The sequence below is a fragment of the Tessaracoccus lubricantis genome, assembly GCF_039544535.1.
Taxonomy (GTDB): Bacteria; Actinomycetota; Actinomycetes; order Propionibacteriales; family Propionibacteriaceae; genus Arachnia; species Arachnia lubricantis.
In genome coordinates this window covers 230,687-285,861 of the sequence record NZ_BAABLV010000036.1, presented here as the reverse complement: position 1 = coordinate 285,861, position 55,175 = coordinate 230,687, and the positions used below count along the sequence as shown (strand labels likewise).

Annotated in this window: 53 protein-coding genes, 1 other RNA gene, 1 pseudogene and 1 riboswitch (2 of these 56 running past the window's edge); of the genes and pseudogenes, 31 read left to right on the top strand and 24 right to left on the bottom strand. The window is 69.7% G+C overall.

Going from position 1 to position 55,175, the window contains the following annotated elements:
• Positions 1-495 carry the 3' portion of a neutral zinc metallopeptidase gene (locus tag ABEA30_RS12460; RefSeq protein ID WP_345583300.1) on the top strand. The gene continues 414 nt to the left of window position 1, outside the view, so the window shows 495 of its 909 coding nt (coding positions 415-909); its start codon lies off the left edge, out of view; its stop codon occupies positions 493-495.
• Between the two features lie 40 nt (positions 496-535).
• Here the strand turns inward: ABEA30_RS12460 and ABEA30_RS12455 are convergent, their stop codons facing one another.
• Positions 536-823, bottom strand: coding sequence for a YciI family protein (locus ABEA30_RS12455; protein ID WP_345583298.1), 288 nt, complete (start codon positions 821-823; stop codon positions 536-538).
• A 129-nt stretch (positions 824-952) separates the two neighbouring features.
• Between ABEA30_RS12455 and infA the strand changes: the two genes are divergently transcribed.
• The 17 genes from infA to ABEA30_RS12370 all read left to right on the top strand — a co-directional run bounded on the left by infA (position 953) and on the right by ABEA30_RS12370 (position 15,885).
• Positions 953-1,174, top strand: a complete 222-nt coding sequence (infA, locus tag ABEA30_RS12450; RefSeq protein ID WP_040284660.1) for a translation initiation factor IF-1 — start codon at positions 953-955, stop codon at positions 1,172-1,174.
• Between the two features lie 149 nt (positions 1,175-1,323).
• A complete protein-coding gene (locus tag ABEA30_RS12445) occupies positions 1,324-2,034 on the top strand; it encodes an L-ribulose-5-phosphate 4-epimerase (protein WP_386084684.1) in 711 nt (236 codons plus the stop codon).
• Complete coding sequence (gene araA / locus ABEA30_RS12440) at positions 2,034-3,542, top strand: L-arabinose isomerase (RefSeq protein WP_386084671.1); 1,509 nt, start codon at positions 2,034-2,036, stop codon at positions 3,540-3,542. The genes ABEA30_RS12445 and araA overlap by 1 nt, the downstream gene beginning before the upstream one ends.
• A 25-nt stretch (positions 3,543-3,567) precedes the next feature.
• A complete protein-coding gene (locus tag ABEA30_RS12435) occupies positions 3,568-4,572 on the top strand; it encodes a LacI family DNA-binding transcriptional regulator (protein WP_345583292.1) in 1,005 nt (334 codons plus the stop codon).
• Positions 4,573-4,767: 195 nt separating this feature from the next.
• A complete protein-coding gene (gene rpmJ / locus ABEA30_RS12430) occupies positions 4,768-4,881 on the top strand; it encodes a 50S ribosomal protein L36 (RefSeq protein WP_002514836.1) in 114 nt (37 codons plus the stop codon).
• A 194-nt stretch (positions 4,882-5,075) separates the two neighbouring features.
• A complete protein-coding gene (rpsM, locus tag ABEA30_RS12425) occupies positions 5,076-5,450 on the top strand; it encodes a 30S ribosomal protein S13 (protein WP_345583289.1) in 375 nt (124 codons plus the stop codon).
• A 49-nt stretch (positions 5,451-5,499) separates the two neighbouring features.
• The gene (gene rpsK / locus ABEA30_RS12420; RefSeq protein ID WP_345583287.1) at positions 5,500-5,907 is read left to right on the top strand and encodes a 30S ribosomal protein S11; all 408 of its coding nucleotides are present in this window, start codon (positions 5,500-5,502) and stop codon (positions 5,905-5,907) included.
• 32 nt (positions 5,908-5,939) lie between these two features.
• Positions 5,940-6,545: a 30S ribosomal protein S4 gene (gene rpsD / locus ABEA30_RS12415; protein WP_345583285.1), complete on the top strand. Its 606-nt coding sequence runs from the start codon at positions 5,940-5,942 to the stop codon at positions 6,543-6,545.
• 125 nt (positions 6,546-6,670) lie between these two features.
• Positions 6,671-7,693: a DNA-directed RNA polymerase subunit alpha gene (locus ABEA30_RS12410; protein ID WP_345583283.1), complete on the top strand. Its 1,023-nt coding sequence runs from the start codon at positions 6,671-6,673 to the stop codon at positions 7,691-7,693.
• Positions 7,694-7,730: 37 nt separating this feature from the next.
• Positions 7,731-8,276 (top strand): 50S ribosomal protein L17, encoded by a 546-nt coding sequence (rplQ, locus tag ABEA30_RS12405; RefSeq protein WP_345583281.1) that lies wholly within the window; start codon positions 7,731-7,733, stop codon positions 8,274-8,276.
• 86 nt (positions 8,277-8,362) lie between these two features.
• Positions 8,363-9,325 carry an ABC transporter substrate-binding protein gene (locus ABEA30_RS12400; RefSeq protein WP_345583279.1) on the top strand — a complete coding sequence of 321 codons (963 nt, stop codon included), beginning with the start codon at positions 8,363-8,365 and terminating at the stop codon, positions 9,323-9,325.
• 75 nt (positions 9,326-9,400) lie between these two features.
• A complete protein-coding gene (locus tag ABEA30_RS12395; RefSeq protein ID WP_345583277.1) occupies positions 9,401-10,387 on the top strand; it encodes an ABC transporter substrate-binding protein in 987 nt (328 codons plus the stop codon).
• 9 nt (positions 10,388-10,396) lie between these two features.
• Entirely contained in the window at positions 10,397-11,299 is a 903-nt protein-coding gene (locus ABEA30_RS12390; protein WP_345583275.1) for an ABC transporter permease, read from the top strand.
• A complete protein-coding gene (locus ABEA30_RS12385) occupies positions 11,299-12,090 on the top strand; it encodes an ABC transporter ATP-binding protein (protein ID WP_345583273.1) in 792 nt (263 codons plus the stop codon). Before ABEA30_RS12390 ends, ABEA30_RS12385 begins: the two co-directional genes overlap by 1 nt.
• A 20-nt stretch (positions 12,091-12,110) precedes the next feature.
• Positions 12,111-13,256 carry a glycosyltransferase gene (locus tag ABEA30_RS12380; RefSeq protein ID WP_345583271.1) on the top strand — a complete coding sequence of 382 codons (1,146 nt, stop codon included), beginning with the start codon at positions 12,111-12,113 and terminating at the stop codon, positions 13,254-13,256.
• Positions 13,253-13,897: a hypothetical protein gene (locus ABEA30_RS12375; RefSeq protein WP_345583269.1), complete on the top strand. Its 645-nt coding sequence runs from the start codon at positions 13,253-13,255 to the stop codon at positions 13,895-13,897. Before ABEA30_RS12380 ends, ABEA30_RS12375 begins: the two co-directional genes overlap by 4 nt.
• A 17-nt stretch (positions 13,898-13,914) precedes the next feature.
• On the top strand, positions 13,915-15,885 hold the full coding sequence (locus ABEA30_RS12370) for an acyltransferase family protein (protein WP_345583267.1): 1,971 nt from the start codon (positions 13,915-13,917) through the stop codon (positions 15,883-15,885).
• A 57-nt stretch (positions 15,886-15,942) separates the two neighbouring features.
• Here ABEA30_RS12370 and ABEA30_RS12365 read toward each other — a convergent pair whose 3' ends face one another.
• The 4 genes from ABEA30_RS12365 to trmB form a co-directional block, all read right to left on the bottom strand.
• Positions 15,943-16,554, bottom strand: a complete 612-nt coding sequence (locus ABEA30_RS12365; RefSeq protein WP_345583265.1) for a superoxide dismutase — start codon at positions 16,552-16,554, stop codon at positions 15,943-15,945.
• A gap of 109 nt (positions 16,555-16,663) precedes the next feature.
• The gene (locus tag ABEA30_RS12360) at positions 16,664-17,260 is read right to left on the bottom strand and encodes a class I SAM-dependent methyltransferase (protein ID WP_345583263.1); all 597 of its coding nucleotides are present in this window, start codon (positions 17,258-17,260) and stop codon (positions 16,664-16,666) included.
• Entirely contained in the window at positions 17,257-18,060 is an 804-nt protein-coding gene (truA, locus tag ABEA30_RS12355) for a tRNA pseudouridine(38-40) synthase TruA (protein WP_345583261.1), read from the bottom strand. Before truA ends, ABEA30_RS12360 begins: the two co-directional genes overlap by 4 nt.
• The gene (gene trmB, locus ABEA30_RS12350; protein WP_345583259.1) at positions 18,044-18,775 is read right to left on the bottom strand and encodes a tRNA (guanosine(46)-N7)-methyltransferase TrmB; all 732 of its coding nucleotides are present in this window, start codon (positions 18,773-18,775) and stop codon (positions 18,044-18,046) included. Before trmB ends, truA begins: the two co-directional genes overlap by 17 nt.
• An 85-nt stretch (positions 18,776-18,860) precedes the next feature.
• Between trmB and ABEA30_RS12345 the strand changes: the two genes are divergently transcribed.
• Positions 18,861-19,244: a YccF domain-containing protein gene (locus ABEA30_RS12345; protein WP_345583257.1), complete on the top strand. Its 384-nt coding sequence runs from the start codon at positions 18,861-18,863 to the stop codon at positions 19,242-19,244.
• Between the two features lie 12 nt (positions 19,245-19,256).
• Here the strand turns inward: ABEA30_RS12345 and ABEA30_RS12340 are convergent, their stop codons facing one another.
• Entirely contained in the window at positions 19,257-19,973 is a 717-nt protein-coding gene (locus ABEA30_RS12340; protein WP_345583255.1) for an NRDE family protein, read from the bottom strand.
• A gap of 36 nt (positions 19,974-20,009) precedes the next feature.
• Here ABEA30_RS12340 and coaBC point away from each other — a divergent pair, with 36 nt between their 5' ends.
• Positions 20,010-21,197, top strand: a complete 1,188-nt coding sequence (gene coaBC, locus ABEA30_RS12335; RefSeq protein ID WP_345583253.1) for a bifunctional phosphopantothenoylcysteine decarboxylase/phosphopantothenate--cysteine ligase CoaBC — start codon at positions 20,010-20,012, stop codon at positions 21,195-21,197.
• Positions 21,198-21,236: 39 nt separating this feature from the next.
• On the opposite strand, the gene ABEA30_RS12330 is transcribed toward coaBC, so the two are convergent.
• Both ABEA30_RS12330 and ABEA30_RS12325 read right to left on the bottom strand, forming a co-directional pair.
• Positions 21,237-23,318, bottom strand: a complete 2,082-nt coding sequence (locus tag ABEA30_RS12330) for an elongation factor G-like protein EF-G2 (protein ID WP_345583251.1) — start codon at positions 23,316-23,318, stop codon at positions 21,237-21,239.
• A 97-nt stretch (positions 23,319-23,415) separates the two neighbouring features.
• Positions 23,416-24,900, bottom strand: a complete 1,485-nt coding sequence (locus ABEA30_RS12325; RefSeq protein ID WP_345583249.1) for an HNH endonuclease signature motif containing protein — start codon at positions 24,898-24,900, stop codon at positions 23,416-23,418.
• 478 nt (positions 24,901-25,378) lie between these two features.
• Between ABEA30_RS12325 and rplM the strand changes: the two genes are divergently transcribed.
• The 5 genes from rplM (at position 25,379) to ABEA30_RS12300 (ending at position 30,073) form a co-directional block, all read left to right on the top strand.
• Positions 25,379-25,822, top strand: coding sequence for a 50S ribosomal protein L13 (rplM, locus tag ABEA30_RS12320; RefSeq protein WP_345583247.1), 444 nt, complete (start codon positions 25,379-25,381; stop codon positions 25,820-25,822).
• Between the two features lie 17 nt (positions 25,823-25,839).
• Positions 25,840-26,367, top strand: coding sequence for a 30S ribosomal protein S9 (gene rpsI, locus ABEA30_RS12315; RefSeq protein ID WP_345583245.1), 528 nt, complete (start codon positions 25,840-25,842; stop codon positions 26,365-26,367).
• Between the two features lie 128 nt (positions 26,368-26,495).
• A complete protein-coding gene (gene glmM / locus ABEA30_RS12310) occupies positions 26,496-27,845 on the top strand; it encodes a phosphoglucosamine mutase (protein WP_345583243.1) in 1,350 nt (449 codons plus the stop codon).
• Between the two features lie 54 nt (positions 27,846-27,899).
• Positions 27,900-28,640 (top strand): zinc ribbon domain-containing protein, encoded by a 741-nt coding sequence (locus tag ABEA30_RS12305; RefSeq protein WP_345583241.1) that lies wholly within the window; start codon positions 27,900-27,902, stop codon positions 28,638-28,640.
• Positions 28,640-30,073 (top strand): RNB domain-containing ribonuclease, encoded by a 1,434-nt coding sequence (locus tag ABEA30_RS12300; protein WP_345583239.1) that lies wholly within the window; start codon positions 28,640-28,642, stop codon positions 30,071-30,073. Before ABEA30_RS12305 ends, ABEA30_RS12300 begins: the two co-directional genes overlap by 1 nt.
• A 10-nt stretch (positions 30,074-30,083) precedes the next feature.
• Here the strand turns inward: ABEA30_RS12300 and ABEA30_RS12295 are convergent, their stop codons facing one another.
• From ABEA30_RS12295 to ABEA30_RS12280, 4 genes are all read right to left on the bottom strand, one after another.
• Positions 30,084-30,272, bottom strand: a complete 189-nt coding sequence (locus ABEA30_RS12295) for a DUF5302 family protein (RefSeq protein ID WP_345583237.1) — start codon at positions 30,270-30,272, stop codon at positions 30,084-30,086.
• 40 nt (positions 30,273-30,312) lie between these two features.
• Positions 30,313-30,677, bottom strand: an RNA gene (gene rnpB / locus ABEA30_RS12290) — RNase P RNA component class A.
• Between the two features lie 22 nt (positions 30,678-30,699).
• Positions 30,700-31,548 carry a type I methionyl aminopeptidase gene (gene map / locus ABEA30_RS12285; protein ID WP_345583235.1) on the bottom strand — a complete coding sequence of 283 codons (849 nt, stop codon included), beginning with the start codon at positions 31,546-31,548 and terminating at the stop codon, positions 30,700-30,702.
• 58 nt (positions 31,549-31,606) lie between these two features.
• Positions 31,607-32,452 carry a DUF2510 domain-containing protein gene (locus ABEA30_RS12280; protein ID WP_345583233.1) on the bottom strand — a complete coding sequence of 282 codons (846 nt, stop codon included), beginning with the start codon at positions 32,450-32,452 and terminating at the stop codon, positions 31,607-31,609.
• Positions 32,453-32,570: 118 nt separating this feature from the next.
• On the opposite strand from ABEA30_RS12280, the gene ABEA30_RS12275 reads away from it, so the two are divergent.
• Positions 32,571-33,863 carry a glutamine synthetase family protein gene (locus ABEA30_RS12275; protein ID WP_345583533.1) on the top strand — a complete coding sequence of 431 codons (1,293 nt, stop codon included), beginning with the start codon at positions 32,571-32,573 and terminating at the stop codon, positions 33,861-33,863.
• Positions 33,864-33,905: 42 nt separating this feature from the next.
• Here ABEA30_RS12275 and ABEA30_RS12270 read toward each other — a convergent pair whose 3' ends face one another.
• From ABEA30_RS12270 to ABEA30_RS12260, 3 genes are all read right to left on the bottom strand, one after another.
• The gene (locus tag ABEA30_RS12270; RefSeq protein WP_345583231.1) at positions 33,906-34,811 is read right to left on the bottom strand and encodes an aldo/keto reductase; all 906 of its coding nucleotides are present in this window, start codon (positions 34,809-34,811) and stop codon (positions 33,906-33,908) included.
• 59 nt (positions 34,812-34,870) lie between these two features.
• Entirely contained in the window at positions 34,871-36,580 is a 1,710-nt protein-coding gene (locus ABEA30_RS12265; RefSeq protein WP_345583229.1) for a choice-of-anchor I family protein, read from the bottom strand.
• Positions 36,581-36,682: 102 nt separating this feature from the next.
• Entirely contained in the window at positions 36,683-37,111 is a 429-nt protein-coding gene (locus tag ABEA30_RS12260; RefSeq protein WP_345583227.1) for a sterol carrier family protein, read from the bottom strand.
• Between the two features lie 35 nt (positions 37,112-37,146).
• Between ABEA30_RS12260 and ABEA30_RS12255 the strand changes: the two genes are divergently transcribed.
• The 3 genes from ABEA30_RS12255 (at position 37,147) to ABEA30_RS12245 (ending at position 42,291) form a co-directional block, all read left to right on the top strand.
• Positions 37,147-40,080, top strand: a complete 2,934-nt coding sequence (locus tag ABEA30_RS12255) for a bifunctional [glutamine synthetase] adenylyltransferase/[glutamine synthetase]-adenylyl-L-tyrosine phosphorylase (RefSeq protein ID WP_345583225.1) — start codon at positions 37,147-37,149, stop codon at positions 40,078-40,080.
• Positions 40,081-40,215: 135 nt separating this feature from the next.
• A riboswitch (FMN riboswitch) is annotated at positions 40,216-40,343 on the top strand.
• Between the two features lie 116 nt (positions 40,344-40,459).
• Entirely contained in the window at positions 40,460-41,299 is an 840-nt protein-coding gene (locus ABEA30_RS12250) for an ABC transporter permease (RefSeq protein WP_345583223.1), read from the top strand.
• Positions 41,296-42,291 carry an ABC transporter substrate-binding protein gene (locus ABEA30_RS12245; RefSeq protein ID WP_345583221.1) on the top strand — a complete coding sequence of 332 codons (996 nt, stop codon included), beginning with the start codon at positions 41,296-41,298 and terminating at the stop codon, positions 42,289-42,291. The genes ABEA30_RS12250 and ABEA30_RS12245 overlap by 4 nt, the downstream gene beginning before the upstream one ends.
• 68 nt (positions 42,292-42,359) lie before the next feature.
• Here the strand turns inward: ABEA30_RS12245 and ABEA30_RS12240 are convergent, their stop codons facing one another.
• Entirely contained in the window at positions 42,360-43,862 is a 1,503-nt protein-coding gene (locus ABEA30_RS12240; protein ID WP_345583219.1) for a catalase, read from the bottom strand.
• Positions 43,859-44,278 carry a Fur family transcriptional regulator gene (locus tag ABEA30_RS12235; protein ID WP_345583217.1) on the bottom strand — a complete coding sequence of 140 codons (420 nt, stop codon included), beginning with the start codon at positions 44,276-44,278 and terminating at the stop codon, positions 43,859-43,861. Before ABEA30_RS12235 ends, ABEA30_RS12240 begins: the two co-directional genes overlap by 4 nt.
• 186 nt (positions 44,279-44,464) lie before the next feature.
• On the opposite strand from ABEA30_RS12235, the gene ABEA30_RS12230 reads away from it, so the two are divergent.
• Positions 44,465-45,574 carry an MFS transporter gene (locus ABEA30_RS12230; protein ID WP_345583215.1) on the top strand — a complete coding sequence of 370 codons (1,110 nt, stop codon included), beginning with the start codon at positions 44,465-44,467 and terminating at the stop codon, positions 45,572-45,574.
• Positions 45,575-45,635: 61 nt separating this feature from the next.
• On the opposite strand, the gene ABEA30_RS12225 is transcribed toward ABEA30_RS12230, so the two are convergent.
• The 6 genes and pseudogenes from ABEA30_RS12225 to ABEA30_RS12200 form a co-directional block, all read right to left on the bottom strand.
• Positions 45,636-46,604, bottom strand: a complete 969-nt coding sequence (locus ABEA30_RS12225; protein WP_345583213.1) for an MDR family oxidoreductase — start codon at positions 46,602-46,604, stop codon at positions 45,636-45,638.
• A gap of 44 nt (positions 46,605-46,648) precedes the next feature.
• The gene (locus ABEA30_RS12220; RefSeq protein WP_345583211.1) at positions 46,649-47,539 is read right to left on the bottom strand and encodes a siderophore-interacting protein; all 891 of its coding nucleotides are present in this window, start codon (positions 47,537-47,539) and stop codon (positions 46,649-46,651) included.
• On the bottom strand, positions 47,532-48,440 hold the full coding sequence (locus ABEA30_RS12215) for a FecCD family ABC transporter permease (protein WP_345583209.1): 909 nt from the start codon (positions 48,438-48,440) through the stop codon (positions 47,532-47,534). The genes ABEA30_RS12220 and ABEA30_RS12215 overlap by 8 nt, the downstream gene beginning before the upstream one ends.
• A gap of 134 nt (positions 48,441-48,574) precedes the next feature.
• Positions 48,575-49,525 (bottom strand): annotated as a pseudogene (locus ABEA30_RS12210) (iron chelate uptake ABC transporter family permease subunit); the annotation flags it as partial.
• Between the two features lie 44 nt (positions 49,526-49,569).
• Positions 49,570-50,601 (bottom strand): iron-siderophore ABC transporter substrate-binding protein, encoded by a 1,032-nt coding sequence (locus ABEA30_RS12205; RefSeq protein ID WP_345583207.1) that lies wholly within the window; start codon positions 50,599-50,601, stop codon positions 49,570-49,572.
• 64 nt (positions 50,602-50,665) lie between these two features.
• Positions 50,666-51,499 carry an ABC transporter ATP-binding protein gene (locus ABEA30_RS12200; protein ID WP_345583205.1) on the bottom strand — a complete coding sequence of 278 codons (834 nt, stop codon included), beginning with the start codon at positions 51,497-51,499 and terminating at the stop codon, positions 50,666-50,668.
• A gap of 219 nt (positions 51,500-51,718) precedes the next feature.
• On the opposite strand from ABEA30_RS12200, the gene ABEA30_RS12195 reads away from it, so the two are divergent.
• Positions 51,719-53,119 (top strand): MATE family efflux transporter, encoded by a 1,401-nt coding sequence (locus ABEA30_RS12195; protein ID WP_345583203.1) that lies wholly within the window; start codon positions 51,719-51,721, stop codon positions 53,117-53,119.
• 1 nt (position 53,120) lies between these two features.
• On the opposite strand, the gene ABEA30_RS12190 is transcribed toward ABEA30_RS12195, so the two are convergent.
• Positions 53,121-55,175: the 3' portion of an MMPL family transporter gene (locus tag ABEA30_RS12190; RefSeq protein WP_345583201.1), read on the bottom strand. The gene runs 69 nt beyond the window's last position; the window shows 2,055 of its 2,124 coding nt (coding positions 70-2,124); its start codon lies beyond the right edge, outside the window — the gene reads right to left on this strand; it ends in the stop codon at positions 53,121-53,123.

Sequence of the window (55,175 nt, the reverse complement as noted above, 5' to 3'; positions counted from 1 at the left end):
GGCTGGCCGACGGCGGCTCCCCGGGTGCACTTCTTCTCCGGCGAGGGCGACGACAGTGAGTGCGGCTACCTCGAGGCGCCCGCCTTCTACTGCTCCGCCGGGGGCGGCAGCGTGCATTTCGGCGCCCGCCACTTCGACATGGCCCGCACGTGGGACCTGTCGATCAACGAAATGGTCAACCATGAGTACGGCCACCACCTGCAGAGCCTGGCCGGCATCACCCGCGCCAAGACGGCCATGGCCGACGCGCCGTCGACGGAGCGGCGGGCGGAACTGCAGGCCACCTGCTGGTCCGCCGCCATGACGAGGCACAACGAGGCGATCGGGTTCGGGCAGGAGCAGTACGACTCGTGGGTTGCCCGCTTGGAGACCATGCGGGCCGATGGCGTGCACGGTTCGCGTGAGTCCCTGCTGTACTGGGGCACGCGCGGGCTCTACGCCGCCACGATGAATGACTGCAACACGTGGGCGGTGGCGGAGGGTGAGGTCGCCTAGCGTTGTGCCGCCCCAGTGGGGCCCAGCTGGCTCAGGGGGCTCAGTTCTCGGCGAAGATGCCGATGATCGGGTTCCACTCCTCGACGGCACGCTCGGCGATGAGGCCCGCCTCCCAGAAGGGGTCCGGATCCAGGGCACCCGTCACCTCTGCGGCCGATTCGGCGCGCAGCAGCAGGAGCGCGCTGGGCTGGTCCGCCCCGGCCAACGGGCCGCTGGCCACGAGCGGACCGTCGGTGAGCGAGGCGAGGAACGAGCGGTGGCTGGGGCGCACGCGGTCGAGCCCGGCGGTGTCGTCGGTGTAGGTGTAACGCACAGCGAAGAAGGCCATGGGCACAGCGTAGTGGGCAGTCACGTGGCGCCCGGGGTTTGGCCAGCGGCGCAAGTGGGCGTAAAGTTGCCTCTTGGAGTATCATCCGGCGCGCGCTCAGAGCGCCCGGTGGCGAACAGAAGAGAGTTTATGGCGAAGAAAGAGGGAGCCCTCGAACTCGAGGGCACCGTGGTCGAGGCCCTGCCGAACGCGATGTTCCGCGTCGAACTGGCCAACGGCCACAAGGTCCTGACCACCATCAGCGGCAAGATGCGGCAGCACTACATCCGTATCCTGCCGTCGGACCGCGTCGTCGTGGAGTTGTCGCCCTACGACCTGACCCGCGGCCGCATCGTCTACCGACACAAGTGAGACGTGCGGCTACGGCCGCACCTTGCGCAGGCGCTGTCTGGTCCTCCCGGACCGGCGGCGCCTTTCTCTTGCCCCCAACCCCCAGGCGCGACATGATGTGGCATCATAAAGTGAACGTTCACATCTAGGAGGCAATGGTGCCCGTCGTGCTGTCCCAACTAACCCCCGGTGAGCAGGCAGCCGTCGCTGCCACACGGGAGCGCGTGGCCAGGCTCCACGCTGAGCTGCCCCGCAACGAGCTGGTCGTCTGGACCGCCGGCAACGTGTCCGAACGCGTGCCCGGCCTCGACCTCTTCGTCATCAAGCCCTCGGGCGTGTCCTACGACGAGCTGGGGCCCGACGTCATGGTCGTGTGCACCCTCGACGGGCGCAAGATCGTCGACGGCACCCCCGATGCCCTGAGCCCGTCGTCGGACACCGCCGCCCACGCCTACGTGTACCGCCACATGCCCGAGGTGGGCGGTGTGGTGCACACGCATTCGACCTACGCGACGGCGTGGGCCGCCCGCCGCGAACCCATCCCGTGCGTGCTCACGATGATGGCCGACGAGTTCGGGGGCGACGTACCCGTCGGGCCCTTCGCGCTCATCGGGGACGACTCGATCGGCAGGGGCATCGTCGAGACCCTGCGCGATTCCAACAGCCCGGCCGTCCTGATGGCCAACCACGGACCGTTCACCATCGGCAAGGACGCCCGCGCTGCCGTCAAGGCCGCGGTGATGGTGGAGGAGGTGGCGCGCACCATCCACATCGCGCGCCAGCTCGGCGAACCGCTCCGCATCGACGATGCGGACGTCGCCCGCCTGTACGACAGGTACCAGAACGTCTACGGCCAGCAGGCCGAGGAACAGGAGAACTGATGCGCAACCCATTCGAGACCAAGGAGATCTGGTTCCTCACCGGGTCGCAGGACCTCTACGGCCCGGAGACTCTGGAGCAGGTGGCAGAGCAGTCGCGCAACGTGGCGGCGCTGCTCGACGGCGCCGACGACATCCCCGTGAAGGTGGTGTGGCGCCCCACGCTGAGGGACCGCGACGCCATCCGCGCCGAGATGCTCGCCGCGAACGCAGACCCCGCCTGCATCGGCGTGATCACCTGGATGCACACGTTCTCGCCCGCGAAGATGTGGATCCTCGGACTCGGGGCGCTGGACAAGCCCCTGTTGCACCTGCACACGCAGGCGTCCGCGGAGCTGCCGTGGGCGACCATCGACATGGACTACATGAACCTCAACCAGGCCGCCCACGGGGACCGCGAGTACGCCTACATCCTGTCCCGGCTCGGCAAGGCGCGCCGCACCGTCGTCGGCCACGCGTCGGATCCGGCGGTGCAGGCCAAGGTCGGCACCTGGGCCAGGGCTGCGGCCGGCTGGGACGCGCTCCACGACCTGCGCTTGGCACGCTTCGGCGACAACATGCGCAACGTCGCGGTCACCGAGGGCGACAAGACCGAGGCCGAGGTGCGGCTCGGGGTCTCGGTCAACACCTGGGGCGTCAACGACCTGGTGGCCGCCGTCGACGCGGTCGACGAGGCGGAGGTCGACGCGCTCGTCGCCGAGTACGAGGACCGCTACGACGTGGCACCCGAGCTGCGGAGGGGAGCCGAGCGCCACGAGTCGCTGCGCTACGCCGCACGCCAGGAGATCGGCCTGCGCGCCTTCCTCGTCGAAGGCGGGTTCGGGGCCTTCACGACGAACTTCGAGGACCTCGGCGGGCTCAAGCAGCTGCCCGGCCTCGCCGTCCAGCGCCTGATGGCCGACGGCTACGGTTTCGGTGCCGAGGGTGACTGGAAGACCGCCATCCTCGTGCGAGCAGCGAAGGTGATGGGCCACGGCCTGCCCGGCGGTGCCTCGCTGATGGAGGACTACTGCTACCACATGGTCGCCGGCGAGGAGAAGATCCTCGGCGCCCACATGCTGGAGATCTGCCCCACGCTCACCACTGCGAAGCCCCGGGTCGAGATCCACCCCCTCGGCATCGGCGACCGCGAGGACCCGGTCCGCATGGTCTTCGACGCCGACCCGGGCCCGGCGCTCGTGGTCGCGATGTCGGACATGCGCGAGCGGTTCCGCCTCACGATGAACGTCGTGCGCAACGTGGAGCCCGACGAGCCGCTGCCGAACCTGCCGGTGGCGAGGGCCGTCTGGGTCCCGGAGCCCGATTTCGCCACCTCGGCCGAGTGCTGGCTCACCTCCGGCGCCGCGCACCACACCGTGATGACGACGGCGACCTCCCGCGAGATGTGGGAGGACCTGGCCGAGATCGCCGGCATGGAGCTGGCCGTCATCGATGCCGACACCACTGCGCGCGGCTTCGCGCGTGACCTGAGGCTCGAAGCGGCCTACCACCGTCTGACCCAGGGCGTGTGACGCGCAGTGGCGAGGGGCTAGTCAAATGGCGGAGAGGCGTGGGCGACCACCCGGGATCCGGGCCGTGGCCGGGTTGGCGGGAGTGTCGCACCAGACGGTCTCCCGCGTGCTCAACGAGCCCGACACCGTGCGGCCCGCCACGGCAGAACGGGTCCACACCGCGATGCGCGAGCTGGGCTTCACCCGCAACTTGGCGGCCCGTTCGCTGGTGACCCAGCAGACGGCCCTGCTGGGCGTGGTCTGGACGGGGGCGCAGTACCTCGGCCCCACCAGTGCGGTCGGCGGCATCGAGGTGGCGGCCCGGGCCGCTGGCTACTCGACGCTGGTCGGGGCCCTGGAGCAGTTCGAGCAGGGCGCCCTGGAGGACGTGCTGCGCAACTTCCGCGACCGCGGCGTCGAGGGGCTCGTCATCGTGGCACCCTTCGAGCGCGTCGCAGACCTGGCCCGCACGCACGCGCGCGGGATCCCGACGGTACTGGTGGCCGACGCCGGGCCGGACGCCGAGTTCCACGTCGCGAGCGTCGACCAGGAACTGGGCGGCCGGCTGGGCACCCGCCACCTGGTCGAACGTGGCTGCCGGCGCATCGTGCACCTCTCCGGGCCCCTGGCCTGGTTCGACGCCCGGGCACGTGCCCGCGGTTGGCGCTCGACCCTGGATGGGGCAGGGCTGGAGGTGCTGCCCATCCTGGAGGGCGACTGGAGCCCCGACAGCGGCTACGCGCTCGGCCTCGAACTCGTCGCCGGGGGAGAGCTCCCCGACGGCATCCTCTGCGGCAACGACGCCATGGCCGTCGGCCTGCTCGCCGCCCTACGGGGTGCCGGGGTCGACGTGCCCGGGCAGGTCAGCGTCGTCGGCTTCGACGACCTGGCCGGCGCCCGGTACTACAGCCCGCCGCTCACGACGGTGGCCCAGCCCTTCGTGGAACTCGGCCGCTCCGCCGTCGAACTCCTCGTGCGGGCCATCGAGGGCGCCCCGCCGAGCGTGGTCAGGCTCACCCCGGAACTGCGCATCCGCTCCAGCGTGCGATGAGCGCACGCGGGGGCGGGCCGCATGGCGCGGACGCAGCGCGCACGCTTTTGCCTTCCGGGGGCCCGTCGCGTAGAGTTGTCCCTCGGTCGTCATGTCCGTGCGCGCCCGCGTGCCCGTTACGCTTCGACCACAGCTCATCCACCACAAGATTGGGCGCGCCCTGCGCTCCCAGTCGCCGATTGAAAAGGTTGCTCGATGAAGGTTCAGCCGAGCGTCAAGAAGATCTGCGACAAGTGCAAGGTCATTCGCCGGCACGGTCGTGTGATGGTGATCTGCGACAACCCGCGCCACAAGCAGCGCCAGGGCTGATCACAGGCCACCGCGGGCAGCGGCTCCAGTAGCCCAGCCCCGCCAGACAACTGAAACAACGTGATAGCTAGATCCCCCAGCGGGATCGACCACCCTTGGACGAAGGCCAAGGCCCCGTCGGCGCTCGAGCCGAGCGCCACAGGCGGCGGGGATGCGTCACGCCCATACCTTCGCCCACGAAAGGAAACCGCCTGATGGCACGCCTCGTTGGTGTTGACCTGCCGCGCGAAAAGCGCCTTGAGGTCGCACTCACCTACATCTTCGGCATCGGCCGTACCCGCGCCGCCGAAACCCTCGCCGCGACTGGAGTCTCCGGCGATCTCCGCGTCCACCAGCTGACCGACGACCAGCTCGTCGCGCTGCGCGACCACATCGAAGGCAACTACGAGATCGAGGGTGACCTCCGTCGTAGCACCGCCGCCGACATCCGCCGCAAGGTCGAGATCGGCAACTACCAGGGCCGCCGCCACCGCAGCGGTCTCCCGGTCCGTGGTCAGCGCACCCGCACCAACGCCCGCACCCGCAAGGGCAAGAAGAAGGCCGTCGCCGGCAAGAAGAAGGCACGCTGACCCCCGGGTGAGCGCCTTCCCACAAGGACTCAAGGAGACTTAAAAACTTATGGCTACTGCAAGCCGCAAGGCCGGCGCCAAGACCAAGGGCCGCCGCAAGGAAAAGAAGAACGTGCTCGCCGGTCAGGCGCACATCAAGAGCACCTTCAACAACACCATCATCTCGATCACCGACCCCACGGGCGCCGTGATCTCGTGGGCCTCCGCCGGCACCGTCGGCTTCAAGGGCTCGCGCAAGTCGACCCCGTTCGCCGCCCAGATGGCCGCTGAGGCCGCTGGTCGCCGCGCCATGGAGCACGGCATGAAGCGCGTCGACGTGTTCGTCAAGGGCCCCGGCTCCGGCCGCGAGACCGCCATCCGTTCGCTCGGTGCCGTCGGCCTGGAGGTCGGCGCCATCTCCGACGTGACCCCCACGCCGCACAACGGCTGCCGTCCGCCGAAGCGCCGTCGCGTCTGATCCGGCCCGAGAGAGAATAGGACACACACATCATGGCTCGTTACACCGGCCCGATCACCAAGAAGTCCCGTCGCCTCGGGATCGACCTCGTCGGCAACGACAAGGCGTTCGAGCGTCGTCCGTACCCCCCGGGCCAGCACGGCCGCGGGCGCACGAAGGACTCCGAGTACTCGCTGCAGCTCCGTGAGAAGCAGAAGGCACGTTTCGCCTACGGCGTGCTCGAGAAGCAGTTCCGTCGCTACTACGAAGAGGCCGACCGTCACCCCGGCAAGACCGGTGACCGTCTGCTGCAGATCCTCGAGTCGCGCCTCGACAACGTCGTGTACCGCGCAGGCTTCGCGCAGACCCGCCGTCAGGCCCGTCAGCTCGTCGTCCACGGCCACTTCCTGGTCAACGGTCAGCGCGTCAACATCCCGTCGTACCGCGTCCGCGCCAAGGACATCATCGACGTGACCGAGAAGTCGCTGAACCTCACCCCGTTCGTCATCGCCCGTGAGACCCACGGCGAGCGTTCGGTCCCCGCATGGCTCGAAGCGCGGCCCAACCGCATGCGCATCCTCGTGCACCAGCTCCCCGTCCGCGAGCAGATCGTGATCGACGTCCAGGAGCAGATGATCGTCGAGCTCTACTCGAAGTGATCCATCGGGGCGTCAGCCCCACCACCGCCCCGCCCGGCTCGCTCCGGGCGGGGCGCTGGGCCCGATGGTCGGGTCCCAGCACTTATCGCGCCTTCATATAGCGGTTGGCGCGGGAAGGAACACCAATGCTCATCGCACAGCGTCCCGTCCTCACGGAAGAGGTGGTCTCCGACCACCGCTCGCGCTTCGTCATCGAGCCGCTCGAGCCCGGCTTCGGCTACACGCTCGGCAACTCGCTGCGTCGCACCCTGCTGTCGTCCATCCCGGGCGCCTCGGTCACCAGCATCAAGATCGAAGGCAACCAGCACGAGTTCTCCACGGTGGAGGGCGTCGTCGAGGACGTCACCGAGATCATCCTCAACCTCAAGGGCCTCGTGCTGTCCTCGGAGGAGGACGAGCCCGTCGTCATGTACCTGCGCAAGGCCGGCGCCGGCTCCGTCACCGCCGGTGACATCCAGCCCCCGGCCGGTGTCGAGATCCACAACCCCGAGATGCACATCGCCACGCTCAACGAGTCGGGCAAGCTCGAGATGGAACTCGTCGTCGAGCGGGGCCGCGGTTACGTCAGCGCCGCGCTGAACAAGGACCCCGATTCCGAGATCGGCCGCATCCCGGTCGACTCGATCTACTCGCCGGTCCTCAAGGTGACCTACAAGGTCGAGGCCACCCGTGTCGCCCAGCGCACCGACTTCGACCGCCTGATCGTCGACGTCGAGACCAAGCCGTCGATGACCCCGCGTGACGCCGTCGCCTCCGCCGGCACCACCCTCGTCGAACTCTTCGGCCTGGCCCGCGAGCTCAACGTGGACGCCGAGGGCATCGAGATCGGCCCGTCGCCGGTCGACGAGCAGATCGCCGAGTCGCTGAACCTCCCGGTCGAGGACCTGGAACTGTCCGTGCGTTCCTACAACTGCCTCAAGCGCGAGGGCATCCACACCGTGGGTGAGCTCGTCGCCCGCAGCGAAGAGGACCTGCTCGACATCCGCAACTTCGGCAGCAAGTCGATCGACGAGGTGCGCGACACGCTCGCCAACCTCGGCCTGTCGCTGCGCGACTCGCACCCCGGCTTCGACCCGATGCAGGCCATCGAGCGTTACGACGAGGACAACGACGAAGACGCTGACTTCGCCGAGACCGAGCAGTACTGACCGCCCACACCGCTACTCACACTGGAGAAATTGACCAATGCCTAAGCCGACCAAGGGCCCCCGTCTGGGCGGTAGCCCCACCCACCAGCGCCACATCCTGCGCAACCTGGCCACCCAGCTCTTCGAGCACGGCCGCATCACCACCACCGAGACCCGCGCGCGTCTCCTGCAGCCGGTCGCCGAGCGACTGATCAGCAAGGCCAAGCGCGGCGACCTGCACAACCGTCGCCAGGTGCTGCAGTCGGTCACCGACGTGGACGTGGTGCGTCGCCTGTTCGACGAGATCGCCCCCACCTTCGAGGGTCGCGACGGTGGCTACACCCGCATCACCAAGGTCGGCCCCCGCAAGGGTGACAACGCGCCGATGGCCGTGATCGAGCTGGTGACCGAGGCCGTCGCCCCGAAGAAGGCCACCAAGGCCGCTCCGGCCGAGGAGCCCAAGGCTGAGGAGGCCGAGGTCGAAGAGGTCGAGGAGGCCACCGAGGCTGAGGAGACCGAAGAGGCCCCCGCCGAGGCCGAGGCCACCGAGGAAGCCGCGGCCGACGAGGCCGCCGCCGACGAGGACGCCGCAGAGTCCAAGTGACGTGAGCACCGAAGGGGCCCCCATCGCGGGGCCCCTTCGCATTTACCGATAAGGTTCTGGATAGTTTTCGCCCAGAGGAGAGTTGAATGCTGCGACGAGTTCTTGCAGGCGCCACGGTGGCCGCCCTGCTGCTGACCGGTTGCGGAGCGCAGGAGAGCGCCCCCGAGAGCGTGTCGATCGGTGGCGTGACCATCGTGTCGCACCCGTCGCTCGACCTCATCTGGGAAGGCGTCAAGGAAGGACTCGCCGACGCAGGCTACGTCGAGGGCGAGAACCTCACCCTCGAGTTCCAGAACCCCCAGGGCGACCAGGCGACCCTCACCAACATCGCCAACACCTACGCGGGCTCCGACCACGACCTGTTCGTCGCCATCGCGACGCCTCCCGCCCAGGCGCTGGCGCAGGTCATCCAGGACCGGCCCATCGTGTTCGCGTCCGTGACCGACCCCGTCGCCGCCGCGCTGGTGGACTCGATGGAGGCGCCCGGCGGCAACGTGACCGGTACCTCCGACCAGCTGCCGACCGACCAGCAGTTGAAGCTCATCCTCGAGATCGACCCCACCGTCGAGACCGTGGGCATCGTCTACTCGGCCTCCGAGGTCAACGCGCAGGTCCAGGCAGAGGCAGCCATCGAGGCAGGCAAGGAACTCGGCATCGAGATCAAGACCGCCACCATCCAGAATTCGTCGGAGGTGCAGCAGGCGGCCGAGTCCCTCGACGTCGACGCCTACTTCACCCTGGTCGACAACACCGTCGTGTCCGCCATGGAGTCGATGGTGCAGGTCGCCGAGCAGAAGCAGGCGCTGCTGGTCAGCTCCGACCCCGACTCCGTGGCACGCGGCGCGGCCGCCGCGCTCGCCACCGACTACAAGGCCCAGGGCCTGCAGACGGCCCGGATGATCGTCGAGATCCTGGAGGGGGCAGCACCGGCCGAAACCCCCGTGCAGCTGCAGGAATCGCTCGAGACCGTCGTCAACGCGGAGGCCGCCGAACGCATGGGCGTGGCCATCCCGCAGGAGGTCCTCGACCGGGCGTCCACCACCGACTGAGGGATGGACGCCGGCGCCCCGGCAGGCGCGGGAACCCTACCCTTGACAGGCACCACCTTTCGCGCAAGGAGAAACATGAAACTCAAGGTTGCTGCGCTCGGCACCATCGCCGCGCTCGCTCTGACCGCCTGCGGTTCCACCACCGAGGGCACCCCCGAGGGGGAGGGCGCGCCCGCTGAGTCCTACAAGGTCGGCATCGCCACCATCGTCTCCCACCCGGCGCTCGACGCCGTGGCCGAGGGCTTCACGGAGGCCATGGCAGAGGCCGGCTACACCGAGGGCGAGAACCTCGAGATCGACCTCCAGAACGCGCAGGGTGACCAGTCCACCCTGACCAACATCGCCAACACGTTCGCAAGCTCGGACTACGACGGCTTCCTCGCCATCGCCACGCCCACCGCGCAGGCGCTGGCCAACGTCATCGCCGACCGACCGATCGTCTTCGGCGCCGTCACCGACCCCGTCGCGGCGGGCCTCATGCAGGACTGGGAAGCCCCGGACGCCAACATCACGGGCGTGTCCGACATGAACCCCATGGACGCCCAGCTCGACCTCATCAAGGAGGTCCTGCCGGAGGCCGCCAGCGTCGGCATCGTGTACTCCTCCGGTGAGGTGAACTCGGAGGTGCAGGTCCAGGAGGCCCAGAAGGCCGCAGAGTCCCGTGGGCTCGAGATCAAGACCGCCACCGTCACCAACTCCGCCGAGGTCCAGCAGGCCGCCGAGTCGCTCGACGTCGACGCCTACCTGATCCCCACCGACAACACGGTGGTCTCGGCCGCAGAGTCGCTCGTGCAGGTCGCCGAACAGAAGTCGGTGGCCGTCTTCGCCTCGGACGAGTCGACCATGGAGCGCGGCGCGGCCGCCGGCCTGTCGGTGAACTACACCCAGCAGGGCAAGGACGCCGCCGCGGTGCTCCTGAAGATGCTGGAGGGTACCCCCGCCTCCGAGATCCCCGTCGAGACGCAGAAGCAGTTCGACCTGTTCGTCAACGAAGAGGCCGCCGCCGCCCAGGGCATCGAACTGCCCGCCGCCGTCGTCGACCGCGCCACCAAGAAGTTCTGAGTCACCCACATGATCATCGCGCTCGAGATCGGCCTGCTCTACGCCATCATGGCGCTGGGCGTCTACCTCACCTACCGGGTCCTGGACTTCCCCGACCTGACGGTGGACGGCTCGTTCACGACGGGAGCGGCCACCTGCGCCATCCTGCTCGTGAACGGGGTGCCGATCTGGGCCGCGATGATCGCCGGGGCGGTCTCCGGCATGCTGGCCGGCGCCGTCACGGGCCTGCTCCACGTGTGGGGCAACATCAACCCCCTCCTGGCGGGCATCCTCACCCAGATCGCGCTCTACTCCATCAACCTGCGGATCATGGGCAACAAGGCCAACGTGCCGCTGCTGCGCACCGACACCCTGTTCAGCTGGTTCCGCGGTGAGCGGCTGCTGGGCACCTGGATGTCGGTGCTGGCGTTCGCGGTGGTCGTGCTGGTGGTCGGCCTGGTCGTCTACTGGTTCCTCGGCACCAGCTTCGGCGTGTCCCTGCGCGCCACCGGCGACAACGAGATGATGGCCCGCTCGCAGGGCATCAACACCGGCGTCACCAAGGTGGTCGGCCTGATGATCTCCAACGGCATGGTCGCCCTCTGCGGCGCGCTCGTGGCCCAGTACCAGGGCTTCTCCGACATCTCCATGGGCATCGGCCTCATCGTCGCCGGCCTCGCCTCCGTCATCGTGGGCCAGGCGATCTTCGGCATGACCGCCGTGTGGCAGGCCGTGCTGGCGGCCGCGCTGGGCTCGGTCATCTACCGCGGCGTCATCCAGATCGCCCTCAACAACGGCTTCAACCCCAACGACATGAAGCTCATCTCGGCGGTCCTCGTCGTGCTCGCCCTGGTGCTGCCGCAGTGGGGTCCGCTCAAGAACCTGCGCCGCACGCGTCGTCGTCGCCAGGCCGCAGAGGCAGGAGTCGCCTGATGCTTCAACTCGCCTCCGTCACGAAGCGTTTCTTCCCCGGCACCGTCAACGAGCGGGTCGCGCTCGACGCCATCGACCTCACCCTGCACGAGGGCGACTTCGTCACCGTCATCGGCTCCAACGGCGCCGGCAAGTCCACCATGCTCAACGTCATCTCCGGGCGTTACCCGGTCGACGGCGGCCAGGTGATCATCGACGGCAGGAACGTCAGCCGCACCCCGGAGCACCAGCGCGCCAAGTGGGTCGCGCGCGTGTTCCAGGACCCGATGGCCGGCACGTCGCCGCACCTCACCATCGAGGAGAACCTGGCCATCGCGTTCGAGCGCGGCGCGCGCCGCGGCCTGCGGATGGCCGTCACCGGCCCCAAGCGGGCCGTCTTCAAGGAGGCCCTGGGCACGCTGGAGCTGGGCCTGGAGAACCGGCTCGACATGCGGGTGGGCATGCTGTCCGGGGGCCAGCGCCAGGCGCTCAGCCTGCTGATGGCCACCTACGCGCAGCCCGCCATCCTGCTGCTCGACGAGCACACGGCCGCCCTCGACCCGGCGAGGGCCGCACTCATCACCCGCCTGACCGGCGAGGCCGTGGAGCGACACCGCCTCACGACGCTGATGGTGACGCACAACATGCACCAGGCCATCGAGCTGGGCAACAGGCTCATCATGATGCACGAGGGCCAGATCGTCCTCGAGGTCGACGAGGAGGCCAAGAAGACGATCACGGCCGAGCAGCTCACGCAGCAGTTCGCCAAGATCAAGGGCGCCAGCCTGTCGGACCGTACGCTGCTGGATTAGTCCTTCGCTACGGTGGATCAATGCGCATCGCCCAGCTGGCCAACTTCGTCGGCCCCACGTCGGGGGGCATGAAGGTCGTCATCGAGACGTTGGGCCAGGGCTACGTCGACGCCGGGCACACCCGCATCTTCGTGGCGCCGGGGGAGAAGGACCAGGTGCTCGAGACCGAGGCCGGCATCATCGTGCAGGTCCGGGCGCCGAAGGTGACCGAGCAGTACCGCATGATCGCCCGGCCATGGCGGGCGCTGGACGTGCTGGACCGCTTCCGCCCCACCACCATCGAGGTCTCGGACAAGTGGACCCTGTCGCCGGCAGCCAACTGGGCGGCGAAGCGCAGCGTGGGCTCCGTGCTGTTCTCGCACGAGCGGCTCTCCGACATGCTGGCGATGTTCGTGCGCTCCACCTTCGGCGTCGAGGCCGTCGTCGGCGGGCTCAACCGCCGGCTCTCGCGCAACTTCGACGCCGTGGTGGTGACCAGCAGGTTCGCGGAGGAGGAGTTCGCCAACACCGGGGCGAACCTCGCGTTGGTGCCGCTCGGGGTGGACCTGGAGACGTTCCATCCCAGCAAGGGTGCGCCAGCCGACGACGGGGTCATCAAGTTCTGCTACGTGGGGCGGCTCTCGCACGAGAAGAGCCCCCAGTTGGCCGTGGCCACCGTCGTCGAGCTGCACCGACGGGGCCACCCGGTGCGGCTGGACCTCTATGGGACCGGCCCCGACAAGGCCGAACTGGAGGCGATCGCGGGCAACGCGCCCGTGTTCTTCCACGGCTTCGTGCCCGGCCGCGACGAGGTGGCCAAGCGCATCGCCCAGCACGACATCTCGCTGTCGGTGTGCCCCGCGGAGACGTTCGGCCTCGCGGTGCTGGAGGCGATGGCGTGCGGCACGCCCGTGGTCTCGGCCACCAGCGGCGGCGCCAGTGAACTGGTGGACGCCACGTCGGGGGAGCGCGGCGCGGCGAACCCCCTGGCGCTGGCAGACGCCGTCGAGCGGCTGTTGCCCCGGCTGGGTCCGGACCTGCGACGCGCCGCCCGGGCGCGCGCCGAACAGTATCCGTGGCAGCGCACGATCGACTCGATGCTCGCGCTGCACCGCGACCTGGCCGACGAGGTGCCGTACCGAAAACTGCAAGGATTCGTTCGCAGCAAGAAGGGGGAACGCCCGTGAGGCGGAAGAGGCGCATCAGGCTCGGCTGGTCACCGGCGGCGGCGCTCGCCGCTGCCTTCCTGCCGGTGGTGGCCATGTCGCCGCGCCGGCCGATGGTGGCGGGGCCGCACACCGTGGCCGGTCTGGCAGAGCAGTGCCGGGCCACCGGGTCGACCGGCCGGGCGCTGGCGGACGAAGCGGTGGTGGCCGTCGCCCATGCGTTCCCGTACTACTCGCTGTGGCACGTGTGGGAGACGCCGGAGCGTGCGCTGGCCTCGCACCGCGGATGGTCGCACCAGTACAACACCGTGCTGCTGTTGGTGCTGCGCGAGCTCGGCTTCAAGGCGCGACTCGTGCACGCCGCACGCGTGCGGGGCTTCCAGAACCCGTGGTGGCTGCGCGGCCACACGTGGGCCAAGGTCGACGTCGGCGGATACGAACTCGACGCCTGCGCCTCGTCAGCAGCCAACCGGGTGGGGTCGGTCAACTTCATCCCCCTCACGCGGGAGCTGCCGCTGCGACGGGTGACCCGCTGGGCGCTCGGCACGTGGATGATCGCCTTCGTCGTGCTGGAGGTGTGGCGCGCCTGGCTCGGCGGCCGCGAGGTGGCCCCCTGGGTGTATGGCCGCAAGGGGAGTCGGGGGACGGGTTCACCGTCGTGACGGGTTAGACTCCCGGGGTGCAGCAGCCCCCGGACAACATCACCTATGTGCCCAGCCTCGACGGTTTGCGGACCATCGCCGTGGCCCTGGTCATCGCCTTCCACCTGAGCGTGCCCAACATGGAGCTCGGGTTCGCAGGCGTCGACGTGTTCTTCGTCCTGTCCGGCTACCTCATCACCTCCGGCCTGCTGCGCGACACCCAACGCCACGGCAAGCCGCAGTACGCGAAGTTCTGGCAGCGCCGCTTCCGACGGTTGCTGCCGGCGGCCACGCTGATCCTGCTGCTGGTGCTGCTGTACGCCACGTTCCTCATGCCGCTGTTCCGCAAGACCGCCGCCAGCTGGGACATCTTCTGGACGGTGCTGTACCTGGGCAACTGGCGCTTCATGGGGGCCAACAGCTACTTCGCCTCCGACGGCACGCCGTCGCTGCTGCTGCACATGTGGTCGCTGGCGGTCGAGGAGCAGTTCTACTTCTTCTGGCCCATCCTGATCGGCGTGCTGGCCTTCGCAGCAGCGAAGTTCGGCGCCAGGAAGCGCACCGTGACGATCATCGGCGTGGCCTGTGCCGTGCTGATCGTGGTCTCGGCGCTGCTGCTGATGCTCCTGTTCGACCCGGCCTCCCCTGACCGCGCCTACATGGGCACCGACACCAAGGCGTTCGAGCCGCTGCTCGGGGCGCTGCTGGCCATCGTGATGACCAACCATTCGGTGCGCACCGTCTTCTGGCGCCACCACCGCGTGATCGCCGGCATCGGCATCGTGCTGGCGGTGGCGGTCCTGCCGTTCCTCGCCGGGCCCAGCACCTTCTACTTCCAGGGTGGCGCGGTGCTGCTCAGCGTGGGCGTCACCCTGCTGATCGGCGCGCTGGTGGTGTCGCCGCCCACGATGCTGTCCGGCTTCCTCGCCTGGGCGCCGATGGCCTACCTCGGCCAGATCTCCTACGGCCTCTACCTGTGGCACTGGCCGTGGAGCGTGTGGCTCGACGTGGCACACCAGGAGGAGTTCCGGATGCTGCGCGCGCCCGTCGCGCTCGTCGCCACCCTGGTGTGCGCGGTACTGAGCTACCACTTCGTGGAGGAGCCCATCCGTCGCGGCAGGTTCACCAAGTGGCTCGACTTCAAGCGCACCATGATCGCGGTGGCCGTCATCATGGTCGTGATCATGACGTGGGCCACGGCACTTCGGGGGCTGCCCGTGCCCGCCACGCGCCCGCCGGCCGGGCCGGCCAGCCCCGGCGCTGCGCCCGCGCCACAGACCAACCCCGACCTCGTCATCGTCGTGGGCGACTCCGTGCCGTTCCGGTTGATGGAGTCGCTCGACCAGGTCGCCACCGACAACGGCTTCGTCGTCGACAACGCCTCCCGCGGCGGCTGCCCCCCGCTTGCCATCGAGCTGCAGGAGTATCTCAAGGCCGACCACGAGGGTGCCGGCGACTGCCGCATGGTCGCCGACATCCAGACCGAGAAGATCGAGGCCGACCGTCCCGGCACGGTGTTCTGGTGGTCACGTTACGAGGTGCACCAGCGGTGGCTCGACGGCAGGATCGTCGGCCCCGACGAGGAGGTCTTCTGGGAGGCGCTGGAGGCCGACCTCGCGGCCAGCGTCGACCGGCTGACCGCCCAGGGCGCCACGCTCGTGATCGCCCAGACCGAGCGGCCGGGCACGGGCATGCTCAGCAGGTGCACCGAGGACGACTGCCACCCGCTGCTCGACCTCATGGTCAACCACGACGAGTACCGCCGCCGCTGGAACGACATCGTCGTGGACCTCGCTGCCCGCGACGACCGGGTCGAGACGTTCCGCATGGACCCGCTGCTGTGCAAGGACCCTGAGCCCGAGGCCCCGGACGGCCAGGCGCTGTGCGACGACTCGCGGGCGGGGGGCAAGCTGCTTCGGCCCGACGGGAGCCACATCCTCGTCGACCCCTACGGCTACGAGACGGCCGAGCAGGTGTTGGAGGCCGTCCTCAAGGCCGCCAGCAACTGAACCCCAGACGGAAGAAGGCCCCGGGCGGTGCGCCCGGGGCCTTCTGTCACAGCAGGATCAGTAGGTGATCTGCGCGTTCTTCGCGGCGGCGAGGCGCTGGGCGACGTCGTCCCAGTTCACGACGTTCCACCAAGCGGTCACGTAGTCCGCCTTCACGTTCTTGTACTGCAGGTAGAAGGCGTGCTCCCACATGTCGAGCTGCAGCACGGGCAGCTGGCCGACCGGCACGTTGGCCTGCTGGTCGAAGAGCTGGTTGATGTTCAGGCGCTGGCCGAGGGTGTCCCACACGAGCATGGCCCAGCCGGAGCCCTGCAGGCCGTTGGCGGCGGCGTTGAACTGCTTCTTGAAACCGTCGAACGAACCGAAGAACTCGCCGATGGCCTCGGCGACGTCACCGGTGGGCTCACCGCCGCCGTTGGGCGACATGTTCTTCCAGAAGACCGAGTGGTTGATGTGGCCGCCCAGGTGGAAGGCCAGATCCTTCTCGAGCTTGTTGACGGCGCCGAGCTCCCCCTTGTCGCGGGCCTCGGCCAGCTGCTCCAGTGCGGTGTTGGCGCCGGCCACGTAGGCGGCGTGGTGCTTGCTGTGGTGCAGCTCCATGATCTCGGGCGCGATGTGCGGTGCGAGTGCGCCGTAGTCGTAGTCGAGGTCGGGAAGGGTGTAGGTCATGGTGTCTCCTGATCGTTGACTCGCGCCGTGGCGCGCTGACGACTTCCATCCTATGCGGCCCGTTTGGTCACCGCTTCAACTTCTCACGGGGTTCCGCTGGCGGGGAACATCACGCCTGCGACGCGGCGACGCGCAGCACCCGGAACCCCTTCGCCGAGGCGACGCGCTCCGTCGGGAAGCCCTGGTCCGTGAGCCACCGCTGGAGGGAGTCGCCGCCCAGGTTCTTGCCGACGACCAGCCAGGCGACCCCGTCGGGCCGGAGTCGGGGCAGCCACGTGAGCAGCAGCTCGTGCAGGGCCTGCTTGCCGATGCGGATCGGGGGGTTGGACCAGATCTCGTCGTAGCGGGCCTCCGGCGCGACCTCGTCCGGTCCGACGGCGTGGACCCGCTCCGCGACGCCGTGGCGGGCCGCGTTCATCCGGGTCAGCTCGACGGCGCGGGCGTTGACGTCGACGGCGTCGACCGTCACCCCGGGAGCCGCCACCGCGAGCCCGACGGCGATGGTGCCGACGCCGCAGCCGAGGTCGAGGACATGCCCCTCCTCGGGCGGATCGACCTCGCGGAGCAGGACCGAGGTGCCCAGGTCCAGCCGAGTGCCCGAGAAGACGCCGCCGGCAGCGGTGAACGTGAGGTCGTTGCCGAAGATCGTGGCGTCGAACTCGTGGGTGACCAGCGGCTCGTCCGGGGTGTGGAAGTAATGGCTCATGACTCCTCCAGGGTGCGCACGGCGCGCGCGGCGGTGGCTCGGGCGGCGAGTTCGTCGTCGGGCGGGTAGCCCACCCCTTCGAGCGTCAGGCCGCGGGCGGCCATGACCTGCACCTCGCCGTGGCGCACGCCGCTGGCAGCGACGTCCTCCAGCCACGCGAGGGTGCGGCGGCCGGCGGCCACGGCGGTCAAAGCGCCGACCAGCGAGCGGACCATCGAGTGGCAGAACGCGTCGGCGAGCAGGTGGACCTCGACCACGCCGTCGTCGCGGCGCCGAGCGCTCAGTTCGCGGAGGTCACGGATGGTGGTGGCGCCTTCGCGGGGCTTGCAGAATGCGGCGAAGTCGCGCAACCCGGTCAGCAGGTGGGCGCCCGCGTTGAGCGCGCCGACGTCGAGCGGCTCGCGCACGGGGGTGATGTGGCCGCGTAGCAGCGGGTCCGTCACGCCGTCGCTGAGCCGGTAGCAGTAGCGCCGCCAGATGGCGGAGAAGCGCGCGTCGAACCCTTCGGGGGCGGGCGCCACGGACCTGATGGCGATGTCGTCTGGCAGCACGCGGCGCAGCCGTCGTTCGAGGGTCTCGGACGGGTCGTCGGGGAGTTCCAGGTCGACGTGGCAGGTCTGGTGCCGGGCGTGCACGCCGGCGTCGGTGCGGCCCGCCACCACCAGCGACGGTTGCGCGGGCAGCCGCAGTACCGTGCCGATCCACTCCTCGAGCGTGGCCTGCACCGTGCGCAGTCCGGGCTGGGTGGCCCAGCCGTGGAAGTCGGTGCCGTCGTAGGCCAGGTCAATCCTGAGGCGCATCGGCCCTCCGGTACGTGAGGTCGTGGACGGTGCGCCCGGCCGCAAGCCCGCGGGCCTCGTACTTCGTCACGGGTCGCTCCGCCAGGCGCGGCGCCCAGCCGCCGTGCACGTTGACGAGGCCCGGGTGGTCGTCGAGGTGCTCACGCATCCACAGCGCGTAGTCCTCCCAGTCGGTGGCCAACCGCCACACGCCCGACGGGGCCAGCTTGGCCGCGACGACGTCGGCGAACTCGGCATCCACCAGTCGACGCTTGTGGTGGCGCGTCTTGTGCCACGGGTCGGCGAAGAAGGTCCACAGTTCCGTGATCGAGCCGTCGTCGAACAGGCGGGGGAGCGCCTGCGCGCCGTCGACCAGGCCGATGCGGACGTTGGTCACCGCGTCGCGGCCGAGGCGGCCGAGCGTGGAGGCGACGGCGGGCTCGAAGACCTCGAACGCCACCACGTTGCACTCCGGCCGGCCGGCGGCCATCGGCACGAGGGAGTCGCCCGCCCCGGAGCCGATCTCCACGATCAACGGTGCCTCGCGCCCGAACTCGGCGGCCCAGTCGACGGTGGCATCCGGCGCCACGGAGGTGTCCATCGCGCCGCGCGCGATCTCCACGAGGTAGGTCGCGGCGTGCCGCTCCCATGCCTTGGCCTGGGACTCGTTCATGCGGGTGCTGCGGCGCACGAAACTGACGACGTCGCGGCGCGGGCGTGGGGGTCGGGAAGTCACCGGCCAAGCCTACCGGTGACCGCCCCGAACTAGACTGGGAGGCGCCTTGACCTACCAACGCACCCATCAACGCGAGGAGTCATCGATGCGCACCGTTCTCAACCTCATCTGGGTCATCCTGGGCGGCTTCTGGCTGGCCCTGGGCTACATGGTCGCGGGGGTGATCGCGTGTCTCCTCATCGTGACCATCCCGGCCGGGTTGGCGTCCTTCCGGATGGCCAACTACGTGCTGTGGCCCTTCGGCCGCACGGTCGAGCCGAAGCCGGGCGCAGGCTGGGGCTCGGCCCTGATGAACATCGTGTGGTTCGTGGTCGCCGGTTGGTGGCTGGCGCTGCTGCACGTGGTGTCGGCGCTGGCCCAGTCGCTGACGATCGTCGGCATCGCCAACGCGTGGGTGTCGCTGAAGATGATCCCCGTCACGTGCTTCCCGTTCGGCAAGCGCATCGTGTCCACCGGCGGCATCCTCTGACCCTGCCGCGGCTCAGGGCTTCGGCCACAGGGGAGCCAGGTGGTCCCAGACGCCCGGCTGGGCGAGGACGCCCATCTCTGCGGTGACACCGCCGGGGCCGATCGAAGCCACCACGGCCAGCAGGGACAGCGTGGGGTAGCCGTGGGCGCGGTTGTCGCGGATCAGGGCGCGGTCGTCGGTGGGGTCGAGTTCGCGGCCGCCGTCGTCGAGCAGCTTGGCCCATTCGGTCCACCAGCGCACCCCCTCCGTAGGCGCATCCGCGAAGCGGGGGAGCCAGTGGGCGATGCGTGCAGAGTCGTGGTCGTCCACATCGGAGTGGGCCACCATGTGGGTGCCCGGTGCCAGGTCGGTCGTCTCCGTCCGGCCGCCCTCCCACGAGGTCACGCGTACTCCGTCGAACGTGGCCTCCACCAGGTTGAACCCCAGCGTGGTCGGGGTCTCGGGGACCTGCTGGCCGGTGAGTGAGCCGATGACGAGGTTGCCGCGGGTGGTGGGGATGATGCCTTCCCCTGGCCCGCCGGGCCGGTTGAGCAGCACGCTCAGTTGCCGCTGGTCGTGGGCCAACCACGCGCCCCCGGCCATCATGTCCTGGATGCCAGTGACCTCGGGATGCTCGGGCCACCACTGGCCCAGCGGGCGCCACGGCCTGCCTGGGTCCTCATCCCGGATCGCCAGGAGCCGGACGCGGGCCGGGCCGGGCTCGGGCACGCGAATCACCACGGTACACATGGCATGCCAGCCTACCCGGATGGAAGAATCACGGACATGAACATTGTGGTGGGTGTGACCGGCGGCATCGCGGCGTACAAGGCAGTGCACCTGGTGCGGCTGCTCATCGGCGACGGCCACGAGGTGCATGTCGTCCCGACGGAGGACGCGCTGCGGTTCGTCGGGCGGCCCACGTGGGAGTCGCTCAGCCGCAGCCCGGTGACCACCTCCGTCCACGACGACGTGCCCCGTGTGCGGCACGTCGCGTTGGGGCAGGAAGCGGACCTGGTGATCGTCGCGCCCGCCACGGCCAACACGCTCGCCTCGATGGCTGCCGGCCTGGCGTCGGACCTGTTGGGCACCACGCTGCTGGCGACGAAGGCGCCGGTGCTGGTGGCCCCCGCGATGCACACGGAGATGTGGCTGCACCCGGCGACGCAGGCCAACATGGCCACGCTCAGGGCACGCGGCGTGCACGTCGTCGGCCCGGACGACGGCCCCCTGACGGGCGGCGATTCCGGCCCGGGCCGGATGAGCGAGCCGGAGGCCATCCACGCGGCGGCCATGGCGCTGCTCGAGCGACGCCGTGACCTGGCCGGCGTGACGCTCGCCGTGTCGGCGGGTGGCACACGGGAACCCATCGACCCGGTGCGCTACATCGGCAACCGCTCGAGCGGCAGGCAGGGCGTGGCCATCGCCGTCGCCGCCGCGGAACGGGGGGCGCGGGTCCTGCTGGCGGCCGCGAACATCGAGGGCGACGTGCTTCGCGAAGCGGAACGCCCCGGCATCGAGATCACGACGGCGGGCTCGGCGGCCGACCTCGCCGAGGTGATGCGCACGTTGGCGGCGGAGGCCGACGTGGTGATCATGGCTGCTGCCGTCGCCGATTTCCGCGTGGCGCAGGTCTCCGAGGGCAAGCTCACCAGGGAGGCCGGGGGAGTGCCCACGCTGGTGCTCGCGGAGAACGACGACATCGTCGCCGGTCTGGCTGCGCAGCGTCGGGAGGGGCAGCGGATCGTCGCCTTCGCGGCGGAGACCGGGGAGGACTACCTCGAACGGGGCCGCCGGAAGCTCAGGAAGAAGGGCGTCGACTTCCTGGCGGTGAACCAGGTGGGGTGGACCACTGGGTTCGAGGCCGCGTACAACACCCTGTACGTGCTGGACGCGTCAGACGAGGTCGTGCGTGAGGCGTCGGGCTCCAAGCGAGAGGTGGCCGACGCGCTGCTGGACGTCGTCGCTGGTTGAGCCGGGCACCGACGGCGGTGCCCGGCCAACGGTCCTGCCTCAGTTGTGGGCGGGCCAGGCCTCCTGCGGCATCAGCTCGTAACCGCTGAACTCGCGGGTGAACGTGCCGGTGCCTTGCGCGACGCCGCGCAGGTCGATGGGATAGGTGACCAGTTCGATGGCCGGAACGAGCGCCTCGATCACCGCGTGCCCGTTGCCGTCCATCTCGGTGCCCTGCACCTGGGCGCGGCGGGCGCCGAGGTCCGTGAGGGCCGCACCGAGGTACTGGTCCGCCACGGCCACCCGGACGCGGTCGATCGGTTCCAGCAACCCGACCGTGCCGTTCTCGGCGGCGTCGCGCAGCGCATACTGCCCGGCCACCTGGAACGCCATGTCGGAGGAGTCCACGGAGTGGGCCTTGCCGTCGTACAGCGTGACCCGCACGTCGACCATCGGGACGCCGAACTTCGTGCCCATCTTCAGCTGCTGCTCGATGCCCTTCTCCACGGACCCGATGTAGGCCCGCGGCACGGCACCGCCGACGACCTTGTCGACGAACTGGAACCCGGAGCCACGCTCGAGCGGCTCCAGTTCGATGTTGCAGATGGCGTACTGCCCGTGCCCGCCGGACTGCTTGACGTTGCGGCCCAGGCCCTTCGACGGCCTCAGGGCGGTCTCGCGGAGCGGGACACGCACCTCCTCCTCGATGACGTTGATCCCGAAGCGATCCTTCAAGCGGCTGAGGGCAAGGTCCTTCTGCGCCTGGCCCATCACCCAGAGGATCTGCTGCTCGGTCTCGGCGTTGCGCTCCAGCCGCACCGTCGTGTCCTCCATCGAGATGCGGTACAGGGCTCCGGCCAGCTTGTCCTCGTCGCCACGGGTCGCGGCCTTGACCGCCACGGGCAGCAGGGGATGGGGCAGTTCCCACGGCTCGATCAGGGTGGGACGCTCGGGCGACGAGAGCGTGTCGCCCGTCTCCGCCTTCGACAGCTTCGTGACCAGGACGATCTCACCGGCGATGGCCTGGTTCAGCGGCGTGAACTCGGTGCCGTAGGGCGCCGACATCGGGCCCATGCGTTCCTCCTCGTCGTGGTCGGGATGCATGGGGTCTGCAGCCGAGCCGAAGAGTTCGCGGTTGCGGGACACGTGCACCACTTGGTCGCCGCGCAGCGTGCCGCTGAAGACCCGGACGAGCGAGGACCGCCCGAAGTTGTCCGAGGTGGTGCGCACGACCTGGGCGATCAGCGGCCCGTCGGGGTCGCAGGTGGCCTTGGGCAGCGTGGCGCCGTTGGGCGTGGTCACCTCGGGGACCGGCAGGAGCGACGGTGGGGGGAAGCCGCGCTCGATCCACCGGAGCAGTTCCTCGGTGCCCTTGTCGGAGGTGGTGTGCGCCGGCAGCACGGGGAAGAAGCGAGCGCCGACCACCGCACGCAGCAGTGCGGCGTTGGCCTCCTCGACTGCGATCTCCTCGCCCTCGAGGTAGCGCTCCATGAGGTCGTCGTCCTGCACCTCGGTGATGATCGCCTCGAGTAGGTCTGCGCGTGCCGCGTCGATCAGTTCGAGTTCCTCGGGGGTGGAGTCGCGGGAGACGCGTTGCCCGCTGGAGTAGTCGTGTGCGCGCTTGTTGAGCAGCGACAGGTTGCCGACGTTGGCCCCGTCCTTCTCCAGCGGGATCAGCGCAGGGATCACCCCGTCGCCGAAGGTCTCCTGGCAGGCCGCGACCATCGACGCGAACGTGGCGCGCCCCTGGTCGAGCTTGGTGATGGCGATGATGCGCGGAGTGTTGGACTCGGCGCATTCCTCCCACAACGCCACCGTCGCAGGGTCGATGTCGTCTCCGGCGGGGACCACGAACACCGCGGCGTCGGCTGCGCGCAGCCCTGCGCGGAGCTCACCCACGAAGTCGGGGTGCCCCGGTGCGTCGAGGAGGTTGATCTGGACGTCATTGGCGGGGATTGAGGCGAGCCACAGCGTGGCGGCACGCTCCTGGGTTTCCTTCTCGCCGCGATATCCTTCCACCCGCGCCCGCAGGAGGTGTTCGAACAGGGTCGTCTTGCCCGATCCGCTCGCGCCGACGAGGACGACATTGCGCACGTCGTCCGGGGACGTGATCGTGATCTGGGAACTCATCTTTGAGGCCATGCACATACGTTAGTGCGCCCGGTCGGGCGGCGGGCGCCGACCCCGTCAATAGACCTACCAAACCCGTCAGCCGACGGGTGAATGCGGCGCCCACTGTTCATTCCTGATACCGCCAGGCGGGTGAGGATTCGCTTTGTTGGGGTGGGGGTTGGGGTGTTGGGCGTGGTGGTGCCTGGGTGGGTGCGGTGAGTCCGCGTGGTAGTCGACGGCCGAGGTTGTGTCGGCGGGGTACTCGCCGGTGGCTGCCGTCCCGGGCCCGGCCCGGTGGCTGGTCCTGCGAGTGTTCGTAGAGGATGGTGCGGAGGTGGAAGCGGCGGTGGAGTTTGGGTGTTCTGCCGGGGTCGATGTGTGTGGGTGGGGTGAACCACGGCAGTCCGGTGTCGGGGTCAAGGTGCACGTGCCACTGCGATTCGGGTGACTGGTCCGGGTCAGGTTCCACCAGCCGGTGATGGTGCGGGCACAGCAGGACGGCGTTGGCGAGGCAGGTGATGCCGCCTGCCCACCAGGGGACGATGTGGTGTGCTTCGCAGGCCCGGGGTGTGACGGTGCAGCCGGGGAACGCGCAGCCCCCGTCACGCAGGATCAGCGCGGTCCGGATCGCGGCGGGGAACATCCGGTGAGCCCTACCCACATCCAACGGTTTCGACTCGCCACCCAGCACGACGGGGATGATGTCGGCGTCACACGCGAGCCGCCGCGCGTCCCCCGGGGAGAGCCCGTCGAGGTTCTCGGCACCGATGACGCCCGCCTTGCCGAGGCCGGTGATCAGGGTGTGGTAGTCGAGGGTGATGTGCACCTGGGGCCGGTCCCCACCGTGCGCGGGGAGGTTCCCTGTGGCGGCGGCGGTCTGGATGAGCAGCATGAACGCATCCGCGCGGCGCGTCTCCTTGTCGGGGAGTTCGTCGGCTTCGCGGTAGGACGACAGGGGCGGTTCGACCGCCTCCAACTGAGCCCTCAGCAACTCCGCCCTCGCCACTGGGAGGAGGCCGGTGATCTTCATCCCGCCGTGGTGGTCGGGGGTGATCCGCAGGAACCTGTTGCGCATCGCGCGACGGTCCTGGGCTTCGAGTTTCTTCTCGTCTGCTTCGGCGCCGTCGGGGTCGACCATTTCGTAGAGCTTGACCGACAGGGCGCGTAGTTCGTCGGGGCCCAGTTCGTGGGCGTGCCGCAGGATCGACTCCTGACACTTCTCCAGCTCGGCGCGGGACAACGAGGTGGGCAGTTTCCGCAGCGCGTGCACGATTGCTTGGACTTGTTCGAGGGAGATGGTGCCGTCGCGCAACGCGGCGGCTATCAGTGGGAAGCGGCCGCCCAGGTCGAGCGCCAGCTTGAACGCCGCGCGGGACTGACCGGTATTCGCGCGCACGGAGTTGCGCACGCCTTCGACGGTCATCAGGTCACCGGAAGTCCAGGCGTCCTCGAGGAGGTGGAGTTCCAGCCCGGCCAGTTGTGCCTTGGTTTCGGCGATCAGTTCGACCAGGCGGAGGCGTTCGGGCCGGCGGGCGCCGTCGGGGCTGAGGGAGGCAGCAGAATCCCACAACGCGGCCATCGCGCGTTGCAGCAACTCGACCGTCTCGTTCATGACCACTATTCTAAACGAACAGGGGGTCAATATCGATGACGTTTGTCATCGAATCCCCAAACGTCTTTGGTGGGGGTGCTGGGTCGGCTGCGGGCCCCTTCGTCGTGACCTGGTGCTCCCTTCGATTGATTCGCTCGTTCCTCGCGAACACTCAGGACAAGCGCACTCTCGCACGGGCCACGCTCAGGGAACGGGCGTAGGGTGTCGTGGAAGCTGCGGGGGTCCTTCGTCGTGTCCTGGTGCTTCCTTCGATTGATTCGCTCGTTCCTCGCGAACACTCAGGACAAGCGCACTCTCGCACATGCCACGCTCAGGGACCGGCCCTTCGTCGTGCCACGCTCAGGGAGCGGAGTCTGGTTTTGCAGATGGGGCGCCGGGCACTTAGACTGGGTCGCTGTTGTACGCCATTTTCGGGGCCTATCGGGGCGCTGTCCCGGCGTGCAACCCCCATCAGTTAAGTATGAATGGAAGTGGGACTGTGTCTACGTACACCCCAAAGCCGGGCGAGATCGCCCGCAACTGGCACGTCATCGATGCCGAAGACATCATCCTGGGTCGCCTCGCCTCCCAGGTCGCAAACCTGCTGCGTGGCAAGCACAAGCCGCAGTTCGCGCCCCACGTCGACACCGGTGACTTCGTCATCGTCGTCAACGCATCGAAGATCGCGCTGTCCGGCAACAAGCGTGCGGATGACTTCCGTTACACGCACTCCGGCCGTCCGGGTGGCCTCAAGGCCGTCACCATCGGCGATCTGCTGGAGAAGGATCCCCGCCGCGCCGTCGAGAAGGCCGTCTGGGGCATGCTCCCGAAGAACAAGCTCTCCCGTCAGATGCTGAGCAAGCTCAAGGTCTACGCGGGCCCCGAGCACCCCCACGCTGCGCAGAAGCCGCAGCCGTTCGAGATCACCCAGATCGCCCAGTGAGCCGAGGACCGAAGAACATGACTGAGACCAACGAGATCGACGAGACCGTCGCCGAGGAGATCACTCCCTTCGTCGACGAGGAGAACCGCGAAATCGCGTACCGTTCCGACGCCGACCCGGCAGCTGCCGCCGGCATCGACGCCCGTCCGGCCGTCGTGGCCCCCGGCGCCGGCACCGGCCGCCGCAAGGAGGCCGTCGCCCGTGTCCGCATCGTGCCCGGCACCGGCAACTGGACCATCAACGGCCGCAGCCTCGCTGAGTACTTCCCGAACAAGCTGCACCAGCAGCACGTCAACGAGCCCTTCGTCGTGGCCAACGTCGAGGGTTCCTACGACGTCATCGCCCGCATCGACGGCGGCGGCATCTCCGGCCAGGCCGGAGCGCTGCGCCTGGGCGTCGCCCGCGCCCTCAACGAGGTCGACGCCGAGGCGTCGCGCCCCGCGCTGAAGAAGGCCGGCATGCTGACCCGCGACGCTCGCATCATCGAGCGCAAGAAGGCTGGTCTGAAGAAGGCCCGCAAGGCCCCGCAGTACAGCAAGCGCTGACCCTGGGTTCCTGAGGGACCACGCGAGACGCCCATCCTGCTTTGGCAGGGTGGGCGTTCGCCGTCCCCGGCCCGCGTGGGGGCGTCGGATTCGCTCAGCGGTGCTGAGCGACTGTAAAGTCTCCAGACGTGGCACGACTCTTTGGCACTGACGGCGTTCGTGGCGTCGCAAACGTGGAACTGACCGCAGAGCTGGCGCTGGACCTTTCGGTCGCGGCGGCGCACATCCTGGGGGAGGCCGGCGTCTTCCGGGACAGCAGGCCGTTGGCGCTCGTGGGCAGGGATCCGCGCGCATCCGGCGAGTTCCTCGAGGCGGCGGTGATCGCCGGGCTGGCGTCGGCAGGTGTCGACGTGGTGCGGCTGGGCGTGGTGCCCACCCCCGCCGTCGCGTTCCTCGTCAACGAGATGGACGCAGACCTGGGCGTCATGATCTCGGCGTCGCACAACCCCATGCCCGACAACGGCATCAAGTTCTTCTCCCGCGGCGGCGTCAAGCTCGACGACTTCCTCGAGGACGCGATCGAGGCCCGGATGGGTGAGGAATGGAAGCGCCCCACCGGTGCCTCGGTCGGCCGCATCCGCAGCGACCTCGGCGCCGTCGAGGGCTACGTGGCCCACCTCGTCGCCTCGCTGGGCGACCCGTCGCTCGAGGGCCTGAAGGTGGTCATCGACTGCGCCAACGGTGCCGCCTCGCAGACCGCGCTCGAGGCCTTCGCGGCGCAGGGTGCGCACATCATCCCGATCCACGCCGAACCCGACGGCATCAACATCAACGACAACTGTGGCTCGACGCACATCGGCGACCTCGTCGAGCGCGTCGTGGCCGAGGGCGCAGACCTGGGCATCGCCCTGGACGGTGACGCCGACCGCTGCCTCGCCGTCGACCACGAGGGCAACCTCATCGACGGCGACCGCATCCTCGCGATCCTGGCCATCGCCATGAAGGAGGAGCACCGCCTCCACTCCGACACCGTCGTGGCCACCGTCATGAGCAACCTGGGCCTCGTCAACGCGATGCGCGACCACGGCATCCGAGTCGACCAGACGAAGGTGGGCGACCGCTACGTGCTCGAGTCGATGAACGCCAACGGCTTCTCGCTGGGTGGCGAGCAGTCGGGCCACGTCATCATCTCGGAGTACGCCAACACCGGCGACGGCACCCTGACCGGCCTGCACCTCGCGTCGCGGATGGTGTCGACGGGCAAGACCCTCAAGGAACTCGGCTCCGTCATGACGGAGTTGCCGCAGGTGGTCATCAACGTGCGCAACGTCGACAAGCTGCGTGCCGGCATCGACACCGGCGTCCAGGCCGAGGTCACCGCGGCGGCCCGCGAACTGGGCGACACCGGCCGCGTACTGCTGCGTCCGTCCGGCACCGAGCCCGTCGTCCGCGTGATGTGTGAGGCGCCCACCATCGAGCAGGCGCAGGCCATTGCGGAGCGGCTGGCGGCACGGGTGACCGAACGCCTGAGCCTCTGACGGGGGGCCCGCTCCTAGTACAGTGGTCTCACCCAACTGGACAAAGGACTCGCGATGCTCGCTGACCCCGCTGATCAACGCACGCTGCTCACGCTGGCAGACCTCGACTCAGAGGTCGCGCGCGTGCAACACACGGCGAGGTCGCTGCCGCAGCACAAGACCATCGCGGACCTGATGGGGGCGCGCAAGAGCGCGGCCGATGAACTCGTGGCCTCCAGCACGCACGCCGACGACCTGCAGGTCGCCGTCCGGAAGGCCGAGACGGACCTGGCGCCGGTGCGGTCACGGCTGGAACGCACCGAGCAGCGGGTGGCCGACGGCTCGGTCACCGACCCGAAGACGCTCCGCTCGCTGACGGAGGAGGTCGAGCACCTCAAGAAGCGCATCGGGGAGCTCGAGGATGAGCAGCTCGAGGTGATGGGTCGGCTGGAGGACGCCGTCGCGCACCGCGACAAGGTGGCGGCCCGCAAGACGGAGATCGAGACGCGGTTGCGCTCCGCGGTCGCGGAGCGTGACGAGGCGGTGGCCAAGCTCAGCCAGGAGGCCAAGGACCTCACCGCCACGCGCGGGCCGGTGGCTGCCAAGGTGCCCGCGCCGCTGATGTCGCTGTACGAGAAGCTGCGCGCTTCCACCGGGCTGGGCGCCGCGCTGCTGAAGGCGGGTCGGTGCACCGGCTGCCAGCTGCAGCTGACGCTGACGGACCTCGACAACTACCGGAAGGCCCCTGCCAACCAGGTGCTGCGCTGCGCCGAGTGCGACCGCATCCTGGTGCGCACGGCTGAGTCAGGTCTCTGATGCCTTCCCCGCACCTTCGGATCCACGAGATCCCCGAATCGCTCCGGGAGGCCATCCACCTCCTCCAGGCGAAGCTGGAACTGCCCGAGCGGTTCCCGGCCGAGGTGGTGGCCGATGCGCAGCTGGCCGCCCAGTTGCCGGCGGATCAGCATCAGGACCTCACGCGGATCGAGTTCGTGACGATCGACCCGCCCACGTCGAAGGACCTCGACCAGGCCCTGCACATCGAACGCGAGGGTGACGGTTACCTCGTGCGGTATGCCATCTCCGACGTGCCGCACTTCGTGCGGCCCGGCACGGCACTCGAGGCAGAGACCCACCGTCGTGGCATGACGAAGTACGCGCCGGGCGCGCGGATCCCGCTGCACCCCGCCGAACTCAGCGAGGACGCGGGGTCGTTGCTGGCCGATGGGAGGCCGCGGCCTGCGATGGTGTGGGAGTTGCACCTCGACGCGGGGGGCGAGGTCGTCGACGTGGCGCTCACCCGCGCGCTGGTGCAGAGCCGTGCGAAGCTCGACTACGAGGGCGTGCAGGCCGATTTCGACGGCGGCACGCCGCATCCGAGCATCGCGCTGCTACCCGAGGTCGGGAAGTTGCGCCAGCAGCTGGAGATCGAACGCGGCGGCGTGTCGTTGAACCTGCCGGACCAGGAGATCGTCGAGCGCGACGGCACCTGGGAGTTGGAGTTCCGCTCGCTGGTTCCCGTGGAGAACTGGAACGCCCAGATCTCGCTGATGACCGGCTTCGCGGCGGCACAGACGATGCTGAAGGGCAAGGTCGGCATCCTGCGTACGCTGCCGCCGGCGGAGGAGTGGGCGCTGCAGAAGCTGCGTCGGGCCGTGCGTTCCCTGGGCGTGGCGTGGCCGAAGGACATGCCCTACGCGCAGTTCGTGCGTTCGCTGTCGCCGCAGGAGCCCAAGGAGCTTGCGGCGCTCAACAAGTGCACCATGCTGTTCCGGGGGGCCGGTTACCTGGCGTTCGATGGCGCGGTGCCGGACGAGAACCTGCTGCACGGCGCCCTGAACGCGCCGTACGCCCACACCACCGCGCCGCTGCGCCGGTTGGTGGACCGCTACGTCCTGGAGATCTGCCACTCGCTGCTCAACGGGCTGGAGGTGCCGCAGTGGGCACGAGACGGGCTCGCGGCGCTGCCGGACGAGATGGCCGCGACCGGACGCGTGGCGAACGCGTACGAGCGGGGCATCATCGACCTGACGGAAGCCCTGGTGCTGAGCAACAGGGTGGGTTCGATCTTCACCGGGGTGCTGACCGACGTCCACCCGAAGACGGGCGTGGGGACCGTCCAGATCGCTGAGCCCGCCGTCGAACTGCGGGTGCCGGCCAAGCCCAAGGAGGTCGGCTCCGAGGTACGCGTCCGCGTGGACAAGGTGGACGTGCGGAAGGGACAGGTCACCCTGTCCCGCCCGAACTGATCGGTCTGGCCTACCCGCCGGACTTGCGGCGGAACTCCCGCTTGCCGCCCATCTGGCCGTGGGCGTGGCCGCCCTGCCTGCGGTCCTCGTGGATGCCGGCGTTGGCGGACAGGTGCTCGGCCTGCTTCTTGCGCTCAAGTGCCTGCCGCATGGCCTCCTTGGGGTCCAGCGGGGCGTCGGTCTGCTCAGCGTCGCTCATGGCGCCACTGTACCCTCGTGCTGCTCCGCGCGGCGGCGGGTGGACGAGACGGCCGGTAAGCCGGGTTCTGTCGACGGATGATCATCTATCTGAGGCCCACCGTTGCCGATGAGCTCATGCAACCTACCCGGACACCTCGCGCGAGCAGCGCTCGGACGGTGTCCGCAGCCGGCCCGTGGGCCGGCCTTCTTGGTCTTGCTCCGAGTGGGGTTTACCGAGCCGCTCCAGTCGCCTGGAGCGCTGGTGGTCTCTTACACCACCGTTTCACCCTTACCCATTGCTGGGCGGTCTGTTTTCTGTGGCACTGTCCCGCGGGTCACCCCGGGTGGGCGTTACCCACCACCCTGCTCTGTGGAGCCCGGACTTTCCTCAGCTGTTGCCAGCCGCGATCATCTGGCCGTCTCGTCCAACCAGCCATTCTACTGGATCAGGGGAGGGTGAGGATCTCCGCGCCGGTCTTCGTCACGACGATCGAGTGCTCGTACTGCGCCACGCGAGACCGGTCCGTGGTCACGACGGTCCAGTCGTCGTCCCAGACCTCGGTCTCGTGGCCGCCCAGGGTCAACATCGGCTCGATCGTGAACGTCATGCCCGGCACCATCATGGTGTCGACGCGCGGCTCGTCGTAGTGCAGGATCACCAGCCCGGAGTGGAACGCCGTGTGCACGCCGTGGCCGGTGTAGTCGCGCACCACGCCGTAGCCGAAGCGCTTGGCGTAGCTCTCGATGACGCGCCCGATCACGGAGATGGGCCGCCCCGGCCGCACCGCCTTGATGGCTCGGTTGAGGGATTCGAGGGTGCGCTCGGCCAGCAGCCGGGACTCCTCGTCGACGTCCCCGCAGAAGAACGTGGCGCAGTTGTCGCCGTGCACGCCATCCTTGAAGGCGGTGCAGTCGATCTTGACCAGGTCGCCGTCCTCGAGGCGCCGCATGTCCGGGATGCCGTGGCACACCACCTCGTTGACGGAGGTGCAGATCGACTTCGGGAACCCCCGGTAGCCCAGCGACGACGGGTAGGCGCCGTGGTCGAGCATGTACTCGTGCGCGATGCGGTCCAGCTCGTCGGTGGTCACGCCCGGCGCGATCGCCTTGGCCGCCTCGTGCATGGCGCGCGACGCGATCCGTCCGGCCACGCGCATCTTCTCGATCACCTCGTCGGTCTGCACGTCCGAACCGGTGTAGCGCTTCGGCGCCTTCTTCCCGACGTACTCCGGGCGCAGGATGGTGCGCGGGACGTCACGGACGGGGGTGATGGTGTGCGGCGTTACTGGGTTCACGATCACCCAGTCTATCGGTGCCGCCCCGGAGCGCCGCCGGGGAGCGGGCCGGGGACGCTCAGCCGTCGTATCTCAAGGAGTCGAAGACCGGCTCGACCTCACTGATGTTCTCGTCATGGCCGATGGTGACGCAGCTGACGTAGACGGCCAACCTGTCGGGGTCGTCGGTGGGCACCACCACGATGTCGACGGTGTCGCCCTCGATGCCCTCGTGCCCCCAGTCGCTCACGTACACGTTGGACGTCAGCCGCCATGCCGGCCTGCCCGACACGTCCCACGCCTCATTCCACAGGACGGTGCGCTTCGTGAAGCCCAGGAACATGCCCGACGATGCCATGCAGGTGACGAACTGCTCCGCCGCCGCCTCGGGATTGGCCGAGAACCCGTCGGAGACCTTGATGTAGCCGACGTTGACGTTGCTGATCCAACCGAAGACGATCTCGCGCAGCATGGAGTTGGCGTCGTACATCCACTCGATGTGCGCCGGGCTCATCCGCCAGTCGTCGCCCTGCGGTGCCTCGACGCTCAGGCCGCCACCCTCGAGCCTGCCGTCGGTGAGTTCGCTGCGCGGCCAGTCGTCGCTCACCGGGCAGTCGATCGATTCGCCGAACTGCGATTCGACCTCCGTCGGCGTGGGCGTCTCCGACGGGATGCGCTCATCCCACTGCTTCCCGGTGGGACGCGACGTGCGGGTGTCCTCAGGGGTGGGGGCGAAGGGGTTGGCACGGTTCGGGAAGATCAACAGCGCAGCCACCAGGGCGGCCACGACCACCAACGCGATGGTCAACCAGACCCATCCCGCCCGCCCCTTGCGGTGGGGCGTGGGATCGATCCATCGTTGACCATCCCAGTACCGGCGCCCGTCGGGCGCCGTGGGGTCCGAGTACCAACCTGGCTGAGCCATGGGCCCCAGTCTAGGGGCGTTCCAGAGCGCCTCCGATCGGTGAAATGTCACGCGGCTGTAACATCTTCGCGGCAAACTTGCGCCCATGGATAGGCAAACGGAGTTCGTCCTGCGTTCCATGGAGGAGCGTGGGATCCGGTTCGTCAGGCTGTGGTTCACCGACGTGCTCGGCTCGCTGAAATCAGTGGCGATCGCACCCGCCGAGGTTGAGGGCGCCATCGCGGAGGGTGTCGGCTTCGACGGTTCCGCGATCGAGGGCTTCGCGCGCGTCTACGAGTCCGACATGGTCGCCCACCCGGACCCGTCGACCTACCAGGTGCTGCCGTGGCGGCAGGCCGGGCGTTCGACGGCGCGGATGTTCTGCGACATCAAGCTCCCCGACGGCTCACCCAGCTTCGCCGACCCGCGCTTCGTGCTGAAGCGCGCCCTGCAGAAGGCGGCTGACCTGGGCTTCACGTTCTACATCCACCCGGAGATCGAGTTCTTCCTGCTGCGGTCGCTGAGCCCGCTGATCCCGCTCGACCAGGGCGGCTACTTCGACCACACCACGCTCGGTGACGGCACCGACTTCCGGCGCGACGTCATCACGATCCTCGAGCAGATGGGCATCTCGGTGGAGTTCAGCCACCACGAGGCCGCCCCCGGCCAGCACGAGATCGACCTGCGCTATGCGGATGCGTTGACGATGGCCGACAACATCATGACGTTCCGCGTCGTGGTCCGCGAGGTCGCGGTCAGCCAGGACATCCACGCCACGTTCATGCCCAAGCCGTTCTCGGAGCACCCCGGCTCGGGGATGCACACCCACATGTCGCTGTTCGAGGGCGACACCAACGTCTTCTACGACGCGGCCGACCAGTACAACCTGTCGAAGACCGCCAAGCAGTTCATCGCCGGCCTGCTGCACCACGCGCCCGAGATCACCGCCGTGACCAACCAGTGGGTCAACTCCTACAAGCGGCTCGTGGGCGGCGGCGAGGCCCCGTCGTTCGCCTGCTGGGGCCGCGCGAACCGCTCCGCCCTGGTGCGGGTACCCCAGTTCACCCCCGGCAAGTCGTCCTCGGCCCGCATCGAGTACCGGGCCATCGACTCCGCGGTCAACCCGTACCTCGCCTACGCCGTGCTGCTCAACGCAGGCCTCAAGGGCATCGAGGGCGAGTACCCGCTGCCGGAGGAGACCGAGGACGAGGTGTGGCGCCTCACCGACCGTGAGCGCAAGGCCATCGGCATCCACGAGCTGCCGCGCAACCTCGACGAGGCCATCCGGATCATGGACGAGAGCGAGCTGGTCGCCGAGACCCTCGGCGAGCACGTCTACGAGTACTTCATGCGCAACAAGCGCAAGGAGTTCGCCGCCTACCGCCAGCAGGTCACCCCGTGGGAGCTGGAGCGCCACATCCGCGTGATGTGACCCCCTCGTCGCAGGCTCAACGGGCGACGGCGGCCCCGGCCCCTAGATCAGCTCGAGCGGGGCATCCCCGGGCGGCGGTGGGAACGCCGCGTCGAGCTCGGCGTGGTCCTCGTCGGTGAGCCGGAGGTGGGCAGCCGCCGCGTTCTCCCGCACGTGCGCCACCGACGCGGCCTTCGGGATGGCGAACACGCCCGGGTGCGAAATGACCCACGCCAGCGCGACCTGCGCCTCGGTGGCCCCGTGGCGGCGAGCGACGGCGGTCAGCGCCGCGCCTCGTCTGCCGCCCCGTGCCAAGGCGCCCTGCTCGATGGGTGAGTAGGCCATGAGGGGGATGCCGGCGGCGCGCAGGTCGTCGAGCAACCCGCCCTGGGGCCACCGGCGCTGCAGGTTGAACAGCACCTGGTTCGTGGCCGGCCGGTCCTGGCGCGGCGCGGCACCGGAACCCGTCGAGGAGCGGGCCGCCGCCGTCGCCTCGGACGTCGACGCACGGTCGAAGTTCGACACGCCCCAGGCGCCGATCTTGCCCTGTGCGCGCAGTTCCTCGAAGGCGCCGAAGGTCTCCTCCAGCGGGTAGGGGCCCTCCCAGTGGAGGAGGTAGAGGTCGAGATGGTCGGTCCCCAGCCGGCGCAGGCTCTCCTCGCAGGCGCGCAGCGTGCCACGGTGCGTGCCGTTGCCGGGCAGGACCTTGGACACCAGGTACACCTCGTCGCGGCGGCCGCGGATGGCCTCGCCCACGAGCCGCTCCGACCGGCCGGAGCCATACATCTCCGCCGTGTCGATCAGCGTCATGCCGAGCTCGATGCCCGCACGCAGCGCGGCGATCTCGCTCGCGCTGCGTGACGGGACATCGCCCATGTACCAGGTGCCCTGGCCCAGCACGGGGACGCGCCGGCCTGCCAGTTCGATGGTGGGCATGGGGCGGTCGGGGGCCATGTCATCAGCGTTCATGTGGACAGTGTGTCGGCCCGCAGGGGCACTCGGGCGCGGGCGCGCCCGGGTGGAGGGAGTCAGCGCTTCAGCGAGATCTCCCACACCGTGGTGGTGCCGGACACCTCGTTGGCCACCACCAGCAGCGGGGTGTGGGTCGGCGATTCGCTGGCGGGAATGAACGCCATGCCCTCGGCGCCGAGGTCACCCGCCGCAGCGAAGCCCTCAGGCTCGTCCTCGTCGTAGCTGACCGAGAAGTCGCGGTTGTTCACGTAGGTGACGTAGTGGGCATCCCGGGGGTCGGTGATGTCGAAGACCATGACGCCACCGATGCGCTCGAGGCCCAGGAAGGCGTAGGTGCGGCCCTGCAGGTGGCCGATCTGCACGTCTTCCGGTTCGGCACCCTTGTCATCGGAGCGCTTGTCGAAGGAGCCCTGCTCGCTGTGATTCGCGTTGAACGCGTCCTCGGGCAGTTCCCCCGCCTCGATCAGATCTGCGATGGCGCGCTCCACCATGTCACCGGAGTTGAAGAGGCGCTCACCGTCGGCGGTGAAGATCGCGAAGCCGCGGCCGCCGTAGGAGTACAGCTCCGAGTAGCAGCCGCGCTCGGCGTCGAAGCCGAGGTCGCTGATCACGTTGTACCGGCCCAGGCTCTCGTCGCGCTTGAGTTCACCGGCATTCGGGAACTCCTCCTCGCACAGCACGAACTGCTTGTCCTTCAACCGGTCGCCGTCGACGAAGTCGCCCCACTCACGGGCGTCGCCCTCGTTGGCCGTCACGACGAGATCCGAGCCGCGGTACGTGTACGTGGCGATGCCGTCGGGCATGAGGACGCCCTTGACCGGCCAGTGCTGCCGGTTGATGGCGCCGTCGCGATCCGAGGCGTCCAGTTCGCCGTCGACGCTCCAGTCCACGTAGCCCAGCGCCCACAGGCTGCTCAGGGTGGCCGACTTCAGGTCGACCACCGCCACCGCGTTGGCCTCCTGCAGGGAGACGAAGGCGGTGTTGCCGTTGCCGGCGATCGTCACGAACTCGGGCTCGAGGTTGCGCGCGACGTACCCGGCCTCCGCGTGCCCCTCAGGTGCCGCGACATCAGGGCCGAAGACCCGCACGCCGTCGGGCAGCTCGGTGCCGTCGTCGTAGGCCCGGAAGTCGACGGTGCGCACCGCGCCCTGCGACAGGCGACCGAACTGGATCGGGCTGGCGGGCACCGTGATGACCGAGATCGTGCCCTCGGGGTCCGACGAGAAGTCGTCGGCGGGTTCGCCCTCGTTGGCGACGACGACGAAGCGGCCGTCGGGGGAGAACTTCAGGCTGTCGGGCAGCGAGCCGACGCGCACCCCGCCCAGGTAGCCGAGGTCGGAGGTGCGGAAGAACAGGGTCCATCCGTGCTCCACCTTGTCGGAGTGCTCCACGGCCACGGCGAGGACGCCACGCGACACGCTCACCGAGTTGACGACGGCGCCCTCCGCCACAACGGAGCCGTCGGCGGCTGCGCGTCCCACCGCCGGCAGCGAGCCGGTGTGCGCCGGCACGCCCTCACCGTCGAGCGTCAGCACGTCGACGGCGCCGGACTGGGCGTTGACGACGAAGAGCTGGTTGGTGGAGGGGTCGAAGGCCGGGATCTCCGCCGCGGACGCGTCGAAGATGCCGGTGGCGTGCGTGCCGAGGGCCTCGAGGGTGAGGGCCGGCTGCGCGGGGGCAGCGGTGGCCACGCCGGAGGTGGCGATCAGCGCGGCGAGGCCGGCAGCTGCGGCCGACGCGGTGAGGGGACGCTTGGGCAGGGACATCTGCTCTCCTGTGAGTGTGAGGGTGGTGCCGAACGCCACTTCATCGGATGCGGGTGAACCGCAGGGGAGCAGCCGGTGAACGCCAGTTGAACGCTCCGCGCGTCAGGTCAGGGGGAAGGCGACGGAGGCCTCGTCCGCGTGGACACCGGACGCCCGCAGGTCCGCCGCAGCCCAGGCCAGCCGCCCGGTGGCCAGTGCCACGAACGTCTCGCCGGTCATCTCCACCACGTTGGGCGGCGTGCCCCGCGTGTGCCGTGGGCCACTGGCGAAACCGATCTGGACGGCGGCGAACGGCGGCACCCGCACCTCGATGCTCGCACCCGGATGGCGCTCGCCCAGCAGCGCGCAGCCCGCACGGCAGACTGCGGCGAGCAGGTCGCGGCCGAGTGGGGCGGGGTCTGCGGCGGCCCGCAGCAGGAGACGGGTGAGGTCGGGGCGGCGCAGCCGCAGCTCGGCGTCGAGGGCGGCCAGCCCGTCGTCGTCGAGACGTGCGCGCAGCGCGGCCACCACCTTCTCTGTGGGCTTGAACATGATGGGCCAGCCTATGCCTTCGCTAGGGTTGGCGGGTGGGTAGGTTCCAGTCCCCGACGGGGGAGTTCGCGCGGCGCGGGTTCGACTCTGCCAGCAGCGCGGCCCGCGTCTGGGAGCGCTGGACCACCAGGCTCGGCGGCGACCCGCCCGTGGACCTGGCCCTGTTCGAACCGGTCGCGGACCGCGACCTCGCCCTCGACTCCATCGAGCGGCTGTCGGCGGCGGCCCCCGAACTCTTCGCCGAGATCGCGGCGGACGAGGCCTGGCTGCGGCGGCTGCTCCTCGTGCTCGGCTCCTCCGGCGTGCTGGCCCACACGCTGGTGCGGCACCCGGCCGAGGCCCGTCTCCTCGCCGTCGAACCGGCGCACCGCGGCCCGGCCGGGTGGCGCGACTTCTTCGCCGCCCGCATCCACCTCGACGACGGCGTCGCCTCGGGCAACGCGGACGACCTGCGCCTGGCCAACCGCGCCGCCCTCGTCGAGATCGCCGCGCGCGACCTGTCCGCAGCCCAACCCGACGCCCTCGTGCACGAGATCGCGGCCGAGTTGTCGCACGTGGCCGACACCGTGCTCGACCTGTCGCTGGCCCACGCGCGCGCCGAGGTGCCAGACTGGCGCAAGGCCCGCCTCGCCGTCCTCGCCGTGGGCAAGACCGGCGCGCAGGAACTCAACTACATCTCCGACGTCGACGTCATCTACGTCGCGGAACCCGCCGAGGGCGCCACTTCCGACGAGGCGGTCACCGTGGCCGCGAAACTCGCCGCCGCGCAGGCCCGGATCTGCTCCGCGCACACCTCCGAGGGCAGCATCTGGCAGGTGGACGCCGCGCTGCGGCCCGAGGGCAAGGCCGGCCCGCTGGTGCGCACGCTGTCGAGTTACCGCGCCTACTACGCCAAGTGGGCGAAGAACTGGGAGTTCCAGGCCATGCTCAAGGCGCGCCCGGCAGCCGGCGACCTCGCGCTGGGACAGGCGTTCGTCGACATGGTCTGGCCGCTCGTGTGGCAGGCGGGGGAGCGGCCCGAGTTCCTGCCGGAGGTCCGCGCCATGCGCGACCGCGTCATCTCGTTGATCCCCGCCAAGCAGGAGGACCGCGAGATCAAGCTCGGCTCCGGTGGCCTGCGCGACACCGAGTTCTCCGTCCAGCTGCTGCAGCTCGTGCACGGGAGGGCGGACGAGCGGCTGCGCACCCGCGGCACGTTCGACGGCCTGATGGCGCTGATCGGCAACGGGTACATCGGCCGCGGCGACGGCGCCGAGATGGCCCGCGCCTACAGGTTCCAGCGCGTGCTCGAACACCGCATCCAGCTACGCCGGCTCCGCCGCACCCACCTCATGCCCGACGACGCGTTGGCCCTCAGCCACGTCGCCCGGTCGATGGGCACCTCCGCCGAGGACCTGCAGAAGCGGTGGCGCGACTCCGCCCGCCGCGTGCGGCAGCTGCAGCAGCGGCTGTTCTTCTCGCCGCTGCTCGACGTGGTGAGCCAGGTGCGCACGGACGAACTGCAACTCAGCACGGAGGCGGCGCGCACCCGCATGCGGGCCCTCGGCTTCGCGGACCCGCAGGCCGGCCTCGGCCACATCCGTGCGCTCACCACCGGCCGTGACCGGGGCACCGAGATCCAGCGCCAGTTGCTGCCCGCCATGTTGCAGTGGTTCGCAGACGGCCCCAACCCCGACTTCGGCCTGCTGGCGTTCCGCCAGCTGTCGGAGTCGCTCGGGCGCACCTCGTGGTACCTCCGGGCCCTGCGCGACGAGGGCTACATGGCACAACGGCTTGCCAGGGTGGCATCGTCGAGCCGCTACGTCGTCGACCTCCTGAAACGCGCGCCGGAACACATCAAGATGCTCGCCAGCACCGACGACCTGCGCCCGCGCTCCGCCGAGGAACTCACCGCGGCGATGACCCGGGCGGTCAACCGCTACGACGACCTCGAGCAGGCCGTGGCGTCCGTGCGGGCCCTGCGCCGCGCCGAACTGTGCCGCATCGCCCTGAGCGACGTGCTCGGCCACGCCGACCTCGCGGCCGTCGGCACCGCGCTCAGTGACCTCGCCTCCGCCACCGTCGAGGCCGGCCTGCTGCTGGCGCGCCGCGAACTCACGGCCTCGCGCCCGGACCTGCCGACGGTGGCCGTGATCGCGCTCGGCCGGTGGGGCGGCTACGAGTTGAGCTACTCCTCGGACGCCGACTGCATGTTCGTCGTGCCCGACGGCACCGAGGGCGACGCGCTGGCCGCCGCGACGGAGCTGGTGCGTCGTGCCGCCGACATCATCGGCAAGCCGGGGCCGGATCCGGCGCTGGTCATCGACACCGACCTGCGGCCCGAGGGCAAGGGCGGCCCACAGGTGCGCACCGTGTCTTCCTACCTGGCCTACTACGGCAAATGGGCCTCCACGTGGGAGCGGCAGATGCTGCTGCGCGCCCGGCACGGCGCCGGGGAACGGGGGCTGTCCGACGACGTGCTCGCGGGGATCGAGGGGTTCCGCTACCCCGACGGGGGGCTCACCCGTGCGCAGGTCTCGGAGATCCGCAAGCTCAAGTCGCGGATGGAGAACGAACGCATCCCCAAGGGCGTGCCACGGGATCGGCACCTCAAGCTCGGCCCGGGCGGACTCTCCGACGTGGAGTGGACGGTGCAACTGCTGCAGCTGCAGCACGGCCACGAACACCCGGGTCTGCGCACCACCTCCACGATGGAGGCACTGGCGCTGCTCGCCAAGCTCGAGATCGTGCCGGAGAGCCAGGCCACCCGGCTGTCGGAGGCCTGGCACCGTGCCAGCATGCTGCGCGACGCCATCATGCTCGTGCGCGGTCGCGCCAGCGACGCCCTTCCGTCCGACACCCGGGAACTGGCGGCCATCGCACTGCTGCTCGGCTACCGCGCGGGGGAGGCGTCCCGCCTGGTGGAGGACACCCGCCGGCTCCTGCGTCGGGCTGCCGACGCCGTCGACGGCATCTTCTGGGCCGCCTGATGCCACGGCAGGAGTCGGCCGGTGGGTTCGGGTCGTTCGCGTCTGGCGAACGCTTGGGCCGCTACCGCGTGGGCGGACGTGCTGCGCGCAGATGGGCGATGGCTGCACCGGCGCTGCGGTGCTAGGGTGGGCGCAAACGTGTTCCGGGGTCGGTGAAAGTCCGAACCGGCGGTGATAGTCCGCGACCCCTTCCGGTTTCCGGGAGGGTTGACTCGGTGAAATTCCGAGACCGACAGTCAAAGTCTGGATGGGAGGAACTCGTCGCCGACGGCGTACCCGATGCGCCCTGGTCGTCTCGCCACGTGCGAGGCGGACGCAGGGCCGGTGTGGGCGTCTCCGTCGGCGCGTGCCCCGGGCCTGGAGAAGGAGCGAGGGGCTGATGACCACAGAAGAGCGACGCCGGGCGCGCAGGCTTGCGCACCTGGGCCTCTGGTCTGCCTACCCCGCGCGCACCAGGCCCACCGCCGGCCGCTGGATCCCCGCCACCGTCTCGCTCATCCTCGCGGTGGGCGTGTGGTGGGCGGTGACCGGAGCCGGCCTGATCGAACCGCTCTACCTGCCCGGCCCGGGTGACGTCGTCGCCCGCATGGTCTCGCAGGCACAGTTGGGCATCGCGTGGCGCTACCTGTCGCCGACGCTGCTCGCGGCGCTGCTCGGCGTCGCGTTCGCCGTCGTCGTCGCGATCCCGTTGGGGATCGTGATCACGCATTCCCGGCTGTTGGCAGCGGTGATGGAACCCGTCGTCGCCATCACCCAGACGGTGCCGCTGGTTGCCACGGCGCCCCTGCTGGTGCTCTGGATCGGCTACGGGACCATCCCCATCGCGGTGCTCTGTGCGATCGTCGCATTCTTCCCCATGGTGACCACCACCATCGTCGGATTCCGGTCCCTCGACATGCGCGTGGTGGAAAACGCCCTCCTCGACGGCGCCAACTCGTGGAAACGCCTCGCCCACATCGAGGGGCCCATGGCGGCCCCGGCGGTGCTGGCCGGCGTGCGCGGCGGCGTGGTGCTCGCCATGACCGGTGCGGTCGTCGGCGAACTCGTCATGGGCGGCGCCGGTCTGGGCACCCTGCTCACGTTGTCCCGAGAGGCCGCCGACACCGCGGGCGTGTTCGCCGTGGTGGCCTGGATCAGCCTCTCCGCCATGGCCCTGTACGGACTCGTCCAACTCCTGGAACGAGCGGCAGTGGCCCGTCTGCAAGGAGAAACAACATGATCAGTCGACGCAACCTGCTGCTGGGCACGCTCGCCGTCGGCGCCGCCGCCGGTCTCGCTGCCTGCGGCGGCAACCAGCCCGCGGCCGTCGGAGACGGCAAGCTCACCGTCGGGCTCACCTACATCCCCAACGTGCAGTTCAGCGCGTTCTACCTGGGCGTCAAGGAAGGGCTGTTCGCCAAGCACGGCCTTGACGTGCAGTTGCGCCACCACGGCCAGCAGGAGGACCTGTGGGGGGCCGTGCTGGGCGGCCAGGAGGACGTGGTGTTCGCGTCCGCCGACGAGGCGATGGTGGCCAAGGCCGGCGGCAACGACCTGCGCACGTTCGCCACGTCGTACCAGAGCTACCCCATCCGCGTGATGGGCGGCGACCCTTCCACGCTGGGCGCCGAACCCGGCCTCGAGGTGCTCAACGGCGCCTCGCTGGGCATCCCAGGGCACTTCGGCTCGAGCTACTACGCGGCGCTGTGCGCCATCCACCAGGCGGGGCTCACCGAGAACGAGGTCAAGCTCGTCGACATCGGCTTCACCACGCTGCAGGCGCTGGCCGCCAAGCAGGTGGACTTCGCCATGGGCTTCGTCAACAACGAGGGCGTGCAACTGGCCAACCAGGACATCCCCACCGTCTCGATCCCCGTGTTCGAGCCCAGCGAGGCCCTGCTCGTCGGCCCCAGCCTCATCGCCCCCGGCACCAAGGTGCCCGACGACGTGCTCAAGGCCGTCGCGCTGGGCATGCAGGAGGCCGAGGCCGCCGTGGTGGCCGATCCGCAGGCGGCCCTCGACGCGACCGCCGAGCACGTCCCCGCCATGGCGGAGGCCGAGCAGCGCGCAACCGCGGAGAGGGTGCTGGCCGCCACCGTCGAACTGTGGCAGCGCGACGGTGAGGTCACCGTCGCCGTCGACACCGCCGCGTTCGACCGGATGGGCGAGTTCCTGGCCCAGGCCGGCATCATCGATGCCGCGCCGGCCGACGCGTACCTCGAGGTGCTCTGACCCGGACATGACGAAGGGGCGGGCCGCTCGGTTGGGCAGCCCGCCCCCTTCTCTCAGCGGATGGCGCCTCAGGCCACGGACTCCTCGTCCTCGATGGTCTTCAGGCCGCGGACCCTGTTCTCGATGCGCTGGCCGACGTTCTCGTCGACCTGCTTCCAGTACCAGAAGCCACGCTCCTGGACCTCGGGCCGGCACTGCGACAGGCCGCCGGCGACGGTCTCCACCAGGCGCTCGCGCTGCGCCTCGTCGTAGACCTCACGCACCAGCGTGCCGGCCTGGCCGAAGTCGTCGTCCTCGGCGTGGCGGGTGATCGCGGCGCGCACCAGCGAGCCGTCGGCCTCCCAACCGGCCTCGTCGACCACCTCGGCGTCGGTGTACGGACGGCCGTAGCCGTTGAAGGTGTGCACCGGTGCCAGGCCGGTGTGCAGGTACTGCATGTGTCCCTGCTCGGCGTAGTTGTTGGTCTGCGTGATCGGCTGGTTCACCGGGAGCTGGTGGAAGTTGGAGCCGATGCGGGCACGCTGGGCGTCCGGGTAGGCGAACACGCGGGCGAGCAGCATCTTGTCGGGCGACAGGCCGGTGCCCGGGATGTAGTTCGACGGCGAGAACGCCGACTGCTCGATCTGGGCGTAGAAGTTCGTGGGGTTCTCGTTGAGCTCCATGACGCCCACCTCGATCAGCGGGTAGTCCTTCTGCGACCAGGTCTTGGTGAGGTCGAACGGGTTGAAGCGGTAGGTCTTCGCCTCCTCGTAGGGCATGACCTGCATGTTCAGCGTCCAGGACGGGAACTCGCCGCGCTCGATGGCGTTGTAGAGGTCCTCGCGGTGGAAGTCGGCGTTCTCGCCGGCCAGGCGGGTGGCCTCCTCGTTGGTGAGGTTCTTGAGGCCCTGGTTGCTGCGCCAGTGGTACTTCACCCAGAACTTCTCGCCCTCGGCGTTGACCCACATGTAGGTGTGGGAGGAGAAGCCGTGCATGTGCCGCCAGGTGGCGGGCAGGCCGCGGTCACCCATGAGGTAGGTCACTTGGTGTGCCGACTCGGGCGAGTTGGTCCAGAAGTCCCACTGCATGTTCGTGTTGCGCAGGCCCGATCCGGGGAGTCGCTTCTGCGAGCGGATGAAGTTGGGGAACTTCAGCGGGTCCTTCACGAAGAAGATGGGCGTGTTGTTGCCCACGATGTCGAGGTTGCCTGCGGTGGAGTAGAAGCGCACCGAGAAGCCGCGCACGTCACGCCAGGTGTCGGGGGAGCCCTGCTCGCCGGCGACGGTGGAGAAGCGCACGAGCATGCGGGTCTCGGCGCCCGGCTGGAACGGGGCGCCCTTGGTGTACCGGGTCACGTCCTGGGTCACCTTGAAGGTGCCGAAGGCGCCGGAGCCCTTGGCGTGCGGGCTGCGCTCCGCGACGCGTTCGCGGTTGAAGTGGGCGAGCTGCTCGACCAGGTGGACGTCGTGCAGCACGATCGGGCCGTCGTTGCCGACGGTCAGGGAGTGCGCGTCCGACTCAGCGGGTGCGCCGTTCAGGCGGGTGGACGGGCCGGTGGGCTGGTACTCGCCCGACGGGTTGAACTGGGTCATTGTTTCCTCTCGTTGCAGTTCGCACACGTTCCCCAGTAGATGACCTCGGCCTCGTCGATGAGGAAGCCGTGGTCATCTGCTGCGGACAGACAGGGGGCCGCGCCGACAGCGCACGGCACGTCCCTCATGTCGCCGCAGATGCGGCACATGAGGTGGTGGTGGTTGTCGCCGTTCTCCAACTCGTACCGGGGCGGCTGCCCGGCGGGCTCCACGCGCCTGATGAGGCCGTGGGCATGGAGGGCGGCGAGGTTGTCGTAGACGGCCTGCACCGAGGCGCTGCCGGTGCGCTCGCGCACCGCCTCGGTCATGTCGCCGACCCGCATGTGGGGCTGGTCGGCAAGGATCGTCAGGACAGCGACGCGGCCCGCGGTGACGCGCATCCCGGCGTCCTTGAGCGTGGTGGGCCAATCGTGCATGTCCCCGACCATAGCGCCTTTTCTGGAAACCTTCCAGAAAAGGAAACGTTCAAGTTAACGCGTGGTTAAGCGCAGCATCTGATCTTGGTATACCAGAATGGAAATTGGTGGCCGCAGGCCCTTGCCTTTGGCCCCTCTGTGCGGTTAGTGTAACGTCATTCCTAATGGTGGATACTGAATTCCACGATGCGGAACGCGATCCCGACACACCGGGGTGCCCGAAGAAGAAGATGCCGGCAGCACGAGTGGCAGTTCTACACGCTGCGCTTCCTGCTCGGCGCGTTCGAGGCCGGCCTGCAGCCCGGCGTGATCCTCTTCCTCACCTACTGGCTGCCCGCCCACCGCCGGGGCAAGGCCATGGCCATCTTCATGTCGGCCTCCGCGATGTCGCTGATGGTGGGTTCCCCACTGGCCGGCTTCATCATGGAGACGTTCGACGGTTCTCTCCAGCTGGCCGGCTGGCAGTGGCTGTTCCTGATCGAGGGCACGCCGTCGATCCTGGTGGGCGTCCTCGCCATCTTCGTGCTGACGAACAAGCCGCACCAGGCCAAGTGGCTCTCCGAGGAGGAGAAGGAGCACGTCGCCTACGAGCTCGCCGTCGAGGAGAAGGTGCTGGGAGAGCGCACCCACAGCTTCTGGGCCTCGCTGCGCAAGCCCAACACCTGGATCCTGATCCTCACGTTCTTCTGCATCGTGGCCGGCAACGCCACCCTGACGTTCTACGGCCCCAGCCTCGTGCAGGCCGTGGGCATCACCGACATCACCACGCTGGGGTGGATCATGTCCGGCATCTACGCCTGCGGCTGGATCGGCATGGTCGGCAACGGCTGGCTGTCCGACCGCAACCACGAGTCGCGCTGGCACACCGCCGTGGCCGCCGGCCTCGGCGCCACCGGCCTGGTGCTGGCCGGGGTGTCGCTGACGCAGGGCAGCACCATCGGCGTGATCGCCTCGCTGGCGCTGTCGGCAGCCGGCACCATGGGCGCCATCCCGGTGTTCTGGAACCTGCCCGCGCGCTTCATGTCCGGCATGGCGCTGGTCGCCGGCGTGGCCGTGATCAACTCCATCGCCAACCTGGCCGGCTACTTCTCGCCCCAGCTGCTGGGCGCCATGAAGGAGTCCACCGGCAACTACACCGGTGGCCTCTACCTCATCGCGGCTGTCGAGTTCGTCGCGGTGGTCTTCGTGCTCTTCTGCATCCGCAAGCAGAGCAAGATCACGGGGCGCGAGGAGCCCGACCTCGGCGTCGCCGAGGACGACCAGGTCTCCGAGGGCGAGGGGGTCGCCGTCCGCTGACGGCCATCCCGACACGCAGGAGGCGGGGCCAGCTGGCCCCGCCTCCTTCGCATGCGCCGCCTCAGATGGTGACCAGGGTCCGGCCGTGGCGCTGGCCGGACATCATCTCCTCGGCGGCAGCGTGCAGGCCGTCGAGGTCGACGTGCTGCGTCATGGCGTCGAGCTTGTCGAGGTCGAGGCCGCGCGCCAGGATGCGCCACGCGTCCGCGCGGTCGTCGAGGTTGGCCCACACCGAGTCGATGCCGGCCAGGGTGACGCCCCGGAGGATGAACGGCATCACGGTGGTGGGCAGGTCGTGGGACCCGGCCAGGCCGCAGGCGGCCACGACGCCGCCCCTGTTGGTCTGTGCGATGGCGTTGGCCAGGGTCACGCCACCCACCGAATCGACGACGGCGGCGTAGGTCGCCTTCTGGAGCGGGCGGCCGGCCTCGGCGAGGGTGGCGCGGTCGATGACCTCGTCGGCACCGATGCTGCGCAGGTAGTCACCGAGCTGGTCCGCGCGGCCCGTCGTCGCGTACACGACGTAGCCGGCGTTGGCCAGCAGCTGTGTGGCGATCGAGCCGACGCCTCCGGTGGCGCCGGTCACCAGCACCGGGCCGTCGTCGGGCATGACGTTCTCGCTGAGGATGCGCAGCACGGCCAGGGCCGCGGTGTACCCGGCGGTGCCGAGCGCGGCGGCCTGTTCTGGGGAGAGGCCCTCGGGGAGCGCGACGGCGTGGTCGCCCTTGATGCGGGCGCGCGTGGCGTAGCCACCGTGCTCGGTCTCGGACAGGCCGGCGCCGTTGAGCATGATCCAGCTGCCGGGTGCGAAGCGCGTGTCGTCCGACTCCGCGACGGTGCCCACCAGGTCGATGCCCGCGATCAGCGGGTGCTTGCGCACCACTCCCGGGCGGCCGGTGAGCGCCATGGCGTCCTTGTAGTTGAGGTCGGAGAACCTCACGTCGACGACGATGCCGCCGTCGCCGTCGAGGAACTCCTCGCCGACCTCCTCGATGGCGGAACCGGACTCACGGACGACAATTGCACGCATGGGCCCCAGCCTACGGCCGGGGCGGCGGGACCCGTCAACCGGGGTCAGGACTCCGCGCGCCCGGTGCGCCAGTAGCCCATGAACGCCACTGCGCGCTTGTTGAGGCCCTTCTCTCCCACCACGAGCCGACGGACGTCGCGGGCCACCGACGCCTCGGCGGCCACCCAGACCCGGCGGGCCTCTTCCCCGTCGACCTCCCAGAAGAGTTCGTCGCCGTCGTCGCCCCTGACGGCGTCCGGCTGCGGGGTGCTGTCGTCCTGCGTGCCCCAGGCGTCGAGTTCGGCAAGCACGGGCCCGGGGCAGCCGCCGGCTCCGTGGATCCATCGGACCTCGACGCCGTCAGGCCGGTCGAGGTCCAGCCGGTCCTCGGGCGTGGGGCATTCGATCACCGCGAGCCCACGCGCGTGCGGTGGCAGCTCCGCCAGGATCCGTTCCACCGCCGGCAGCGCGCAATGGTCGGCGACCAGGAGCAACTCCTCGCGGCCGAGGCCGGCGGCCCGGAACTCGCGGCCGCCCACCTCGCCGTCGAAACTGCGCACCGGCCCGACGATGCGCATCGCCTGCCCGCGGCGGGCCTGCTCGGCCCAGCGCGTGGCGGGGCCCGCCACGGCGGGGTCATGCCGAGCGAAGTCGACCGACACGCGGGCGCCGGTCGGGGTCTGCTCCCAGGCGGCGAGCGTGTAGGTGCGCATGGTGATGCCGTCGCCGAGCGTGCGCAGTGCCGCCATGGAGGCGGCGTCGCTGCCCATCGCGCGGTAGGCCTCCGCCGCGCCGTCCGCGTCGGCGGCCACCAGCAGCTTGATGCGGGTGTCCGTGCCGGGGTCCGCCAGGTCGCGGAGGCCCTCTCCCTCGAAGGTCACCCGCCTGAGGTTGGGCGTACGGTCCACCACCTCCGCGACGGTGGCGTCGAACAAGCTCCAAGGTGTGTCAGACATGTCTTCTCCGATGTGCGATGAGGAGGGCGAACACGGGCGTGCCCACGAGTGCGACCACCAGCCCCGCGGGAATCTGGGCGGGCGCGATGACGGACCGGCCGATGGTGTCGGCGAGGCCGAGGAGGACCGCGCCCAGCAGGATGGACAGCGGGATCACCCATTTGTGGCCCGCGCCGACGAGGCGGCGGGCGACGTGGGGCGCCACCAGGCCGACGAAGCCGACGGTGCCTGCAGCCGAGATGGCGGCGGCGGCCAACAGCGCGGCTGCGGCCAGGATGAGCCAGCGCGCCCGGTTGGTGCGCACACCGAGCACCGTGGGTTGGTCCTCTCCCACGGCGAGCAGGTCCAGGGTGCGGTGGTTGACCAACAGGAGGACGCCGGTGACCAGGAGCGTCACGGCCACCGGGGCGAGGTCCTGGGCGGCCCTGCCGTAGGTCGAGCCGGCCAGCCACGTCTGCACGGCCGCAGTGTCCCACGGGTCGAGCGACAACACGACGACGGTGGTGATGGCCTGCAGCGCGGCTGCCGCGCCGATGCCCACGAGCACCACGCGGACCGGTGTTGCGCCCCCGGCCAGGGCCACGACGGCGAGGAAGGTCAACAGTGCGCCCACGGAGGCGGTCAGCTGGATGGCGACCGGCCCGGCCTGGGGCGCCAGCCACAGCATCAGGACGGCCGCGAGGCCACCACCGGCCGTGACGCCCAGCAGGCCCGGATCCGCCAGGCCGTTGCGCGTGACCACCTGGACGCAGGTTCCGGCGAGCCCCAGTGCGCCCCCGGCCAGGAGCGCAGCGCCGACCCGGACGGAGCGGGAGTCGAAGGCTGCTGCGATCGCGGGCTGCGCCTGACCCTGCAGCCAGTACCCGATGTCGCCGAGCAACAGGGACAGGTCGCCGAACATGAGGCCGACGGCGGCGGTGGCGATGACCGCCACGCCGGCCGCCGCGATGACCCAGCCGGACCACCGCATCGAACGGGGCCGGCCCGAGTCCAGCTGGCCGGCCATCCCGACGGCCCGACGCCGAGGAACACCAGCAGCAGGCCGCCGACGATCGACGTGACCACGCCCGTGGGCACCTTGACGGTCTCCGCGGCACCGCCCAAGGCGCGCAACGCCACGTCGGCCCCGATGATGAGGGCGGCGCCGAGCAGCATCGAGGCGAACAGCGAGTAGCGTGGCTGGCGGAGGGCCGGGAGTGACCGCGAAGCGAGGGAGACGCCCACCGGTGCCACCAACCCGACGAAGCCGATGGGCCCCGCGATGGTCACCGTCACCGCGCACATGGTCACCGCCAGCGAGAGGTGGATCAGCCGCTCCCGCGGCAGGTTCGCGCCGAGCGCCTGGGCCTGGTCGTCCTGCAGGGCGAGGATGCGCAGCCGTCCGGCCAGCACGACGGCGGCGATGACGGTCACGATGATGGCCGGGGCCAGCTGCCGGACGGAGTCCACGTCGCTCAGCACGAGTGAACCCGAGCCCCAGGCGTAGAGTCCCGTGGTCTCCTGCTGCCTGATGAGCAGCAGGAACGTGGCCAGCGACGACATGCCCATGGCCAGCGCCGAACCCACGAGCACCACCCGGAGGATCTCGCGGGTCCCTGCGATCGTCAGGACGAGGAGGGCAGCCAGTGCCGCGCCCAGCAGCGCGACGGCACCGGTCACGGGCAGCGCCAGCTGGAGCCCCAGGGCGGCCACCACCGTGACGGCGAGCTGGGCCCCCGATGAGACGGCCAGGGTGTCGGGTGAGGCCAGCGGGTTGCGCGCGACGGCCTGCATCAGCGTGCCCGCGGCGCCGAGGAGCGCCCCGATCACGAGGCCGCCGATCAGGCGGGGGAGCCGTGCGCCATGGATGATCGCGTTCGTGGCGGGGTCCGCAGAGCCGATCACCCAGTTCCACACCGACGACAGCGGGAGGTTTGAGGTGCCCTGGCCCAGGTGGGCAAGGGCCAGGACCGCCACTCCCGAGCCCAGCGCCGCCAGGATGGCCATCCCGGCTGCGTGGGTGGAGGGGCCTGGCTGCGTCGCTGTTGCGCTCACCGCTCGGATTCGACGGCTGCCGCGAACTGTTCGGCGATGGAGATGACGGACGCGGAGCCGCCGAAGGTCCAGGTGCCGGGTGCGAGCTTGTGGATGCGTCCCTGCTGGACGAAGGGGAGCGACTGCCAGATCGGGTTCTCGGCCAGCCCATCGGCGAAGACGTCATCCTCGGAGGCGCTGTAGAACAGGCGCAGGTCTTCGGCCGTGAAGCCCGCCATGCCCTCGACGTCGGTGACGCCGAGGCCCCAGGCCTCGTCGCCCGGCTGGGTCCAGGCGTTGACCAACCCGATGGACGTGGCGATCTCGTCAACCATGGACCCCTTGGCGAACATGCGGATGTTCACCACGGAGCCTTCCTTCCATCCGTCGGCCATGAGGAAGGGGGTGCCGGCGGCGCCGGCCTCGCTCACCCGGGACGTGGCGGACTCGAGCGCCTCGTCCATCTCCGTCAGCAGTGCCTCGCCCGCCGCGGCGTCGCCCAGGACCTGGGCGAACAGCTCGACGTCACCACGGAGCCGGTCGAGGTCCTGGCCGGCCTTGCTGCCGGTCGAGAAGACGACCGGGACCTTTCCCTCGAGCTGGCGGTCGACCTGCGAGGTGTCCGCACCGCTCAGCACGACCACATCGGGGTCCAGGGCCAGGATGGATTCGACGCTCGGCTCCGAGCGCATCCCGACGTCCTGGATACCGTCGGGCAGAGCCACGGCCTTGTCCCACGTCGAGAAGCCCTGCGGGTCGGCGATGCCGACCAGGTTGGCCCCGAGTGACAGCAGGATCTCGGCCTCACCCCACTCCAGCGCCACGACGTTCTCGGCTGCAGCCGGCAGTTCCACCGTGCGGCCCCGGCCGTCGACGACCGAGATGGGGCCGGCGGCCTCCGGGGCGGTGGTCCCCTCGGCGGGTGAGGCATCGCTGGTGGTGGTCGATGCCGGTGATTCGGACGTGCTCACGGGCGGGGCCGTGGTGCCGCAGGCGGCGAGCGCCAGGAGCGCGGCGGTGGCCGCTGCGCGGGTGAGGTGGTGGAACATGGGGGTCCTTTCGCATGGCGACGGAGCTCCGCCACGGGTGTGGGGAGCCGACGGGGGGTGTGGGTCAGGCGCTGGCGAGACGGTTGCGGCAGTGCCGGCCGAGGATGCGCGTGGTGAGGGCTCCGGTGGCCTCGTCGAGGTGGACGGTGACCGGCACTCCATAGGCGGTCGAGATGTGCTGCACGGTGATGACGTCGTCGGGGTGCCCGGCCGCCACGACGCGGCCGCCGGCCATGAGCACGATCTTGTCCGCCACTGCGGCCGCGTGGTTCAGGTCGTGCAGCACGGTGCCCACCGCCAGGCCGTCGTCGGCGAGGTCGCGCAGCAGGTCGAGGACCTCACCCTGGTAGCGCAGGTCCAGGTGGTTGGTGGGCTCGTCCAGCAGGATCACGCCGGCCTGCTGCGCCAGGCAGGTGGCGAGCCAGACCCGCTGCACCTCCCCGCCGGAGAGTTCGTTGAGGGGCCGGTGCGCCAGGGCTGCCACCCCGACCCTCTGCAGGGCGTCGTCGATGGCTGCCTGGCCGTGGGTGTCGGGGCGCGTCAGCCTGCGGTGCGGGTGCCGGCCGAGCGCGACGACGTCGCGCACGGACATGCCGCTGACGGCGCCATGGTGCTGGGTGAGGAGGGTGACGCGCTGGGCGAACTCCTTGGGGGAGAGGCTGTGGATCGGTTGCGTGCCGTCGAGCAGGACCTCGCCCGCAGTGACGCTGTGGAGCCGCGCCAGCGCGCGCAACACCGTGGACTTCCCGGAGCCGTTGGGGCCCACGAGCGCGAGCACCTCACCGGGCGCGACGTCGATGTCGACACCGTGCACCACGGGTGTGCGGTGGAAGGCCAGTCGGAGGTCCTTGCCGACGAGCCCTGCGGTGGGCCGGGCGGTCGTTGCCTGAGCGGTCATGCAATGAAGGTAAGGCAAACCTTAGCCGCTTGGCAAATACAGCAGCGCTTCGTTGCGTATTTGTGCACCATCCGGCCCGAGGGTGCGATTTGTGTTGTTTGGGTGATGCCAATACAATCTTGTGGCTGATCGCCGTCGGTCTCGAGCGAACATCGCTTCCCCTCCTGACGCGCCCCGACTCTGCCGATTACCCTCCCACCTCTTCCGAGAAGGTCCTGCATGGCCAAGAACCTCACGGTCGGATCGCCGCTCCGGCTCATCATCGTCTTCACGCTTCCGCTGCTGATCGGCAACCTGTTCCAGCAGGGGTACGCAGTGGCGGACGCCGTCGTCGTCGGGCGCATGCTCGGCGTCGACGCACTGGCCGCCGTCGGCGCCTCGGGCAGCCTCCAGTTCCTGCTGTTCGGCTTCGCCATGGGCTGTTCCGCCGGCCTGGCGATCCCGGTGTCCCGCGCATTCGGCGCAGGCGACCTGCCGGCGATGCGGCGCGCGGTGGCCACCGGCATCGTCATCAGCGCCGTGGTGGCACTGGCGATCACGCTCATCGGCACGCTCGGTGCGCGCACCCTCCTGTCGTGGCTGGGCACGCCGCCCGAACTGATGGCACAGTCGACGACGTTCCTCGTGGTCCTGTTCAGCGGCTCGTTCGCCACAGTTGCCTTCAACTACCTCAGCGCGGTGATCCGGGCCCTCGGCGACAGCCGCACCCCGCTGGTGTTCCTCGTCATCGCCACCGTGCTCAACGTGGCGCTGGTGATCGTGTTCATCGGCGCGCTGGGCACCGGCGTGGGCGGCGCGGCGCTCGCCACCGTCGTGGCGCAGGCCATCTCCGTGCTGTTGTGCATCATCCTGATCTGGCGCCGCATGCCCCACCTGCACCTGTCGCGCGCCGACTGGCGGCTCGAACTGCCCAAGGTGAGGGAGTCGACGAACCTGGGCGTCACGCTCGGTTTCCAGATGTCGATCATCGCGCTGGGCGCGGCCATGCTCCAGTTCGGCATCAACGGGCTGGGCACCGACGCCGTGGCGGCGTTCACGGCGGCGATGCGCGTCGACCAGGTGGCCGTCATCCCGTTGGCGACGGTGGGCGTGGCCATCACCACCTACGTGGCGCAGAATGCCGGCGCGCGGGAATGGCGCCGGATCCGCACCGGCGTGCGCCAGGCACTGCTGGTGGCCATGGGCATGGCCCTGGCGCTGGGCCTCGTGATCTTCGTCGGTGGTGCCTGGATGGTGCGGATGTTCGTGGGCGACGGTCAGGACCGGGTGGTGGGCATGGCCCACGACTACCTCATCGTCAACGCGGCGCTGTACGCGATCCTGGCCGTGCTGTTCGTCACCCGCCACGCCATCCAGGGCCTCGGCTCCACGCTCGCCCCCACGATGGCGGGGGTCTTCGAACTCGTCGCGCGAGGGGTGATCGGCGTGTTCGTCGTCGGCCAGGCGGGGTTCCTCGCGGTCATCCTCGCGGCGCCGGTGGCCTGGGTCGCCGCGCTCATCCCGCTGCTGATCGCATGGCGCTACCACCACCGTCGCCTCGTGCTCTCCGAACGCGAGGCCGAGGACGCCGCAAGGCTGGAGGCGCAGGAAGACCCGCACCTCCAGCCCTGCGTCGCCTGATTCAGCCCCTCTTGCGCAACTTGGACGGCCACCAGATGGCCGGCCCGATGTCGTAGGACAGCGCCGGCACCAGCAGCGTGCGCACCAGGAAGGTGTCGAGCAGCACGCCGAAGGCGACGATGAAGGCCAGCTGGGCCAGGAACAGCACCGGGATGACCGCCAGCGCGGCGAACGTGGCCGCCAGCACCAGGCCGGCCGACGTGATCACGCCGCCGGTGACCGACAGGCCACGCAGGATGCCCTTCCTGGTGCCGTGCTTGAGCGACTCCTCGCGCACGCGCGTCATCAGGAAGATGTTGTAGTCGATGCCCAACGCCACGAGGAACACGAAGCCGTAGAGCGGCACCGACGGATCCGCGCCCGGGAAGTCCAGGACGTGGTTGAACACGATGGCCGAGGTGCCCATGGCCGTGCCGAAGCTCAGCGCCGTGGTCAGGATCAGCAGCACCGGGGCCAGCACGCTGCGCAGCAGGAAGATCAGGATCACCAGGATCACCACGAGCACGATCGGGATGATCGTGGCGCGGTCGTGCGCCGACGTGTCGCGCGTGTCGATGTCGACGGCGGTGCGGCCACCCAGCTCGGCCGTGCCCGCCAGTTCCGTGCGCAGGTCGCGGACCGTCTGGATCGACAGGTCACTGTCGGGTGCCTCCGTGAGGGTCGCCAGCAGCATGACCTCCCCGTCGTCGACGGTGGGTGCAGGCGCCGGGGTCCCGGGCGGGCCGAAGGCCTGGATGCCGTCCAGCGTGACGGGGGCGGTGCCTCCGGGGGAGTCGGCCGCCACGACGGAGACGGAGGCGACGCCGTCGGTGCCCAGCAGGGTCTCGGTCACCGGCATCAGCTCGGACTCGTCGGTCAGCACCCGGACGGGGGTGCCCGAGCCGCCGGGGAAGTGCTCGCCCAGCTTCTCCTGGCCGGTCCGCGCGTCGGAGGCCCCCAGCACGAAGTCGCTCGGCGGGACGCCGTCGGCCTTCAGGGTGGGCCAGAAGGCGGCGCCGGCGGCCAGCAGGATGACGCACACGATCCACACCACGCGCGGCTTGCGCGAGACGAGGCCTGCGGCCTTGGCGTAGATGCCCTCGTTGAGCTGGTCGTCGTCGGTGCGGTCGGGCAGGTAGCGCGGGCGGCGCGGCCAGTACGACGTGCGGCCCATCATGTACAGCAGCGCCGGCAGCATGGTCAGCGCTGCGAGCATGGCGAACACGATGCCGATCGACGCGACGGGGCCAAGCGAGCGGTTCGAGCCGAGGTCGCTCAGCAGGAGGCACATCAGGCCGGCGATGACGGTGCCGCCCGAGGCCAGGATGGGCTCGACGACGCCCTTGATGGCCCGCCAGGTCGCCGTGGCGCGCGACCGGTGGCGCTTGAGCTCCTCCGCGTAGCGCGCGGTGTAGAGCAGCGAGTAGTCGGTTGCCGCACCGATGACGAGGATGAACAGGATGCCCTGCGTCTGGCCGGTCAGGGCGACGACGCCGGCCTTGGCGAGCCACCAGTTGACCAGCAGCGCCACGCACAACGCGAAGAGGCTCGTCGACAGCACCGCGAACGGCAGGATCACAGAGCGGTAGACCACCAGCAGGATGACCAGCACGACGCTCAACGCCACGATCAGCAGAAGGCCGTCGATGCCCGCGAAGGCCTGGGCGATGTCGGCGGTGAAGCCCGCGGGCCCGGTGATGTGTTGCTCCACGCCGTCGGGGGTCTCCGACTGCAGGGCGTCACGCAGGCCGGTGACGGCCACGCCCTGCTCGAGGTCGGGGTCGAGGCCGAGGAACAACTGGGCCGCCAGCCCGTCCTCGGACGGCAGCAGCGGTGAGGTGCTCAGCACCCCTTCCTCATCGGAGAGGTCCTCCGCCAGCGTGCCGAGGTCAGCCAGCTGCGCCTCGGTGAGCTGCTCGTCGGCGGTGAAGATGATGATGGCGGGCAGCGTGTCGCTGCCCACGAAGTCGAGGTAGCGCTCGTCGACGTGCGTCGACTCGGCGTCGGCGGGGAGGAACTGGGCGGCGTCGTTCTGAGCCACTTCGGAGACCCGGCTGAAGTACGGGCCGCCGATGCC

Excerpts from the sequence above, each read along its gene's own strand:
- rplQ (WP_345583281.1), top strand. The coding sequence starts at position 7,731 with ATGCCTAAGCCGACCAAGGGCCCCCGTCTGGGCGGTAGCCCCACCCAC.
- ABEA30_RS12235 (WP_345583217.1), bottom strand. The coding sequence starts at position 44,278 with ATGCACGATTGGCCCACCACGCTCAAGGACGCCGGGATGCGCGTCACC.
- ABEA30_RS12300 (WP_345583239.1), top strand. The coding sequence starts at position 28,640 with ATGCCTTCCCCGCACCTTCGGATCCACGAGATCCCCGAATCGCTCCGG.
- ABEA30_RS12365 (WP_345583265.1), bottom strand. The coding sequence starts at position 16,554 with ATGACCTACACCCTTCCCGACCTCGACTACGACTACGGCGCACTCGCA.
- ABEA30_RS12385 (WP_345583273.1), top strand. The coding sequence starts at position 11,299 with ATGCTTCAACTCGCCTCCGTCACGAAGCGTTTCTTCCCCGGCACCGTC.
- ABEA30_RS12270 (WP_345583231.1), bottom strand. The coding sequence starts at position 34,811 with ATGAACGCTGATGACATGGCCCCCGACCGCCCCATGCCCACCATCGAA.
- rpmJ (WP_002514836.1), top strand. The coding sequence starts at position 4,768 with ATGAAGGTTCAGCCGAGCGTCAAGAAGATCTGCGACAAGTGCAAGGTC.
- ABEA30_RS12330 (WP_345583251.1), bottom strand. The coding sequence starts at position 23,318 with ATGGCCTCAAAGATGAGTTCCCAGATCACGATCACGTCCCCGGACGAC.
- rpsK (WP_345583287.1), top strand. The coding sequence starts at position 5,500 with ATGGCTACTGCAAGCCGCAAGGCCGGCGCCAAGACCAAGGGCCGCCGC.
- ABEA30_RS12215 (WP_345583209.1), bottom strand. The coding sequence starts at position 48,440 with ATGTTCGGCGACCTGTCCCTGTTGCTCGGCGACATCGGGTACTGGCTG.
- ABEA30_RS12225 (WP_345583213.1), bottom strand. The coding sequence starts at position 46,604 with ATGCGTGCAATTGTCGTCCGTGAGTCCGGTTCCGCCATCGAGGAGGTC.
- ABEA30_RS12265 (WP_345583229.1), bottom strand. The coding sequence starts at position 36,580 with ATGTCCCTGCCCAAGCGTCCCCTCACCGCGTCGGCCGCAGCTGCCGGC.
- ABEA30_RS12435 (WP_345583292.1), top strand. The coding sequence starts at position 3,568 with ATGGCGGAGAGGCGTGGGCGACCACCCGGGATCCGGGCCGTGGCCGGG.
- ABEA30_RS12295 (WP_345583237.1), bottom strand. The coding sequence starts at position 30,272 with ATGAGCGACGCTGAGCAGACCGACGCCCCGCTGGACCCCAAGGAGGCC.
- araA (WP_386084671.1), top strand. The coding sequence starts at position 2,034 with ATGCGCAACCCATTCGAGACCAAGGAGATCTGGTTCCTCACCGGGTCG.
- rpsM (WP_345583289.1), top strand. The coding sequence starts at position 5,076 with ATGGCACGCCTCGTTGGTGTTGACCTGCCGCGCGAAAAGCGCCTTGAG.
- ABEA30_RS12455 (WP_345583298.1), bottom strand. The coding sequence starts at position 823 with ATGGCCTTCTTCGCTGTGCGTTACACCTACACCGACGACACCGCCGGG.
- ABEA30_RS12245 (WP_345583221.1), top strand. The coding sequence starts at position 41,296 with ATGATCAGTCGACGCAACCTGCTGCTGGGCACGCTCGCCGTCGGCGCC.
- coaBC (WP_345583253.1), top strand. The coding sequence starts at position 20,010 with ATGAACATTGTGGTGGGTGTGACCGGCGGCATCGCGGCGTACAAGGCA.
- truA (WP_345583261.1), bottom strand. The coding sequence starts at position 18,060 with ATGCGCCTCAGGATTGACCTGGCCTACGACGGCACCGACTTCCACGGC.
- ABEA30_RS12390 (WP_345583275.1), top strand. The coding sequence starts at position 10,397 with ATGATCATCGCGCTCGAGATCGGCCTGCTCTACGCCATCATGGCGCTG.
- ABEA30_RS12410 (WP_345583283.1), top strand. The coding sequence starts at position 6,671 with ATGCTCATCGCACAGCGTCCCGTCCTCACGGAAGAGGTGGTCTCCGAC.
- ABEA30_RS12400 (WP_345583279.1), top strand. The coding sequence starts at position 8,363 with ATGCTGCGACGAGTTCTTGCAGGCGCCACGGTGGCCGCCCTGCTGCTG.
- ABEA30_RS12345 (WP_345583257.1), top strand. The coding sequence starts at position 18,861 with ATGCGCACCGTTCTCAACCTCATCTGGGTCATCCTGGGCGGCTTCTGG.
- ABEA30_RS12260 (WP_345583227.1), bottom strand. The coding sequence starts at position 37,111 with ATGTTCAAGCCCACAGAGAAGGTGGTGGCCGCGCTGCGCGCACGTCTC.
- ABEA30_RS12340 (WP_345583255.1), bottom strand. The coding sequence starts at position 19,973 with ATGTGTACCGTGGTGATTCGCGTGCCCGAGCCCGGCCCGGCCCGCGTC.
- ABEA30_RS12200 (WP_345583205.1), bottom strand. The coding sequence starts at position 51,499 with ATGACCGCTCAGGCAACGACCGCCCGGCCCACCGCAGGGCTCGTCGGC.
- ABEA30_RS12305 (WP_345583241.1), top strand. The coding sequence starts at position 27,900 with ATGCTCGCTGACCCCGCTGATCAACGCACGCTGCTCACGCTGGCAGAC.
- rpsD (WP_345583285.1), top strand. The coding sequence starts at position 5,940 with ATGGCTCGTTACACCGGCCCGATCACCAAGAAGTCCCGTCGCCTCGGG.
- ABEA30_RS12220 (WP_345583211.1), bottom strand. The coding sequence starts at position 47,539 with ATGTCTGACACACCTTGGAGCTTGTTCGACGCCACCGTCGCGGAGGTG.
- ABEA30_RS12280 (WP_345583233.1), bottom strand. The coding sequence starts at position 32,452 with ATGGCTCAGCCAGGTTGGTACTCGGACCCCACGGCGCCCGACGGGCGC.
- ABEA30_RS12250 (WP_345583223.1), top strand. The coding sequence starts at position 40,460 with ATGACCACAGAAGAGCGACGCCGGGCGCGCAGGCTTGCGCACCTGGGC.
- infA (WP_040284660.1), top strand. The coding sequence starts at position 953 with ATGGCGAAGAAAGAGGGAGCCCTCGAACTCGAGGGCACCGTGGTCGAG.
- ABEA30_RS12230 (WP_345583215.1), top strand. The coding sequence starts at position 44,465 with ATGCGGAACGCGATCCCGACACACCGGGGTGCCCGAAGAAGAAGATGC.
- ABEA30_RS12325 (WP_345583249.1), bottom strand. The coding sequence starts at position 24,900 with ATGAACGAGACGGTCGAGTTGCTGCAACGCGCGATGGCCGCGTTGTGG.
- rpsI (WP_345583245.1), top strand. The coding sequence starts at position 25,840 with ATGACTGAGACCAACGAGATCGACGAGACCGTCGCCGAGGAGATCACT.
- ABEA30_RS12275 (WP_345583533.1), top strand. The coding sequence starts at position 32,571 with ATGGAGGAGCGTGGGATCCGGTTCGTCAGGCTGTGGTTCACCGACGTG.
- ABEA30_RS12205 (WP_345583207.1), bottom strand. The coding sequence starts at position 50,601 with ATGTTCCACCACCTCACCCGCGCAGCGGCCACCGCCGCGCTCCTGGCG.
- ABEA30_RS12240 (WP_345583219.1), bottom strand. The coding sequence starts at position 43,862 with ATGACCCAGTTCAACCCGTCGGGCGAGTACCAGCCCACCGGCCCGTCC.
- ABEA30_RS12360 (WP_345583263.1), bottom strand. The coding sequence starts at position 17,260 with ATGAGCCATTACTTCCACACCCCGGACGAGCCGCTGGTCACCCACGAG.
- ABEA30_RS12195 (WP_345583203.1), top strand. The coding sequence starts at position 51,719 with ATGGCCAAGAACCTCACGGTCGGATCGCCGCTCCGGCTCATCATCGTC.
- ABEA30_RS12395 (WP_345583277.1), top strand. The coding sequence starts at position 9,401 with ATGAAACTCAAGGTTGCTGCGCTCGGCACCATCGCCGCGCTCGCTCTG.
- ABEA30_RS12380 (WP_345583271.1), top strand. The coding sequence starts at position 12,111 with ATGCGCATCGCCCAGCTGGCCAACTTCGTCGGCCCCACGTCGGGGGGC.